The 56,814-nt window shown below is 68.5% G+C and carries 51 protein-coding genes (2 of these 51 running past the window's edge); 36 read left to right on the forward strand and 15 right to left on the reverse strand.

Annotated elements, in window-relative coordinates; genetic code table 11:
- Nucleotides 1-512: the 3' portion of a permease-like cell division protein FtsX gene (gene ftsX, locus ACOMD9_RS02560; protein WP_421411990.1), read on the forward strand. It extends 469 nt beyond the left edge of the window; only the last 512 of its 981 coding nucleotides appear in the window; its start codon lies beyond the left edge, outside the window; it ends in the stop codon at nt 510-512.
- Between the two features lie 180 nt (nt 513-692).
- Nucleotides 693-1,559, forward strand: a complete 867-nt coding sequence (gene rpoH, locus ACOMD9_RS02565; RefSeq protein WP_421411991.1) for an RNA polymerase sigma factor RpoH — start codon at nt 693-695, stop codon at nt 1,557-1,559.
- Nucleotides 1,560-1,619: 60 nt separating this feature from the next.
- On the opposite strand, the gene slmA is transcribed toward rpoH, so the two are convergent.
- The 5 genes from slmA to coaBC all read right to left on the reverse strand — a co-directional run bounded on the left by slmA (nt 1,620) and on the right by coaBC (nt 6,569).
- The gene (gene slmA / locus ACOMD9_RS02570; RefSeq protein WP_421411992.1) at nt 1,620-2,237 is read right to left on the reverse strand and encodes a nucleoid occlusion factor SlmA; all 618 of its coding nucleotides are present in this window, start codon (nt 2,235-2,237) and stop codon (nt 1,620-1,622) included.
- Between the two features lie 85 nt (nt 2,238-2,322).
- Complete coding sequence (gene argB / locus ACOMD9_RS02575; RefSeq protein ID WP_421411993.1) at nt 2,323-3,240, reverse strand: acetylglutamate kinase; 918 nt, start codon at nt 3,238-3,240, stop codon at nt 2,323-2,325.
- A gap of 69 nt (nt 3,241-3,309) precedes the next feature.
- Complete coding sequence (locus ACOMD9_RS02580; protein ID WP_421411994.1) at nt 3,310-4,707, reverse strand: phosphomannomutase/phosphoglucomutase; 1,398 nt, start codon at nt 4,705-4,707, stop codon at nt 3,310-3,312.
- Nucleotides 4,708-4,738: 31 nt separating this feature from the next.
- Entirely contained in the window at nt 4,739-5,218 is a 480-nt protein-coding gene (dut, locus tag ACOMD9_RS02585) for a dUTP diphosphatase (RefSeq protein WP_421411995.1), read from the reverse strand.
- Between the two features lie 28 nt (nt 5,219-5,246).
- Complete coding sequence (gene coaBC, locus ACOMD9_RS02590) at nt 5,247-6,569, reverse strand: bifunctional phosphopantothenoylcysteine decarboxylase/phosphopantothenate--cysteine ligase CoaBC (protein WP_421411996.1); 1,323 nt, start codon at nt 6,567-6,569, stop codon at nt 5,247-5,249.
- 135 nt (nt 6,570-6,704) lie between these two features.
- On the opposite strand from coaBC, the gene radC reads away from it, so the two are divergent.
- From radC to ACOMD9_RS02645, 11 genes are all read left to right on the forward strand, one after another.
- The gene (gene radC / locus ACOMD9_RS02595) at nt 6,705-7,379 is read left to right on the forward strand and encodes a RadC family protein (protein ID WP_421411997.1); all 675 of its coding nucleotides are present in this window, start codon (nt 6,705-6,707) and stop codon (nt 7,377-7,379) included.
- A 411-nt stretch (nt 7,380-7,790) separates the two neighbouring features.
- On the forward strand, nt 7,791-8,027 hold the full coding sequence (gene rpmB / locus ACOMD9_RS02600; RefSeq protein ID WP_421411998.1) for a 50S ribosomal protein L28: 237 nt from the start codon (nt 7,791-7,793) through the stop codon (nt 8,025-8,027).
- 39 nt (nt 8,028-8,066) lie between these two features.
- Complete coding sequence (gene rpmG, locus ACOMD9_RS02605) at nt 8,067-8,222, forward strand: 50S ribosomal protein L33 (RefSeq protein WP_102630031.1); 156 nt, start codon at nt 8,067-8,069, stop codon at nt 8,220-8,222.
- 99 nt (nt 8,223-8,321) lie between these two features.
- Nucleotides 8,322-9,149 carry a bifunctional DNA-formamidopyrimidine glycosylase/DNA-(apurinic or apyrimidinic site) lyase gene (gene mutM, locus ACOMD9_RS02610; protein ID WP_421411999.1) on the forward strand — a complete coding sequence of 276 codons (828 nt, stop codon included), beginning with the start codon at nt 8,322-8,324 and terminating at the stop codon, nt 9,147-9,149.
- Between the two features lie 52 nt (nt 9,150-9,201).
- Entirely contained in the window at nt 9,202-10,398 is a 1,197-nt protein-coding gene (locus ACOMD9_RS02615) for a class I SAM-dependent rRNA methyltransferase (RefSeq protein WP_421412000.1), read from the forward strand.
- A 5-nt stretch (nt 10,399-10,403) separates the two neighbouring features.
- On the forward strand, nt 10,404-10,724 hold the full coding sequence (locus ACOMD9_RS02620; protein ID WP_421412001.1) for a putative signal transducing protein: 321 nt from the start codon (nt 10,404-10,406) through the stop codon (nt 10,722-10,724).
- 1 nt (nt 10,725) lies between these two features.
- The gene (locus ACOMD9_RS02625; RefSeq protein ID WP_421412002.1) at nt 10,726-11,166 is read left to right on the forward strand and encodes an acyl-CoA thioesterase; all 441 of its coding nucleotides are present in this window, start codon (nt 10,726-10,728) and stop codon (nt 11,164-11,166) included.
- Nucleotides 11,167-11,340: 174 nt separating this feature from the next.
- On the forward strand, nt 11,341-12,456 hold the full coding sequence (gene ald, locus ACOMD9_RS02630) for an alanine dehydrogenase (protein ID WP_421412003.1): 1,116 nt from the start codon (nt 11,341-11,343) through the stop codon (nt 12,454-12,456).
- 368 nt (nt 12,457-12,824) lie between these two features.
- Nucleotides 12,825-13,850, forward strand: a complete 1,026-nt coding sequence (locus ACOMD9_RS02635) for a tryptophan--tRNA ligase (protein WP_421412004.1) — start codon at nt 12,825-12,827, stop codon at nt 13,848-13,850.
- Between the two features lie 160 nt (nt 13,851-14,010).
- Complete coding sequence (locus tag ACOMD9_RS02640) at nt 14,011-15,219, forward strand: YeeE/YedE family protein (RefSeq protein WP_421412005.1); 1,209 nt, start codon at nt 14,011-14,013, stop codon at nt 15,217-15,219.
- Nucleotides 15,220-15,351: 132 nt separating this feature from the next.
- Nucleotides 15,352-17,031 carry an NAD-dependent malic enzyme gene (locus ACOMD9_RS02645; protein WP_421412006.1) on the forward strand — a complete coding sequence of 560 codons (1,680 nt, stop codon included), beginning with the start codon at nt 15,352-15,354 and terminating at the stop codon, nt 17,029-17,031.
- A 217-nt stretch (nt 17,032-17,248) separates the two neighbouring features.
- On the opposite strand, the gene acnA is transcribed toward ACOMD9_RS02645, so the two are convergent.
- A complete protein-coding gene (gene acnA / locus ACOMD9_RS02650) occupies nt 17,249-19,996 on the reverse strand; it encodes an aconitate hydratase AcnA (protein WP_421412007.1) in 2,748 nt (915 codons plus the stop codon).
- Between the two features lie 184 nt (nt 19,997-20,180).
- On the opposite strand from acnA, the gene ACOMD9_RS02655 reads away from it, so the two are divergent.
- Together ACOMD9_RS02655 and trxB are read left to right on the forward strand one after the other, a co-directional pair.
- Nucleotides 20,181-20,387, forward strand: coding sequence for a zinc ribbon domain-containing protein (locus tag ACOMD9_RS02655; protein ID WP_421412008.1), 207 nt, complete (start codon nt 20,181-20,183; stop codon nt 20,385-20,387).
- A gap of 152 nt (nt 20,388-20,539) precedes the next feature.
- Nucleotides 20,540-21,490 carry a thioredoxin-disulfide reductase gene (gene trxB / locus ACOMD9_RS02660; RefSeq protein ID WP_421412009.1) on the forward strand — a complete coding sequence of 317 codons (951 nt, stop codon included), beginning with the start codon at nt 20,540-20,542 and terminating at the stop codon, nt 21,488-21,490.
- A gap of 140 nt (nt 21,491-21,630) precedes the next feature.
- On the opposite strand, the gene ACOMD9_RS02665 is transcribed toward trxB, so the two are convergent.
- On the reverse strand, nt 21,631-21,876 hold the full coding sequence (locus tag ACOMD9_RS02665) for a SlyX family protein (protein ID WP_421412010.1): 246 nt from the start codon (nt 21,874-21,876) through the stop codon (nt 21,631-21,633).
- Between the two features lie 95 nt (nt 21,877-21,971).
- Between ACOMD9_RS02665 and ACOMD9_RS02670 the strand changes: the two genes are divergently transcribed.
- On the forward strand, nt 21,972-22,436 hold the full coding sequence (locus tag ACOMD9_RS02670) for a cold-shock protein (protein ID WP_421412011.1): 465 nt from the start codon (nt 21,972-21,974) through the stop codon (nt 22,434-22,436).
- Between the two features lie 89 nt (nt 22,437-22,525).
- Here ACOMD9_RS02670 and ACOMD9_RS02675 read toward each other — a convergent pair whose 3' ends face one another.
- The 7 genes from ACOMD9_RS02675 to map form a co-directional block, all read right to left on the reverse strand.
- Entirely contained in the window at nt 22,526-22,912 is a 387-nt protein-coding gene (locus ACOMD9_RS02675; protein ID WP_421412012.1) for a hypothetical protein, read from the reverse strand.
- A gap of 7 nt (nt 22,913-22,919) precedes the next feature.
- A complete protein-coding gene (gene dapE, locus ACOMD9_RS02680; protein ID WP_421412013.1) occupies nt 22,920-24,086 on the reverse strand; it encodes a succinyl-diaminopimelate desuccinylase in 1,167 nt (388 codons plus the stop codon).
- Nucleotides 24,073-25,098 (reverse strand): 2,3,4,5-tetrahydropyridine-2,6-dicarboxylate N-succinyltransferase, encoded by a 1,026-nt coding sequence (dapD, locus tag ACOMD9_RS02685; RefSeq protein ID WP_421412014.1) that lies wholly within the window; start codon nt 25,096-25,098, stop codon nt 24,073-24,075. Before dapD ends, dapE begins: the two co-directional genes overlap by 14 nt.
- Before the next feature lie 29 nt (nt 25,099-25,127).
- Nucleotides 25,128-25,475: a Spx/MgsR family RNA polymerase-binding regulatory protein gene (locus ACOMD9_RS02690; RefSeq protein WP_421412015.1), complete on the reverse strand. Its 348-nt coding sequence runs from the start codon at nt 25,473-25,475 to the stop codon at nt 25,128-25,130.
- Nucleotides 25,475-26,674 carry a succinyldiaminopimelate transaminase gene (dapC, locus tag ACOMD9_RS02695; protein WP_421412016.1) on the reverse strand — a complete coding sequence of 400 codons (1,200 nt, stop codon included), beginning with the start codon at nt 26,672-26,674 and terminating at the stop codon, nt 25,475-25,477. Before dapC ends, ACOMD9_RS02690 begins: the two co-directional genes overlap by 1 nt.
- A gap of 269 nt (nt 26,675-26,943) precedes the next feature.
- Nucleotides 26,944-29,625 carry a [protein-PII] uridylyltransferase gene (locus ACOMD9_RS02700; protein ID WP_421412017.1) on the reverse strand — a complete coding sequence of 894 codons (2,682 nt, stop codon included), beginning with the start codon at nt 29,623-29,625 and terminating at the stop codon, nt 26,944-26,946.
- A 5-nt stretch (nt 29,626-29,630) separates the two neighbouring features.
- A complete protein-coding gene (map, locus tag ACOMD9_RS02705; protein ID WP_421412018.1) occupies nt 29,631-30,422 on the reverse strand; it encodes a type I methionyl aminopeptidase in 792 nt (263 codons plus the stop codon).
- A gap of 310 nt (nt 30,423-30,732) precedes the next feature.
- On the opposite strand from map, the gene rpsB reads away from it, so the two are divergent.
- From rpsB to tilS, 18 genes are all read left to right on the forward strand, one after another.
- Nucleotides 30,733-31,479, forward strand: coding sequence for a 30S ribosomal protein S2 (gene rpsB / locus ACOMD9_RS02710; protein WP_421412019.1), 747 nt, complete (start codon nt 30,733-30,735; stop codon nt 31,477-31,479).
- A 192-nt stretch (nt 31,480-31,671) separates the two neighbouring features.
- Nucleotides 31,672-32,541 (forward strand): translation elongation factor Ts, encoded by an 870-nt coding sequence (tsf, locus tag ACOMD9_RS02715; protein ID WP_421412020.1) that lies wholly within the window; start codon nt 31,672-31,674, stop codon nt 32,539-32,541.
- Nucleotides 32,542-32,678: 137 nt separating this feature from the next.
- Nucleotides 32,679-33,437 (forward strand): UMP kinase, encoded by a 759-nt coding sequence (gene pyrH, locus ACOMD9_RS02720; protein WP_421412280.1) that lies wholly within the window; start codon nt 32,679-32,681, stop codon nt 33,435-33,437.
- A gap of 4 nt (nt 33,438-33,441) precedes the next feature.
- Complete coding sequence (frr, locus tag ACOMD9_RS02725) at nt 33,442-33,999, forward strand: ribosome recycling factor (RefSeq protein ID WP_421412021.1); 558 nt, start codon at nt 33,442-33,444, stop codon at nt 33,997-33,999.
- A gap of 100 nt (nt 34,000-34,099) precedes the next feature.
- Nucleotides 34,100-34,885, forward strand: coding sequence for a polyprenyl diphosphate synthase (uppS, locus tag ACOMD9_RS02730; protein ID WP_421412022.1), 786 nt, complete (start codon nt 34,100-34,102; stop codon nt 34,883-34,885).
- A complete protein-coding gene (locus tag ACOMD9_RS02735) occupies nt 34,878-35,678 on the forward strand; it encodes a phosphatidate cytidylyltransferase (RefSeq protein WP_421412023.1) in 801 nt (266 codons plus the stop codon). Before uppS ends, ACOMD9_RS02735 begins: the two co-directional genes overlap by 8 nt.
- Complete coding sequence (ispC, locus tag ACOMD9_RS02740) at nt 35,679-36,872, forward strand: 1-deoxy-D-xylulose-5-phosphate reductoisomerase (protein ID WP_421412024.1); 1,194 nt, start codon at nt 35,679-35,681, stop codon at nt 36,870-36,872.
- A gap of 37 nt (nt 36,873-36,909) precedes the next feature.
- Nucleotides 36,910-38,268 (forward strand): RIP metalloprotease RseP, encoded by a 1,359-nt coding sequence (gene rseP, locus ACOMD9_RS02745; protein WP_421412025.1) that lies wholly within the window; start codon nt 36,910-36,912, stop codon nt 38,266-38,268.
- A 124-nt stretch (nt 38,269-38,392) separates the two neighbouring features.
- Entirely contained in the window at nt 38,393-40,732 is a 2,340-nt protein-coding gene (gene bamA, locus ACOMD9_RS02750) for an outer membrane protein assembly factor BamA (RefSeq protein ID WP_421412026.1), read from the forward strand.
- 24 nt (nt 40,733-40,756) lie between these two features.
- On the forward strand, nt 40,757-41,263 hold the full coding sequence (locus tag ACOMD9_RS02755; RefSeq protein WP_421412027.1) for an OmpH family outer membrane protein: 507 nt from the start codon (nt 40,757-40,759) through the stop codon (nt 41,261-41,263).
- Nucleotides 41,264-41,292: 29 nt separating this feature from the next.
- Entirely contained in the window at nt 41,293-42,333 is a 1,041-nt protein-coding gene (gene lpxD / locus ACOMD9_RS02760) for a UDP-3-O-(3-hydroxymyristoyl)glucosamine N-acyltransferase (protein ID WP_421412028.1), read from the forward strand.
- Between the two features lie 135 nt (nt 42,334-42,468).
- A complete protein-coding gene (fabZ, locus tag ACOMD9_RS02765) occupies nt 42,469-42,912 on the forward strand; it encodes a 3-hydroxyacyl-ACP dehydratase FabZ (RefSeq protein ID WP_421412029.1) in 444 nt (147 codons plus the stop codon).
- Nucleotides 42,909-43,676 carry an acyl-ACP--UDP-N-acetylglucosamine O-acyltransferase gene (gene lpxA, locus ACOMD9_RS02770; RefSeq protein ID WP_421412030.1) on the forward strand — a complete coding sequence of 256 codons (768 nt, stop codon included), beginning with the start codon at nt 42,909-42,911 and terminating at the stop codon, nt 43,674-43,676. Before fabZ ends, lpxA begins: the two co-directional genes overlap by 4 nt.
- Before the next feature lie 2 nt (nt 43,677-43,678).
- Nucleotides 43,679-44,896 carry a lipid-A-disaccharide synthase gene (gene lpxB / locus ACOMD9_RS02775; protein ID WP_421412031.1) on the forward strand — a complete coding sequence of 406 codons (1,218 nt, stop codon included), beginning with the start codon at nt 43,679-43,681 and terminating at the stop codon, nt 44,894-44,896.
- Nucleotides 44,893-45,504 (forward strand): ribonuclease HII, encoded by a 612-nt coding sequence (gene rnhB, locus ACOMD9_RS02780; RefSeq protein ID WP_421412032.1) that lies wholly within the window; start codon nt 44,893-44,895, stop codon nt 45,502-45,504. The genes lpxB and rnhB overlap by 4 nt, the downstream gene beginning before the upstream one ends.
- A 198-nt stretch (nt 45,505-45,702) precedes the next feature.
- Nucleotides 45,703-49,203 (forward strand): DNA polymerase III subunit alpha, encoded by a 3,501-nt coding sequence (dnaE, locus tag ACOMD9_RS02785; protein WP_421412033.1) that lies wholly within the window; start codon nt 45,703-45,705, stop codon nt 49,201-49,203.
- 358 nt (nt 49,204-49,561) lie between these two features.
- Nucleotides 49,562-50,515 (forward strand): acetyl-CoA carboxylase carboxyl transferase subunit alpha, encoded by a 954-nt coding sequence (gene accA, locus ACOMD9_RS02790; RefSeq protein WP_421412034.1) that lies wholly within the window; start codon nt 49,562-49,564, stop codon nt 50,513-50,515.
- A gap of 222 nt (nt 50,516-50,737) precedes the next feature.
- Nucleotides 50,738-52,030, forward strand: a complete 1,293-nt coding sequence (gene tilS, locus ACOMD9_RS02795; RefSeq protein ID WP_421412035.1) for a tRNA lysidine(34) synthetase TilS — start codon at nt 50,738-50,740, stop codon at nt 52,028-52,030.
- A 3-nt stretch (nt 52,031-52,033) separates the two neighbouring features.
- Here tilS and ppx read toward each other — a convergent pair whose 3' ends face one another.
- Nucleotides 52,034-53,572: an exopolyphosphatase gene (ppx, locus tag ACOMD9_RS02800; protein WP_421412036.1), complete on the reverse strand. Its 1,539-nt coding sequence runs from the start codon at nt 53,570-53,572 to the stop codon at nt 52,034-52,036.
- Between the two features lie 456 nt (nt 53,573-54,028).
- On the opposite strand from ppx, the gene rho reads away from it, so the two are divergent.
- Nucleotides 54,029-55,288, forward strand: coding sequence for a transcription termination factor Rho (gene rho, locus ACOMD9_RS02805; protein ID WP_102627000.1), 1,260 nt, complete (start codon nt 54,029-54,031; stop codon nt 55,286-55,288).
- Nucleotides 55,289-55,502: 214 nt separating this feature from the next.
- Nucleotides 55,503-56,814, forward strand: partial view of a 4-hydroxy-3-polyprenylbenzoate decarboxylase gene (gene ubiD / locus ACOMD9_RS02810; protein ID WP_421412037.1) — the 5' portion only. Its footprint extends 185 nt past the window's final position; the window shows 1,312 of its 1,497 coding nt (coding positions 1-1,312); it begins with the start codon at nt 55,503-55,505; its stop codon lies off the right edge, out of view.

Genomic DNA, 56,814 nt, shown 5'->3' on the forward strand with positions numbered 1-56,814 from the left:
CCGATCCGCTGGCGGTACGCCAGCTGGCCGGGCGACTGGAAGGCGTCGCCGGGGTCGACGAGGTGCGCCTCGACCTGGCCTGGATCGAGCGGCTGCGCCACCTGGCCGAGCTGGGGCGGCGGGTGGCGCTGGCGCTGGCGGTGCTGTTCGGCCTGGGCGTGCTGCTGGTGGTGGGCAATACCATCCGGCTCTCGGTGGAGAGCCGGCGCCAGGAGATCGAGGTGGTGACCCTGATCGGTGCCACCCATGCCTTCGTGCGCCGCCCCTTCCTCTACAGCGGCGCCTGGTACGGCCTGGGTGGCGGCGTGCTGGCCTGGGGGCTGCTGACGCTCGGCAGCGGCTGGCTCGCCGCCCCGGTCTCGGCGCTGGCGGCCAGCTACGGTGCCAGCTTCAGCCTGCCGCGGCTGGGGCTCTCGGGCTCGGCAATTCTGCTCGTCTGTAGTACACTGCTTGGCTGGCTGGGCGCCTGGATGGCGGTGAGTCGCCACCTCGCCGAGATCCGTCCGCGCTAGTGCCGGGACACGGCCGCGACAACCGTCGGAAGCGGTTGCCGGGCGACCGGTATGGCCGTACATTCGATCGGGATCGGCCGCTTCGGCGGAACATTTTTCCGCCAATGGCATCCAAGGCAGCGATCCCCGATATCATACTTGGGCCAGGTATCTAGGCTTAGAGAAGGAGACAACCTGCACATGAGCACCAGTCTTCTGCCGGTGGGCCACCTCTCCCCGGGACATGACCTCAACGGTTACATCCAGGCGGTCAACGGCATACCCATGCTGACCGCCGACGAGGAGCGCGAACTGGCCTTCCGCCTGCACGACGATGGCGACCTGGAGGCGGCGCGTCGCCTGGTGTTGTCGCACCTGCGCTTCGTGGTGCACATCGCCCGCAGCTATTCCGGCTATGGCCTGCCCCAGGCAGACCTGATCCAGGAAGGCAACGTCGGCCTGATGAAGGCGGTCAAGCGCTTCGACCCCAACCAGGGCGTGCGCCTGGTCTCCTTCGCCGTGCACTGGATCAAGGCCGAGATCCACGAGTTCGTGCTGCGTAACTGGCGCATCGTCAAGATCGCCACCACCAAGGCCCAGCGCAAGCTGTTCTTCAACCTGCGCAGTGCCAAGAAGCGCCTCGCCTGGCTCAACAACGACGAGGTCGATGCCATCGCCAGGGATCTCGACGTCAAGCCCGAGGTGGTACGCGAGATGGAGGGCCGGCTGTCGGCCCACGATGCGGGTTTCGATGCCGCTCCCGGCGAGGACGAGGAGTCCGCCTGGCAGGCTCCCGTGCACTACCTGGACGACTCGGCGGCCGATCCGGCCACCCAGCTCGAGGACAGCGACTGGGAGGGCGATGCCACCCGTCGCCTGCAGCTGGCCCTGGAGGAGCTCGACGAGCGGTCCCGGGACATCCTGCAGCGCCGCTGGCTCTCCGAGCACAAGGCGACCCTGCACGAGCTGGCCGATGTCTATGGCGTCTCCGCCGAGCGGATCCGCCAGCTCGAGAAGAACGCCATGAAGAAGATTCGCCTGCAGATCGGCGATACTCTCGCGGCCTGATCCCCACGCCGCGTCAAGGGTACCCGCGAAGAAGCCCCGGCACTGCCGGGGCTTCTTGCGTCAGGCGCCGGCCAGCTGGGGCGCCTCCCTGAGCAGCTGCGTCGACAGCAGTGCCCACTGGTCGTCCCAGTGCTCGGTGGGGCGGCGACGGAAGTCGCTGCGCACGTACTGGGAGATGCGTCCCTCGGCCTGGGCCAGCAGCAGGTTGGCCGCCGCCGAGGCCGGCAGGGAGGGGCGACGCCCCTCGCGCAGTTCGGCCTCGCGCAGGATCTGCTTGAGCTGGGTATCGAGGCGCTCGAACAGCTGGTGGATGCGCAGCCGCAGCCGTGCGGTCTCGCCGGTCAGGGCGTCGCCGCCCAGCAGCCGCGAGAGGCCGGGGTTCTTCTCGGCGAAGCCCAGCAGCAGGGCGAGGACCTGGCCGCAGCGCGGGATGGCGTGGGGCTCCTGGTCGAGGATGCGGTTGATGCGTTCGAACAGCGACTCCTCGATGAACTCGATGAGCCCCTCGAACATGCGTGCCTTGCTGGGGAAGTGGCGGTAGAGGGCGGCCTCCGAGACGCCGACCTGGCGCGCCAGGGCGGCCACGGTGATCCGCTTGCCGCTGTCTTCCTCGAGCATCAGCGCGAGCGCCTGGAGGATCTGCTCGCGACGGCTGGGAGTGGGGGTTTCCTGCGTCATATCGGTCTTTTCTTTTATGTGATCGAACCATCCTAGTCCCGGGTCCGCCAGGGTGCAAAAGCCGTGGTGGGCCCCTGTTCCGGGATCAGGCGATGGGCTCGTCCTGCTCGGCATCGGTGATCAGGGTGCCGACCCCGGCGTTGGTGAAGATCTCCAGCAGGGTGGCGTGGGGTACCCGGCCATCGATGATATGGGCGCTCTTCACCCCGCCCTTCACGGCATCCAGGGCGCAGCGGATCTTGGGCAGCATGCCGCCGTGGATGGTGCCGTCACTGATCAGGGCATCCACCTGGGCGGTGGTCAGGCCGGTGAGCACCTCGCCCTCGGCGTTCATCAGGCCGGCCACGTTGGTGAGCAGCATCAGCTTCTCGGCGCCCAGTGCCTCGGCCACCTTGCCGGCCACCAGGTCGGCGTTGATGTTGTAGCTGTGGCCCTCGGCGTCCACGCCGATGGGGGCGATGACCGGGATGAAGTCGCGCTCGGCGAGCATCTCGATCAGGTCGGTGGAGATGTGCTCGACCTCGCCCACGTGGCCGATGTCGATGATCTCGGGGGCGGTCATCTCCGGGGTCTGGTGCTCCACCTTGAGCTGGCGGGCGCGGATCTGGCTGCCATCCTTGCCGGTGAGGCCGATCGCCTTGCCGCCGCACTGGTTGATCAGGTTGACGATGCCCTTGTTGACCAGGCCGCCGAGCACCATCTCGACCACGTCCATGGTCTCGGCGTCGGTGACCCGCATGCCGTTGACGAAGCGCGACTCGATGTTGAGCTTCTTCAGCAGGTCGCCGATCTGCGGGCCGCCACCGTGGACCACCACCGGATTGATGCCCACCTCCTTCATCAGCACCATGTTGCGGGCGAAGGAGTCGATCAGGGCGTCCTCGGTCATGGCGTTGCCGCCGTACTTCACCACCACGGTCTTGCCGGAGAAGCGCTGGATGTAGGGCAGGGCCTCGGAGAGCACCTCCACCACCAGGCGCGGGTCACGGGTCTTGTCGGTCATGCTCGGGTTCCCTTGTCATGCCGGCTGCCGCGCCTCGGCGGCAGCCTGTCTTGGAGGAGATCGCCTCGCTCAGAGCGTCACGTCGAGTTCCGGCGCCACCTGCTCGAGCGCCTCGGCGAAGCGCGTGCGGATGCGGTCCAGTGCCGCCTCGCTCTTGCCCTCGAAGCGCAGCACCAGCACCGGCGTGGTGTTGGAGGCGCGGCACAGTCCCCAGCCGTCCGGATAGTCCACGCGAATGCCGTCGAGGGTCGTCTTGACGCCCTCGTCGCCGAAGTCGCCTTCCCGGGCCAGGCGGGCCACCAGGTCGAACTTGGTCTCGTCGGTGACGGTGACGTTGATCTCCGGGGTGCTCAGGTCCTGGGGGTAGCGGGCGAAGAAGGCGTCGGCGTCATCGTGTTGCTTGGACAGGATCTCCAGCAGCCGCGCCGCGCCATAGAGGCCGTCATCGAAGCCGTACCAGCGCTCCTGGAAGAAGATGTGGCCGCTCATCTCGCCGGCCAGCAGGGCACCGGTCTCCTTCATGCGTGCCTTGATCAGCGAGTGGCCGGTGCGCCACATCTCGGGTTCGCCACCGGCCTCCTCGATCACCCGGGTCAGGTTGCCGGTGCACTTGACGTCGAAGATCACCCGGGCGCCGGGGTTGCGCGCGAGCATGTCCTCGGCGAAGGCCATCAGCAGGTGGTCGGGGTAGATCAGCTTGCCGCTCGGGGTGATCACCCCGAGGCGGTCGCCGTCGCCGTCGAAGGCCAGGCCGATGTCGGCGCCCGTCTCCTGCACGGTGCGGATCAGGTCCTGGAGGTTCTCGGGCTTGCCCGGGTCCGGGTGATGGTTGGGGAAGGTGCCGTCGATCTCGGCGAACAGCGGGATCGTCTCGGCGCCGAGGCGCTCGATCAACTGCGGGCCCAGCTCGCCGGCCACGCCGTTGCCGCAGTCGACCACCGCCTTGATCGGCCGCGCCAGGCGCACGTCGCCGAGGATGCGATCGAGGTAGGCGGCGCGCACGTCCTCCTGGCGCACGCTGCCCTGGCCCTCGGTCAGGTCCCCCGTGGCGATGCGGGTGTGAAGGGCGGTGATGGCATCGCCGGAGAGGGTCTCCCCGCCCAGCACGATCTTGAAGCCGTTGTAGTCCGGCGGGTTGTGGCTGCCGGTGACCATCACCCCCGAGGCGGTGCCGTCGAGGATGTGGGTGGCGAAGTAGAGGACCGGGGTGGGGACCATGCCGATATCGATGACGTCGCGGCCGCTGGCGGTCAGGCCGCGGGTCAGGGCGGTGAGCAGGCGGGGCCCGGAGAGGCGGCCGTCGCGGGCGACGACCACGGTGGATTCGCCGCGGGCGGCGGCCTCGCTGCCGATCGCGCGGCCGATCAGCTCGACGCTTGCCTCGGTGAGGGTGTCATCGACAATGCCGCGGATGTCGTAGGCGCGGAAAATCGACGCGGGTACGGCCTGTCTGGTGTCTTGGCTCATCTGGTCATTCCCTCGTTGGAGCCCGAATGGCTCAGTGTCTTCCCGAACTGCCGAAGCCGCCCTCGCCCCGGGCACTGGCGGCGAAATCGTCGACGACCTGCAGTTCGGCCTGCACCACGGGAACAAGCACATACTGTGCCAGTCGCTCGAAGGGGTCGAGCACGAAGGGGGCGCTGCCGCGGTTCCACACCGAGACCATCAGCTCGCCCTGGTAGTCGGAGTCGATCAGTCCCACCAGGTTGCCGAGCACGATGCCGTGCTTGTGGCCGAGCCCCGAGCGGGGGAGGATCATGCCGGCGAGCCCCGGGTCGCCGATGTGGATGGCGAGCCCGGTGCGCACCAGTTCGCACTGGCCCGGGGCCAGGGTCAGGGGGTCGTCGAGCAGGGCGCGCAGGTCCATCCCGGCGGAGCCGTCGGTGGCGTAGTGGGGCAGGTAGTCGCGCAGGCGCGGGTCGAGCAGCTTGACGGCCAGGCGTGGCTTGGCGGACGGGCGTTCGGCGGTATCGGGCATCGGAAGTCCTTGCGGGATCGGGGCGGTGTCAGGAGTGGCGGCGGGCCTGCAGGCAAGCCAGGGCGCGCCGGATCACGGTCATGGCCAGCTCCGACTTGGGCTGGGGGGGGAGGCTGTCCTGGCCCGGAGTGTCGCCATCTCGCCACAGTAGCAGGGCGGCATTGTCATCGGCACCGAAGCCGAGCCCTGCCCGGGAGACATCGTTGGCGACGATCATGTCGAGCCCCTTGCGGGTCAGCTTGTCCCGGGCATAGGCCTCGAGGTCGCGGGTCTCGGCGGCGAAACCCACCACGAAGGGGCGGTCATCGCGGCTCGCCACCTCGGCGATGATGTCGGGATTCTTGACCAGGGTGAGGGTCAGGTCGTCCTGCCCCTCGCGCTTCTTGATCTTGTGCGCGGCCGGCGCCTCGGCGCGATAGTCGGCCACGGCGGCGCAGCCGATGAAGATGTCGCTGTCGCCGGCGAGTCGCTGGGCGGCCTCGTGCATCTCCAGGGCTGTCTCCACATCGAGACGCTCCACCCCGTCAGGGGTGGGCAGTGCCACCGGGCCGCTGATCAGCCTTACCCTCGCACCGAGGCGCGCGGCAGCGGCGGCCAGGGCGAAGCCCATCTTGCCGGAGCTGTGATTGGAGAGGTAGCGCACCGGGTCGAGCGGCTCCCGCGTGGGGCCGGCGGTGATGGTGATGGTCAGGCCGTCGGCCTCGCGGGACCCGGACGGCCGGCCCGATGCGGCGTCGGGCGCCATGGCCGGCGCGGCGTCGGGCGCCAGGGACAGCAACTCGGTGACGATGGCCTCGGGCTCCAGCATGCGGCCCGGGCCCACGTCACCGCAGGCCTGGTCGCCGCTGGCCGGCCCCAGCAGGCGCCAGCCATCCGCCTCCAGCCGGGCGGCATTGCGCCTCGTGGCCGGGTGGCGCCACATCGCCTGGTTCATGGCCGGGGCCATCACCGCCTCGGCCTCGCTGGCCAGGCACAGGGTGGTGAGCAGGTCGTCCGCCTGCCCCGTGGCCAGGCGTGCCATCAGGTCGGCGGTGGCGGGGGCGATGAGGATGACATCGGCCCAGCGGGCCAGCTCGATGTGGCCCATGCCGGCCTCGGCCTCCGGGTCGAGCAGCGAGGTGCGCACGGGCTCGCCGGACAACGCCTGGAGTGTCAGCGGCGTGATGAAGGCCTGGGCGCCCTCGGTCATGACCACGCGCACCTCGCAGCCCGCCTGCTTCAGCAGGCGGGCCAGCTGGGCGCTCTTGTAGGCGGCGATACCGGCGCTGATGCCGAGGAGTATCCTGCGGCCGGCGGACCGGCGGCCGGCGGACCGGCGGCCGGCGGACCGGGTGCCTGACGGCTTTGACATGGACGAAACCCGAGCTGATATCCAGGCGCCTACCTTACCACCGGCGTGGTGCCTTGCGTAGCCGCAGCGGCGTCGCGGGACGGCTACACTGGTGTGTGACGCAACGACGACGGAACGGTGTGCAGGGAGGCAGGAATGGCGATCCGTGACTGGCCGGAGGGCGAGCGCCCCCGAGAGAAGCTGCTGGCATGGGGCCCCGAGGCCCTCTCCGATGCCGAGCTGTTGGCGATCTTCCTGAGGGTCGGCGTGCAGGGGCGCTCGGCGGTGGACCTGGCCCGAGACCTGCTGACGTCCTTCGGCGGGCTGCGCCAGCTGCTCGAGGCCGGCCGGGAGCGCTTCTGCGCCGAGCATGGCCTGGGTACGGCCAAGTTCGTGCAGTTGCAGGCGACCCTCGAGCTGTCGCGTCGTCATCTGGCGAGCCAGCTGGCCAGGGGCGATGCCCTGACCTCGCCGTCGCTGGTGCGGGCGTATCTCGCCGCACAGCTGCGCCACCTGGGGCACGAGGAGTTCGCGGCACTCTTCCTCGACAGCCAGCACCGGGTCATCCGTTTCGAGTCGCTGTTCCGCGGGACCCTGGACAGCGCCTCGGTCTACCCCCGGGAAGTGGCCCGCCGTGCCCTGGAGCTGGGCGCCGGGGCGATCATCTTCGCCCATAACCATCCCTCGGGCATCGCCGAGCCCAGCGACGCCGACCGGCGCATCACCGAGCGGCTGCGCGAGGCGCTTTCGCTGTTCGAGATCCGGGTGCTGGACCACTTCGTGGTGGGGGATGGCGAGGTGGTTTCCTTCGCCGAGCGGGGGTGGATCTGACAGGGCTGTCGCAGCTGGCGGCAACGCTCGAGGCGGTTCCGGCGGCCCCCTCTTCGACCTGCCCGCGGTGCCTCTCGCCCTGGGTCACCGCGAGTGCCGCGGTGGATATGCAAACCGGGCATGGCCGGGTACAATGCGACACCGGTTGCGCTGGGCCCTGTCCATGGGCAAGGGTCCCGCCTGTCATCGCCGCCTTCCGCGCCGCTCGCGAGTGACGCGGGGCCATGCCATGCCCCTGTCGGATCATCGCCGCATCGCTTGCCGAGCGTGGCGGTCTCTGGTATAAAGTGCAGCCTTTGAATTCCCTTGGGTCAAATTTCACGGGATCTCCCGGTTTGCCCGACAGGTTTTGAACACTCAGGTTTTGAACGCTCGCGCTTCGAATACCTGGCCCAGCGGTTGGAGGCTCCAATGTCAAAAGTATGTCAGGTTACCGGCAAGCGCCCGGTGACTGGTAACAACGTTTCACACTCCCAGCGCAAGACCCGCCGTCGTTTCTTGCCGAACCTGCATAGCCACCGTTTCTGGGTGGAGTCCGAGAAGCGCTTCGTCAAGCTGCGCGTCTCCTCCAAGGGCATGCGCATCATCGACAAGAAGGGCATCGAGGCGGTGCTCAGCGACATCCGCAAGCGCGGCGAAGCCGTCTAAGCGATCCGCTTTCCAGCGACTACACGGGAGCAAGCAGTCATGCGTGACAAGATCAAGCTGGTGTCCAGCGCCGGTACCGGCCACTACTACACCACCGACAAGAACAAGCGGAACACCCCGGACAAGCTCGAGTTCAAGAAGTACGATCCGGTGGTCCGTCAGCACGTGATGTACAAGGAAGCCAAGATCAAGTAAGCCCTGGTCGTCTTCCGCAGGTGTTCTTGCCTGTCCTCCTGAACCCGGCCCCGTGGTCGGGTTCAGGCGTTTCCGAGGCCCCCGTCGCGAGCGCCGCCCATGCCTGAGCTGCCCGAAGTCGAGACCACCCGCCGCGGTATCGCTCCCCATGTGGAGGGCCGCGAGATCACCGAGGTGATCGTGCGCCAGGCGCGCTTGCGCGTGCCGGTGCCGGTGGACCTGGTCGACCGGCTGGTGGGCGCCCGGGTGGGCGAGCTCGCCCGGCGCGCCAAGTACCTGCTGGTGCCGGTTTCCGGGCGGGGCGAGGCGGGCACCCTGCTCTGGCACCTGGGCATGTCCGGCAGCCTGCGCATCGCCCGACTCGGCGAGCTGCCGAAGAAGCACGACCACCTCGACCTGGTGTTCGACGACGGGGCCATCCTGCGCTATCACGACCCGCGGCGCTTCGGCTTCGTCGACTGGCTCGCGGGCAGTGCCGAGCGCGACCCGAGGCTGTCCCGGCTGGGGCCGGAGCCGTTGTCCGATGCCTTCGACGGCGAGCGGCTGTACGCTCTCTCCCGCGGCCGTCGCCTGGCGGTGAAGCCCTTCCTGATGGACAGCGCCGTGGTGGTGGGAGTCGGCAACATCTATGCCGCCGAGGCCCTGTTCCTGGCCGGTATCGACCCGCGCCGTGCCGCCGGTCGCATCTCCCGTGAGCGCTACGATCGCCTGGCGGACGCGGTGCGCGAGGTGCTGGCGGCGGCCATTACCCAGGGCGGTACCACCCTGCGGGACTTCGTCGCCGGCACCGGCGAGCCCGGCTATTTCAAGCAGCGACTCAATGTCTACGGTCGCGATGGCCAGTCCTGCCGGCGCTGTGGCGCCGAGCTGCGCCTGGTGACCCTCGGGCAACGGGCCAGCGTGTTCTGTGGCAGTTGCCAGTCCTGATGCCGTGGCGGCGTGCCCGGCCGCCACTTCCCCTTTCCCACGAGACAAGACCATGACCGTCACTCGAAGCCTGCGCCTGAAGAAGAACGCCGACCGCCGCCTCAAGGCCGGTCACCTGTGGCTCTACTCCAACGAGGTCGACATCGAGGCGACCCCGCTCAAGGCCATCGAGGCCGGTGAGCAGGTCGTGGTGGAGGCCGCCAACGGCAAGGCCATGGGCGTGGCCTACGTCAATCCGCACTCGCTGATCTGCGCACGGATGGTCTCCCGGGATCCGCAACAGGGCCTCGACCGTTCGCTGCTGGTGCATCGGCTCAACCAGGCGCTGTCGCTGCGCCAGCGGCTCTTCGACAAGCCCTTCTACCGCCTGGTGCACGGCGAGGGCGACCTGCTGCCGGGGCTGGTGATCGACCGGTTCGGCGACGTGCTGGTGGTCCAGCTCAATACCGCCGGGATGCAGGCGGTGCTCGCCGAGCTGCTCGACGCCCTGGACAAGGTGCTGTCGCCGCAGGCGGTGGTGCTGCGCAACGATACCAGCGGCCGCCGCCAGGAGGGTCTCGAGCTCTCCGTCGAGGTGGTCAGGGGCGAGCTGCCCGACCCGGTGCTGCTGGAGGAGAACGGCGTGCGCTTCGTCGCGCCGGTGCTCGATGGCCAGAAGACCGGCTGGTTCTACGACCACCGGACCAACCGTGCCTGGCTCAATGGCCTGGTGGCCGGCAAGCGGGTGCTGGACCTGTTCAGCTACGTGGGTGGCTGGGGCATCCAGGCCGCCGCCAGCGGGGCCAGCGAGGTGCTCTGCGTGGACGCCTCCGCGTCGGCGCTGGAACGCGTCGCCGAGAACGCCGCCCTCAACGGCCTCCACGAGCAGGTGGCGGTGGGCGAGGGCGATGCCTTCGAGGCCCTGGCGGCACTCAAGGCCGACGGCGAGGCGTTCGACGTGGTGATCCTCGATCCGCCGGCCTTCATCAAGAAGCGCAAGGACATTCCCGGCGGCGAGCGTGCCTATGGCAAGCTCAATCGCGAGGCGATGCGCCTGCTGGGTCGCGACGGCCTGCTGCTCTCGGCCTCCTGCTCCATGCATCTGGCGCCGGAGCGGCTGGTGGACGTGGTGCGTGGCGCGGTGCGCCACCAGGACCGCCAGGGCCAGATCCTCTTCCAGGGGCACCAGGGGCCGGATCACCCGGTGCACCCGGCGATTCCGGAAACATCCTACCTCAAGGCCCTGGGCGTCAGGGTCTTCAGGGACTGAACGTCATGCCCCCCGAGTATGTCCGTGTCTTCGCCCACTCCAATGCGCTGCTGGTCAGCCATCTGCACAACGTGCTGTCCGCGGCGGGGATTCCCGCCGAACTGCGCAACATGACCCTGGGGGGCGGGGCCGGCGAGCTGCCGCTGGGCGAGTGCGAGCCCGAGGTCTGGGTCGCCCCCCATAATCGTGAACGCGCCGAGGCGCTGATCCGCGGGTCCCTGGAGGGGAGGGGGGAGGCCTCCGACTGGACCTGTCCGGGCTGCGGTGAAACCCTGGAAGGCGTCTTCGATACCTGCTGGCAGTGCGGAACCCTCAGGGAGCGATGAAATGAGTCCGGCATGGGACCTGCCCGATCCCTTCGTGATCGACATCGAGGCCGACGCCTCGGCCATCGACGAGTACGGTCATGTCAACAACGCCGAGTACCTGCGCTGGGTCGAACGGGTCAGCTGGGCCCACTCGGCGCACCTGGGCCTGGACCTTGCCCGCTACCGGGCGCTGGACCGGGCCATGGCGGTACATCGCCATGAGCTCGATTACCTTGCACCGGCCCTCGAGGGCGACCGGCTGCAACTGGCGACCTGGATCGTCGCGTGTGACCGCCGCCTGACCCTGACGCGCCGCTTTCAGCTGATCCGCCCCGCCGATGGCCGCACCCTGCTGCGCGGCCGCACCCGCTTTGCCTGCATCGCGCTCTCCAGCGGGCGTCCCCGGCGCCTGCCGACGGAATACGTGACCGCCTACGGCGAGGCGCTCGTCATCGAATGAGGAATGGCAGGATTTCTGGTCGTTTCTCCTGTGGGAGAGTCGATTTTCTGCACTCCGGCAGCGGTATATGATTTTTTTCCGTTTTTCTTCGTGGAACCTTCGTGTATGGACTGACTGTGCTGTAATGGGTGCATCACACCGTTCCTTACCCCCTTTTCCTGCACAGGAGGTGTCATGAAGATCGCTGTCCCGAAGGAAATCAAGAACCATGAGTACCGCGTCGCCCTGACCCCCACCGGGGCCCGGGAACTGGTGGGCCGCGGCCATGCGGTGACGGTGCAGGCCGGGGCGGGCGAGGGCGCCGGCTTCGCGGATGCCGCCTATGAAGCGGCCGGTGCGCGGCTCGAGGCCGACGTGGCAACGGTCTGGAACGACGCCGAACTCATCCTCAAGGTGAAGGAGCCGCAGCCCGAGGAGGTCGCGCGGCTGACGCAGGGCCAGACCCTGTTCACCTATCTCCACCTGGCCGCCGAGGAGGCCCTCACCCGCGGCCTGATGGGCAGCGGCGCCACCTGCATCGCCTACGAGACCGTCACCGACCGCCAGGGCGGCCTGCCGCTGCTGGCACCGATGAGCACGGTGGCCGGCCGCATGGCGATCCAGGCCGGCGCCCATGGCCTGGAGAAGGCCCAGGGCGGATCCGGCGTGCTGTTGCCGGGGGTGCCCGGGGTGGCGCCGGCCAGGGTCGCGGTGATCGGCGGCGGCGTGGTGGGCGAGAATGCCGCGCGCATGGCGCTGGGGCTGGGCGCCGAGGTCACGGTGCTGGACAAGTCGATCCCGCGCCTCGAGGCCCTGGACGACCGCTACCAGGGGCACATGAAGACGGTCTTCTCCACCGCCGACGCCATCGACGAGGCGGTCCGCGAGTGCGACCTGATCATCGGGGCCGTGCTGATTCCCGGGGCCGCCGCGCCGAAGCTGATCACCCGCGCCATGCTCGCCGAGATGAAGCCCGGCAGCGTGCTGGTGGACGTGGCCATCGACCAGGGCGGCTGCTTCGAGACCAGCCGGCCCACCACCCATGCCGATCCCACCTACATCGTCGATGGCGTCGTGCACTACTGCGTGGCCAACATGCCGGGCGCGGTGGCGCGCACCTCCACCCAGGCGCTGACCAACGCCACCCTGCCGTTCGTCACCGCCCTGGCCGACAAGGGCTGGCAGCAGGCGCTGGCCGAGGACCCGCACTTCGCGGCCGGGCTCAATGTCCACGACGGCCGGGTGACCTATCGGGCGGTGGCCGAGGCTTTCGGGCTGGAGTGGGCCGAGCCCCAGGCGCTGCTGGGCTGATCATGCGGCGACGACGGGGCCTCGCAAGCCACGCCCCGGCTATGTCGATGCCCTGTCGTGAGGCGGCTGCTCATATCGCCAGCGGTGCCACGGGCTGCAGTGAGCGATATCTACCCGGGAGCGCTGACACGAGTGAAACCGCGCACGTCGACCGACAGGGATGTCGGTCGAGGGGCACCCGTGAGGGATTATGTTGTGCCCCGACGTGAAGCGGTGAACGAAGTGTCAGGGTTTCGCTCACGGGATCGCGAATGCAGCCCGGGGTGCCGCGCCATCAGCCCTGGGTGTCAGAGTCTACCCCGGTCGCCTTGTGGGGGAGCGCGCGTTACCATAGCGGGCATTTCCGAACAGCAGAGTCCGCTTTCCCCATGAGTGCAGCTTCCGAGAAGACCCGCGTTCTCACCGGTATCACCACCACCGGCACCCCCCACCTGGGCAACTACGTCGGTGCCATCAAGCCCGCCATCGCCGCGAGCCAGGACCCCAGCGTCCAGTCCTACTACTTCCTCGCCGACCTGCATGCACTGATCAAGTGCCAGGATCCGCGTCGGGTGCAGGAGTCGCGCCTGGAGATCGCCGCCACCTGGCTGGCACTGGGGCTGGACACCGACAACGCCATCTTCTACCGCCAGTCGGACGTGCCCGAGATTCCCGAGCTCACCTGGATGCTCTCCTGCGTCTGCGCCAAGGGGCTGATGAACCGCGCCCACGCCTACAAGGCGGCGGTGGCCGAGAACGAGGCCGCCGGCAACCAGGACCCGGACAAGGGCATCACCATGGGGCTGTTCGGCTACCCGGTGCTGATGGCCGCCGACATCCTGATGTTCAATGCCCACAAGGTGCCGGTGGGTCGCGACCAGATCCAGCACATCGAGATGGCCCGCGATATCGCGGGGCGCTTCAACCACCTCTACAGGGGCGACTACTTCAGCCTGCCCGAGGCGGTGGTGGACGAGAAGGTCGAGGTGCTGGGCGGCCTGGACGGGCGCAAGATGTCCAAGAGCTACAACAACACCATTCCCCTGTTCGTCTCCGAGAAGAAGCTGCTCAAGCTGGTGCGCAAGATCAAGACCAACTCGCTGGAGCCCGGCGAGCCCAAGGACCCCGACAGCTGCACCCTGTTCCAGATCTACTCGGCCTTCGCCACGGCGGAGGAGACCGCCGCCATGCGTAGCGAGTATGGGAACGGCATCGGCTGGGGGGAGGCCAAGAACCGCGTCTTCGACTACCTCAACGAGCACCTGCGCGAACCCCGCGAGCGCTACCAGGCGCTGATGGAGGACCCCGGCCATATAGAGCAGGTGCTGCTCAAGGGAGCCGACCGGGCCCGTGCCGAGGCGGCTCCCTTCATGGATCGCCTGCGCCAGGCGGTCGGGCTGGGCCGCTTCGTCTGAGCCGGCGGGCGCCTGCGGGCGCCCGCTGTCGTTGCGAGTCCCTCGTATATGCTCTCATGTAATTAATTTCTTCACTTAAATGCTTTTACGTGCTTTCCGTCAATCGTTAGCATGCTCTATTTGACGGGGTCCCCTTCCCGTCGACATCGAGAGAGCCGCCATGAGTGACCTTGCCCTGACACAGCAGAAGAGACTTCCCGTTCCTGCCGTGGCCGCCGGCGCCCTGCTGCTGGGTGCCCTGGCCGTGGGTGCCGCCTTCGGCCTGCGTATCGGCCTGTTGATGGTGGTGGGTGGCCTGCTGGGCATGGTGCTCTATCATGCCGCCTTCGGCTTCACCGCCGCCTGGCGGGTCTTCATCACCGAGCGCCGCGGCCGCGGCCTGCGCGCCCAGATGGTGATGCTGGCCGTCGCCGTGCTGCTCTTCTTCCCCGCGCTGGGGGCCGGCACCCTGTTCGGCACCTCGGTATACGGCTATGTGGCGCCGATCGGTGTGTCGGTGGTCGTCGGGGCCTTCCTGTTCGGTGTCGGCATGCAGCTGGGCGGGGGGTGCGCCTCGGGCACCCTGTTCACGGCCGGCGGCGGCAATGCCCGCATGCTGATCACCCTGCTGTTCTTCATCGTCGGCTCGGTGATCGGCACCGCCCACTTCGCCTGGTGGCAGAGCCTGCCCGCCTTCCGGCCCACCTCGCTGGTCTCGGAACTCGGTGTCGGTGGTGGCATCGCGGTCAGCCTGCTGCTGTTCGCGGCCATCGCCGCTGTCACGGTGGTGATGGAGAAACGCCGCCATGGCCAGCTGGAGCAGACCCCCAGGATCGATGCCGGCAACCGGCGCTGGCTCACCGGCCCCTGGCCACTGCTGTTCGGCGCCGTGGCGCTGGCGCTGCTCAACTTCGCCACCCTGGCCCTGGCCGGCCGTCCCTGGGGGATCACCTCGGCCTTCGCCCTGTGGGGGGCCAAGGGCTTCGAGTTCCTGGGCGGCGACGTGAGCCAGTGGGGCTACTGGCAGTCGTCGTGGAATGCGGCTGCCCTGGAGGCCACCATCTGGCGCGACATCACCAGCGTGATGAACATCGGCATCCTGATCGGGGCGCTGTTGGCGGCATCGCTGGCCGGCAAGTTCGCCCCCAACTTCCGCATCCCGGCCAGGTCGGTCCTGGCGGCGGTGATCGGCGGCCTGATGCTGGGCTACGGCGCGCGCCTGGCCTTCGGCTGCAACATCGGTGCCTATTTCGGCGGGATCGCCTCGGGCAGCCTGCATGGCTGGGTCTGGCTGGTGGCGGCCTTCGCCGGCAACATGCTCGGCGTCAAGCTGCGCCCCCTCTTCTTCGTGGGCGAGGCCCGTCGTCTGCCGGTGGCCAAGGGCTGCTGAACGCAGTGAACCCAGCGTGAACCCGCGCCCCGGCCCAGGCCGGGGCGCAGTCGTTGTCGTCATGGTAGAGTGAGCGCAAAGGCGCCGCGAGAGCGCCAACGGCCCGTTCCAGTCACCGCATCGAGATCAGAGATGACCAACGAACCCAAGCGTCCCCTCTATATCCCCTATGCCGGCCCTCCGCTGCTGGAGATGCCGTTGCTCAACAAGGGCAGCGCCTTCACCCGCGAGGAGCGCATCGAGTTCAACCTGATCGGCCTGCTGCCGCAGAACGTCGAATCCATCGAGGAGCAGGCGGAACGGGCCTATCGTCAGTACAGCCAGTGCCAGAACGACCTGGACCGCCACATCTACCTGCGCGCCATCCAGGACGACAACGAGACCCTCTACTACCGGCTGGTCTCGGAGCACCTCGAGGAGATGCTGCCGATCATCTACACCCCCACGGTCGGCAAGGCCTGCGAGGAGTTCTCCAACATCTATCGCAACCACCGCGGGCTCTTCATCGCCTATCCGGACCGCGACCGCATGGACGACATCCTGCGCAGTTCCACCAAGGACAAGGTCAGGGTGATCGTGGTCACCGACGGTGAACGCATCCTGGGGCTCGGCGACCAGGGCATCGGCGGCATGGGGATTCCCATCGGCAAGCTGGCGCTCTATACCGCCTGCGGCGGCATCAGCCCGGCCTACACCCAGCCGATCATGCTCGACGTGGGCACCAACAACCGGGCGCTGCTCGACGACCCCATGTACATGGGCTGGCGCCACCCGCGCGTCTCCCAGGAAGAGTACGATGCCTTCATGGCGGAGTTCATCGCCGCGGTGAAACGGCGCTGGCCGGGAGTGCTGCTGCAGTTCGAAGATTTCGCCCAGGCCAACGCCCTGCCGCTGCTCGAGCGCTACCGCGACGAGCTGTGCTGCTTCAACGATGACGTCCAGGGGACCGCCTCGGTGGTGGTGGGCACCCTGATGGCCGCCTGCCAGGCGCGCGACGAGGGGATCGGGCAGCAGCGGGTCGTGTTCGTCGGCGGTGGCTCGGCGGGGTGCGGCATCGCCGAGCAGATCGTGGTGGCGATGCAGACCGAGGGCCTGACCGAGAAGGAGGCCCGCAGCAGGGTCTACATGGTCGACCGGGATGGCCTGGTCACCGAGGACATGGAGGGGCTGTGGGACTTCCAGCGGCGCCTCGCCCAGGATCCGACCCTGCTCAACGACTGGCACGGGCGCGACCTGCTGGAGGTGGTGAGCCAGGTGCGTCCGACGGTGCTGATCGGCGTCTGCGGCCAGCCCGGCATCTTCACCGAGGAGGTGGTGCGTGCCATGCATGCCGGCTGCTCCCGGCCGTTGATCATGCCGCTCTCCAACCCCACCTCCCGTGCCGAGGCGACGCCGGAGGACGTGCTCGCCTGGACCGACGGCCAGGCGCTGGTGGCGACCGGCAGTCCCTTCGCCCCGGTGGTGCTCGACGGCATCACCTACCCCATCGCCCAGTGCAACAACGCCTATATTTTCCCGGGCATCGGCCTGGGGGTGGTGGCCAGCGGTGCCAGGCGGGTCACCGATGCGATGCTGATGTCCGCATCCCGGGCGCTGGCGCGGGAGGCGCCGCTGGTCAAGGAGGGCGAGGGTGCGCTCTTGCCGCCGCTCTCCCAGATCCGCGAGCTCTCCAAGGCGATCGCCTTCGACGTGGCTGCCCAGGCGCAGCAGGAGGGCGTGGCGCTGAAGACCGACGGCCTCAAGCTGCGCGCGGCCATCGAGCGCAACTGCTGGACGCCGGCGTATCGTCGCTATCGTCGCCGCTCGTTCTAGGCCCCGGCAGCGAGCAGCGGGCTTCGGGCAATCGCCGAAGAGTCGGGCATACACTGCTGCTCGAAGCTCGAAGCTCGAAGCTCGAAGCTCGAAGCTCGAAGCTCGAAGCTCGAAGCTCGAAGCTCGAAGCTCGAAGCGCATTCAGAAGAAAGCCCCGCCGCGGCGGGGCCTTTTGCATCAGCGGTGGAGGGTCGGGGGCGCGCTCATGCCGTCCTGGTCAGGCCGACCCGATCATCTTGCGCAGCACATAGTGGAGGATGCCGCCGTGGCGGTAGTACTCCAGCTCGTTGGCGGTATCGATGCGACACAGCGCCTCGATCCGCTTCTCGCCCTTGTCGGACGCCACGGTGACCGTGACCTTGCCACCGGGGCTGAGGTCGGCAAGCCCCGCGATGGAGACGCGCTCGTCGCCGGTCAGGCCCAACGTCTTGCGGTCCTCGCCCTCGGGGAACTGCAGCGGCACCACGCCCATGCCGATCAGGTTGGAGCGGTGGATACGCTCGTAGGACTCGGCCAGCACGGCGCGAACGCCGAGCAGGCGGGTGCCCTTGGCGGCCCAGTCGCGGGAGGAGCCGGTGCCGTACTCCTTGCCGGCGATCACCACCAGGGGCGTGCCTTCCTGCTGGTACTTCATGGCGGCGTCGTAGATCGCCATCTGCTCGCCGGAGGGCACGTGGCGAGTCTCGCCGCCGACCACGCCGTCGAGCATCTCGTTTTTGATGCGCACGTTGGCGAAGGTGCCGCGCATCATGATCTCGTGGTTGCCGCGGCGCGAGCCGTAGGAGTTGAAGTCCACCGGCTTGACGCCGCGCTCCTGGAGGTAGCGCCCCGCAGGGCTGTCGGGCTTGATGGCACCGGCCGGGGAGATGTGGTCGGTGGTCACCGAGTCCCCCAGCATGGCGAGTACCCGGGCATCCCTGACGTCCTCGATGGCATCGGGTGTCCGGCCCATGCCCTCGAAGAAGGGCGGGTGCTGGATGTAGGTGGAGTCCGTCGACCACTGGTAGACCTTGCTACGGGGCACCTCGATGGCCTTCCAGACCTCGTCGCCGTCGAACACCTCGGCATACTCCTTGCGGAACATCTCGGTGTTGACCTGCTCGACGGCTTCGGCGATCTCGGCCTGGGACGGCCAGACGTCCTTGAGGGTGACCGGCTGGCCGTGGTGGTCGACGCCCAGCGGCTCCCGTGTCAGGTCGAGCTGGACATTGCCGGCCAGGGCATAGGCCACCACCAGGGGCGGCGAGGCGAGCCAGTTGGTCCTGACCAGCGGATGCACCCGTCCCTCGAAGTTGCGGTTGCCCGAGAGCACCGAGGCCACGGCCAGGTCACCGTCCTCGATGGCCTGTTCGATGGGGGTCGCCAGGGGACCGGAGTTGCCGATGCAGGTGGTGCAGCCGTAGCCCACCAGGTTGAAACCCAGGGCGTTGAGGTCGTCCTGCACGCCGCCGGCGACCAGGTAGTCGGTGACCACCTTGGAACCGGGCGCCAGGGAGGTCTTCACCCAGGGCTTGGTATGCAGCCCCTTCTCCCGGGCCTTACGGGCCAGCAGCCCGGCGGCCATCATCACGCTGGGGTTGGAGGTGTTGGTGCAGGAGGTGATGGCGGCGATCACCACGGCACCGGGATCGAGCCGGAAGGCCTCGCCATCCAGGTCGACGTCCTGGCTGTCGGCATGCTCGAAGCTGCGCTCAGACCCCACGGCGGCCTGGCCGCCTCCCTCGGACATCAGCCTGCCCTGCTCGGTCGACGGTGTCGGCTTGCCGTCGTCCTCCATGAACCGGGCGAAGGCCGCCTTCATCCCGGTGAGTGCCACCCGGTCCTGGGGACGCTTGGGGCCCGCCAGGCTCGCCACGACCTCGCTCATGTCCAGGTGCAGGGTGTCGCTGAAGATCGGCTCATGACCCGGCTCGCGCCAGAGTCCCTGGGCCTTGCAGTAGGCCTCGACCAGGGCGACCTGGGCAGCGTCGCGAGCGGTCAGGCGCATGTAGGTCAGGGTCTCCTCGTCCACCGGGAAGAAGCCGCAGGTGGCGCCGTACTCGGGCGCCATGTTGGCGATGGTGGCGCGGTCGGCCAGCGGCAGGTCGGCCAGGCCGTCGCCGTAGAACTCGACGAACTTGCCCACCACCCCCTTCTGGCGCAGCATCTCGGTCACCGTCAGCACCAGGTCGGTGGCGGTGATGCCCTCGCGCAGCTTGCCGGTGAGCTTGAAGCCGACCACCTCGGGGATCAGCATCGATACCGGCTGGCCGAGCATGGCCGCCTCGGCCTCGATGCCGCCGACGCCCCAGCCCAGCACGCCCAGGCCGTTGATCATGGTGGTGTGGGAATCGGTGCCCACCAGGGTGTCGGGGTAGGCCAGTGTCCGGCCGTCCTCCTCCTTCGTCCACACCGTCTTGCCCAGGTACTCCAGGTTGACCTGGTGACAGATGCCGGTGCCCGGCGGCACCACGCGGAAGTTGTCGAAGGCCTGCTGGCCCCAGCGCAGGAACTCGTAGCGTTCGCGGTTGCGCTCCATCTCGATGGCGACGTTGTCGCGGAAGGCGGTGGGGTTGCCGAACTTGTCGACCATCACCGAGTGGTCGATGACCAGGTCCACCGGCGAGAGCGGGTTGATGCGGGCGGGGTCCTCGCCCAGTGCCTCCACCGCGGCGCGCATGGAGGCGAGGTCCACCACGCCGGGCACGCCGGTGAAGTCCTGCATCAGTACCCGGGCCGGGCGATAGCCGATCTCGCGATCGGAACGGGCCTCCCGCTGCCAGTCGACCAGCGCCTGCATGTCGTCGCGGGAAACGCTCGGTTCGCTGGCGAAGCGCAGCTGGTTCTCCAGCAGGATCTTCAGCGTCATCGGCAGCCGGTCGATGTCGCCCAATGCCTCGGCGGCCTTCGGCAGGCTATGGTAGTGGTAGGTGGTGCCGCCTGCCTCGAGTGTCTGCAGGGTATCCGGTGTGGACTCGGTGCTCATGCTGTCCTCCTTTCGAGGGGGGAGTGAACGAACCATCCTTGTACCTTGGGAACACACATGGTCATGATAGGTGCCACTTTCAACCAATGCCCGTGGAGGAGTGCCAGGGAGCCGTCGCCCCCGGCTTGAAAAGCGGCCACCCGGCCCCATCAACGCCTCGACGGGCGCGCGGAGGAAGAAGCGCATGCACGAGGAGCAACTCGATCGTCATCCGGTGCACTGCCCCTACTGTGACACACCCTTCGAGCTGCTGGTGGACCGGTCGGAGGGAAGCCAGCAGACCTGGGAAGACTGCCCCCATTGCTGTGCCCCGATCCAGGTGCGCATCGAGGTGTCGACCGACGGTGAGCTGGAGAGCGTGACCCTGGGTCGCGACGACGACGTGCTGTGAAATGGCCCCTGCGGGGGTGGCGGCCCGCAGTGTCCGCGGCTGCTACAATGCCCTTCCGTCGCCGTGTCCGGCCGGTTCGACCCGGCGTTGCTGCCCGGCGTGAGGGAGCGGGAACTCCCTGCACGACCCATGAACGATGAGCGAGGTTACCCATGAGCGAAGCGCGTCACGAACGCCTGATCATTCTCGGCTCCGGTCCGGCCGGCTACACCGCGGCCGTCTATGCGGCCCGGGCCAACCTCAAGCCGCTGCTGATCACCGGCATGCAGGCCGGTGGCCAGCTGACCACCACCACCGACGTCGACAACTGGCCGGGCGACGATGTCGGCGTCCAGGGGCCGGAGCTGATGGAGCGCATGAAGCGCCACGCCGAGCGTTTCGATACCGAGGTGCTGTTCGACCATATCCACGAGGTGGAGCTGCGCGAACGCCCCTTCACCCTCAAGGGCGACAACGGCACCTACACCTGTGATGCGCTGATCATCGCCACCGGCGCCAGTGCGCGCTATCTGGGCCTCGAGTCGGAGCAGAAGTTCATGGGCCAGGGGGTCTCGGCCTGCGCCACCTGTGACGGCTTCTTCTACCGCAACCAGGAAGTGGTGGTGGTGGGCGGCGGCAACACCGCCGTGGAGGAGGCGCTCTACCTCTCCAACATCGCCTCCAGGGTGACCCTGGTGCATCGCCGGGACAGCCTGCGCGCCGAGAAGATCCTCCAGGACAAGCTGTTCGAGAAGGCCGAGAGCGGCAACGTGATGCTGGAGTGGAACCACACCCTGGACGAGGTGCTGGGTGACAACACCGGGGTGACCGGGGTGCGGCTCAAGTCCACGCTGGACGGCAGCACCAGGGAGCTGGCGGCACCCGGGGTGTTCATCGCCATCGGCCACAGCCCCAATACCGCGATCTTCGAGGGGCAGCTGGAGATGGCCGGGGGCTATATCCGGGTGAAGTCCGGACTCGACGGCAACGCCACCGCGACCAGCGTGCCGGGCGTGTTCGCCGCCGGTGACGTCATGGACCATGTCTACCGCCAGGCGGTGACCTCCGCCGGCAGCGGCTGCATGGCCGCGCTGGACGCCGAGCGCTACCTGGACGAGCTGTAACCCGGCTGCGCCGGGAGCTGGAAGAGCGCCCGCTGCGCGGGCTTGAGCTTGAAGCTGGAAGAAACCCCTTGCTCCCAGGATTAGTGGGCTCATGCTGGCTTCCAGCTTCCAGCTTCCAGCTTCCAGCTGCCGCGAAGCGGCTAGTAATGCGGCGGCACCTCGTCCTCGGGCCGCGGCCCGTCCGCGTCGATCTCCTGCAGCGCGCGCTGCTGCTCGCGAATCTTCTCCTGCATCAGGTCGTTGATCCGCTCCAGCCGGGCGAGTCGCCGCTCCTGAGTGGCGACGGCCTCGTCCAGCGTGTCCAGCCAGTGCTCCTGGTAGGCGATGCGGCTCTCCAGGCCGTCCAGGCGCCGGGCCAGGTCAGCGGGCGCGCACTCCTCGCCCATGGTAGAATTCCTCCGCGGGGTGTCGCTGTTCATCGTGGCACCTTCATGATGGTTGATTCCTTCCTTTCACCACTACAAGAGAGTCTCTCAGTTCCATGAATCGAAAGGTCGTGCTTCGTTGTAGTCTCATCAGTCTTCTGCTGGCCGCACCGGCCCCCCTGCTGATCGCCCTGTTCGTGCACCTTACCGGTGGCGTGCTGTCGCGGGAACTGTTCGCCAGTCTCGAGGTGGGCGGTGTGGCCGTGGTCTATCTGGCCGCTGCAGTGGCGGTCTTCGTGCTGCTGCTGGTGGCAACCCTGGCGGTCAATGCCCTGACGCCGCAGCTGGTCAACCTGGCCGAGGTCGAGGACGACGATCGCGAGATCGGTGAGGTCAAGTGGTTCAACGTCAACAAGGGGTATGGCTTCATCACCCGTGACGGTGGCGAGGATGTCTTCGTCCATTTCCGTGCCATCCGTGGCCGTGGCCACCGTACCCTGGCCGAGGGCCAGAAGGTTCGCTACCACGTGATCGAGAATGAACGCGGTCTGCAGGCGGATGATGTGACGGTCATCACCTGACCCCCCCGGTACCGGGGGCCGACAGCGCGGAGTCTCCGCGCTCCTGCCCGAAGAGACAAGGCGCCCCGCTCCGGCGGGGCGCCGTCGTATCAGTGGCCCGAGTCGGGCCAGTCGATCTCCCGTTCCACGCCATCCGGCAGCACCTGCAGGAAGCGGTCCGGGTCGTCGCCGGGCTGCCAGCCACCCAGCGAGCAGCGTACCTCGCAGCCGAGCCTGGCGGCGGCGGCGCGGGCACAGGCCTGGTCGCTCTCCCAGGGCGTGTCGGGGCTGTCGAGCCAGAGGCTGCCGAAGCCGTCGGCGGCCTTCTCCACGAGCAGTATCGGTATCTCCTCGCCGTCGATGCGGCCCCGGGTGCGCCACTTGTGCTTGCCGGCGGGGGCGAGGGGCTCGGCATCCAGCTGTTCGCCGAGCCAGGCGTTCAGGGCGTCCAGCGGGACCTGCGACAGGTAGATCTCGATATCCGGGTAGCGTTGCATGGGGGCCTCAGGGCTGGGCGGTACCGTTGACGAAGAGTCTGGCGAGGATGGCCTCGTAGACCCGGCTCAGTTCATCGAGATCCGCGGCGCGCACGCGCTCGTTGACCTTGTGGATGGTGGCGTTGAGCGGGCCGAGCTCGACCACCTGGCTGCCCAGGGTGGCGATGAAGCGGCCATCCGAGGTTCCCCCCGAGGTCGACAGCTCGGGGGAGTGGCCCATCACCTCCTTCACCCCGGCCACGGCGGCATCGACCAGCTCGCCCTCGGCGGTGAGGAAGGGTTCGCCGTTGAGCGTCCAGTCCAGGTGGTACTCCAGGCCGTGGGCGTCCAGCAGCGCCTCGGTACGGCTCCGCAGCTGCTCGTGGGTCACCTCGGTGGAGAAGCGGAAGTTGAACACCACCTCCACGTCGCCGGGGATCACGTTGGTGGCACCGGTGCCGGCGCGGATGTTGGAGATCTGGAAGCTGGTGGCCGGGAAGAACTCATTGCCCCTGTCCCAGTGCTCCCGGGCCAGGGCATCCAGCGCCGGCATCGCCTGGTGGATGGGGTTGCGTGCCAGGTGCGGGTAGGCCACATGACCCTGCACCCCCCTGATGTGCAGCACGCCCCCGAGCGAGCCGCGCCGGCCGTTCTTGATCACGTCACCGAGCCGTGCGGTGGAGGAGGGCTCGCCGACGATGCAGTAGTCGAGCCGCTCGTGGGCCTCGCGCAGGTGCTCGACCACGGCGCGGGTGCCGTCCACTGCCGGCCCCTCCTCGTCGGAGGTGATCAGGAAGCCGATCCGGCCGTGATGGTCGGGGTGGGCGGCGACGAAGCGCTCCACCGCGGTGATCATCGCCGCCAGGCTGCCCTTCATGTCGGCGGCCCCCCTGCCACAGAGCATTCCCTGGTCGTCGATACAGGGCTCGAAGGGCGGGTGGTCCCAGTGCAGGTGGGGGCCGCTGGGCACCACGTCGGTGTGCCCGGCGAAGGCCAGCACGGGACCGTGGTGGCCGCGGGTGGCCCAGAAGTTCTCCACGTCACCGAAGGGCAGCCGCTCGACATGGAAGCCGAGCCGCTCGAGACGCTCGATCATCAGCGCCTGGCAGCCCAGGTCGTCGGGCGTGACCGAGGGGCGCCGGATCAGCTCGAAGGCGAGCTCGAGGGTCGGGGAAAGGGCCTCAGTCGTTGGCATGCAGTGCCTCGTTGAGCGCGATGGCACTCTTGTTGGTCAGGCACTCGATGCGGCCGTTCTGGGAGTTGCGGCGCAGCAACAGGTCGTCCTGGCCGGCCAGCTCGCGGGCGGCCACGGTCCTGACCTCCTGGCCCTGGTCGTCGAGCAGGGTGACCTTGGCGCCGGCGGTGATATAGAGCCCGGCCTCCACGGTGCAGCGGTCCCCCAGCGGGATGCCGATGCCCGCATTGGCACCGATCAGGCAGCCCTCGCCGACCTTGATGACGATGTTGCCGCCGCCGGAGAGGGTGCCCATGGTGGAACAGCCGCCACCCAGGTCGGAGCCCTTGCCGACCATCACGCCGGCGGAGATGCGGCCCTCGATCATGCCGGGACCCTCGGTGCCGGCATTGAAGTTGACGAAGCCCTCGTGCATCACGGTGGTGCCCTCGCCCAGGTAGGCGCCCAGGCGTACCCGGGCGGTGTCGCCGATGCGCACGCCGGTGGGGACCACGTAGTCGGTCATCTTGGGGAACTTGTCGACGCAGTCCACCGAGAGGGTGCGGCCCTCCAGGCGCGCGCGCAGGCGACGAGCCGGCAGCTCCTCGATGTCGATGGGCCCCTCGCTGGTCCAGGCCACGTTGCGCAGCAGGCCGAACATGCCGGTGAGGTCCAGGCCGTGGGGCTTGACCAGGCGATGGGAGAGCAGGTGCAGCTTGAGGTAGACCTCCGGAGCGCTCTGGGGCGGGGTGTCCTCGGCCAGGAACATGGCCACCAGCGGCCGCTGGCTCGCCGCCAGGGTTTCGGCGAGTTCGGCCTGCTCCGGCTGGCCGGCGGTCCTGAGCGCCGTGGCCAGCTGGCCGCACTGCTCGGGCAGGAAGCTGATGGCGGCATTGCCGGCGGGGGCGTCGAGCACCTTGCTGGCGGCCTCGACCAGGCCGGCGTCGGGGTCGAGCAGCGGCGCCGGGTAGTAGATCTCCAGCCAGTCGCCCTGGGTGTTCTGGGTGCCGATTCCGAGTGCAAAGCTCAGCATGGGGGTGTCCTCGTCGGAGTGGAAGTTCGTCAAATGGGGGAAAGGTTGTCGTAGTCGCCGTCCCGGTAGCCGACGAGGATCTCGTCGCCGGTGTCGAGCAGCGGGCGCTTGAGCAGCGTCGGGTGCGCCATCATCAGCTTGCGCGCCTTGTTGGCGTCGATGTCGGCCTTGTCGGCGTCATCCAGGTTGCGCCAGGTGGTGCTGCGCCGGTTGAGCAGCTCCATCACCGGCACCTTGTGGAGCAGGTGCTCGAGCAGGGCGGCGGAGAGGCCGTCGTCTCGCAGGTCGTGGACCTGGTAGGGAATGCCCTTGCCGTCGAGTGCCTTGCGCGCCTTGCGGCAGGTGTCGCAGTTCTTGATCACGTACAGGGTCAGCATCACTGGCTCCTCTCGATGAAGCGACGGATGCGCCGGGCCGCCTCCACGGTGGCCTCGAGCTCGGCCACCAGCGCCAGGCGCAGCCGGCCGCGACCGGGGTTGGTGCCATCGGCGCCGTCACGACCCATGTAGGAACCCGGCAGCACGCTGACGTGCTCCTCGGCGTAGAGCGCCCGGGTGAAGGCCTCGTCGTCGCCGTCGGGTACCGCCGGCCACAGGTAGAAGCTCGCCTCGGGCTCGGGGAAGTCCAGCACCGGGGCGAGGATCTCGGTCACGGCGGCGAACTTCCCGCGATAGGCGTCGCGGTTGGCCCGCACGTGGGCCTCGTCGCCCCAGGCGGTGATGGAGGCGCGCTGCACCGGCAGCGACATGGCGCAGCCGTGGTAGGTGCGATAGCGCTTGAAGGGGGCGATCAGTTCGGCGTCGCCGGCCACGAAGCCGGAGCGCAACCCGGGCAGGTTGGAGCGCTTGGAGAGCGAGTGGAACACCAGGCAGCGCCGGTAGTCGTGGCGGCCCAGCGCCGTGCAGGCCTCCAGCAGCCCGGGCGGCGGGGTCGCCTCGTCCAGGTAGAGCTCGGAGTAGCACTCGTCGGAGGCGATGATGAAGTCGTGTTCGTCGGCCAGTTCGATCAGCGTGCGGAACTCGGCTAGCGGCGTCACCGCCCCGGTGGGGTTGCCCGGCGAGCAGAGGAACACGACCTGCACCTCGCGCCAGGTCTCGGCGGGCACGGCGTCGAAGTCGGGGCGAAAGCCGTTTCCGGCGGTGCAGTCCAGATAGAGCGGCTCGCCGCCGGCCAGCAGCGTGGCCCCCTCGTAGATCTGGTAGAAGGGGTTGGGCACCGCCACCCGGGCCGGGCGGCTGCGGTCGAGTGCGGCCTGGACGAAGGCGAAGATCGCCTCGCGGGTGCCGTTCACCGGCAGCACCTGGCGCTCGGCGTCGAGGCCCGCGAGCCCGAAGCGCCGGGTCGCCCAGCCGGCGATGGCGGCGCGCAGCTCGGGAAGCCCGGCGGTGGCCGGATAGCGGGCGAAGTCGGCCTGGTGCTCGACGAGGGTCGCCAGCGCGGCCGGGTAGGGGGCGTGCTGGGGCTCGCCGATGGTCAGCGGGACATGGGCCAGCCCCTCCGGGGGCGTCACGCCGGCCTTCAGCGCGGCGAGCTTCTCGAAGGGGTAGGGCTTGAGGGCGTCGAGATCGGGGTTCATGGGTGTCCAGGCGCGCCTCGCGGGCCGTGGCCTCGGGCGTCGTTGTCGTGAGTCGTTGTCGGAAGGGGCTTGATTATAGGGAAGGCGACGGATGGCCTCAAACGTGGCGCTTCGAGGCCGGCGTTACTCGGGGCTGATCCGGCGACAGGCCTGCGAGGGGGCGCTGTGAACCCCTCCCTGGGCGCTACTTTTGCCTTCCATGGCAAAAGACCCCCTCTTCGGCTTGTCCCCGGCGCCCCTTATCCTCGGCATTTTCGTCCAGGGGGGGCTTACCCGGAGACATCCAGCACTTCCACCAGTCGCTCGCGCAGGCGGGCCTGGCGCTCGGGGTCGGTGAGCGGGGCGCCGGCCTTGTCGGTGATGAAGAAGACGTCCTCGACCCGCTCGCCCAGGGTGGCGATCTTGGCGGCCGAGAGCGCGATATCCTGCTCCATGAAGATGCGCCCGACCCGGGCCAGCAGGCCGGGGCGATCGGGAGCGGTGAGCTCGAGCATGGTGCGCTCGTTGGCCGGGTCCTGCTCGATGACCACCTCGGTGGGCACCCGGAAGTGCTTGAGCTGGCGCGGGGTGTGGCGGGTGACGATCTGCGGGTAGTCCTCGGGGTCGTCCAGCTCCTCCACCAGGTGGCGGCGGATCTCCTCGATGCGCTCGGGATCGCGGATGGCCAGGCCATGGTCGTCGAGCACGATGAAGGTGTTGAGCGTCCAGTCGTTGCTCGAGGTGGCGATGCGCGCGTCGTGGATCGACAGTCCCAGCTGTTCCATGGCCGCCGATGTGGCGGCGAAGAGGTCATCCACCGAGCGGGTGTGGATGAACACCTTGGTGCCACCCTCGGCCATGTCGTCGGTGGGGGCGCTGATCAGGATCAATGGCAGGTCGGAGCCGCCGTGCTCGAGGATGCCCTGGGTCTGCCAGACGATCTCGCTGGGCGCGTACTGCAGGAAGTAGTCCTCGCCCAGCGACTCCCACAGCCGGTCGACCCTGGCCATGTCGGCGCCCACCACGGCGAGCAGCGAGTGTGCCTCGCTGCGCGTCTCCTGCACCCAGTCGTCGCGCTCCAGGGGGTTCTCCAGGCCGCGTCGCAGGGCGCGCTTGGTCTCGGCATGCAGCTGCCGCAGCAGGGTGGCGCGCCAGCCGTTCCACAGGGTCGGGTTGGTGGCGTTGATGTCGGCCACGGTGAGCACGTAGAGATAGTCGAGCCGGGTCTCGTCACCGACGATACGGGCGAAGTCGGCGATCACGTCCGGGTCGGTGATGTCGCGCTTCTGGGCGATCATCGACATGGTGAGATGGTGTTCCACCAGCCAGCTCACCAGGCGGGTGTCGCGGGGCGAGAGGCCGTGGCGCTCGGCGAAGGCCTCGACGTCCCGGGCGCCGATCTGCGAATGGTCGCCGCCGCGGCCCTTGCCGATGTCGTGGTAGAGGCCGGCGATCCACAGCAGTTCCAGCTTGGGCAGCTGGTGGATCAGGTTGGCGGCCACCGGGAACTCCTCGCGGGCCTCGGGCTTGCGGAAGCCGTGAATGAACTTGAGCAGGCGCAGCGTGTGGGCATCCACCGTGTAGATGTGGAAGAGGTCGTGCTGCATCAGTCCCACGGCGCGGCCGAACTCCGGCAGGTACTTGCCGAGCACCCCGTAGCGGTTCATGCGCCTGAGCTGGCGCGCCACGTTGCCGCCGGAGCGCAGCAGCGTCATGAACAGGCTCTGGTGGCGCACGTCGTCGCGGTAGAGGTCGTCGATCAGGTGGCGGTGGTCGCGGATCAGGCGGATGGTGTCGGCGCGCACCCCCTCGATCTCCGGGTGCTCGGCCATCAGCAGGAAGAGCTCCAGCAGTGCCGCCGGCCGCTGGCGGAAGACGTTGCGCGAGCGGGCCTGGATGTAGCCGCCCTTGATCTCGAAGCGGTCGTTGAGGGGAATCGTCTCCAGCCTCTCGCCGGCACGCAGGATCGCCTCGTCGAAGTGCTGCAGGAGCATGTCGTTGAGCCCGGCCAGGGCCGTGACGTGCCGGTAGTAGCGCTTCATGAACTGTTCGACGGCGAGTCGCTCCGGGGTGTCGCGGTAGCCGAACAGCTCGGCGATGGTGCGCTGGTGGTCGAACAGCAGGCGGTCCTCGGCGCGGCCGGTGAGCATGTGCAGGGCGTAGCGCACCTGCCACAGGAAGGCCTGGCCCTGGCTGAGGATGCGCAGCTCGGCATCGTTCATGAAGCCGTTGGCCACCAGGTCCTCGTAGCGCTCGCTGCCGAAGTGGCGCTTGGCCACCCAGCCGATCATCTGGATGTCCCGGAGCCCGCCGGGGGAGCTCTTGATATTGGGCTCCAGGTGGTACTCGGAGTTGTTGTAGCGGTAGTGGCGGCTGATCTGCTCCTGCCACTTGGCCTCGAAGAAGCGGTCGGCGGGCCACAGGTGCTCGGTGGTGAGCCGTGCCTGCATCGCCTCGCGAAGCCGCTCGGGGCCGGCCAGGGTGCGCGACTCCAGCAGGTTGGTGATCACCGTGACGTCGGCCTCGGCCTCGCGCTCGCAGTCGGCGAGCGAGCGCACGCTGTGGCCGATCTCCAGGCCGATGTCCCACAGGAAGGTGATGAAGGCGGTCAGTGGCTCCCGGTACGGTGTGTCGTCATCCGCTTCGAGCAGCAGCAGCAGGTCCACGTCGGAGTGGGGGTGGAGCTCGCCGCGACCGTAGCCCCCCACGGCGAGCAGTGCCACGCCGCCGTCGGGCCAAGCGTGCTGCTCCCAGGCCACCGCCAGCAGCCGGTCGAGGCACCAGGCCCTGCCGTGCACCAGGTCGCGGATATCGGCGCCGGCGCGGAAGCGTTCGTCGAGGCGGGCCTGGATGCCGCGCAGCGCCGCCTTGAAGGGGGCGATGGGCGAGCGACTGCCCGCCAGCTCGTCGCGGAAGCGGGCGACGTCGAACAGCGTCTCGTCGGGCTCGAAGCGGTAGTGGTGCAGCAGCATGGCGCTCAGCGCTCGAGGAAGGCGAGGTCTTCCTCGCCGCGGGCGGTGAGCACCTCGACACCGCTCTCGGTGACCAGCAGGGTATGTTCCCACTGGGCGGAGAGGCTCTTGTCACGGGTCACCGCCGTCCAGCCGTCGCGCAGTACCTTGGTCTTGTGGGAGCCGACGTTGATCATCGGCTCGATGGTGAAGCACATCCCGGCGGCGAGCGCGATGTCCGCCTCGGGGGCATAGCCGTCGTAGTGCAGCACCTGCGGCTCCTCGTGGAAGGTGGCGCCGATGCCGTGGCCACAGAAGTCGCGCACCACCGAGTAGCCGTTGTCCTCGGCGTGCTGCTGGATGGCTCGGGCCAGCTCGGAGAGGCGCGCCCCGGGACGGACCAGGGCGATGCTCCGGTAGAGGCACTCCTGGGTGACCCGGCACAGCCGCTCGCCCTGGATGCTCTCGCCGATGATGAACATCTTGCTGGAGTCGCCGTGGTAGCCGTCGGCGGTCTTCACGGTGATGTCGATGTTCATGATGTCGCCCTTGCGGAGCTTCTTGGCGTCATCGGGAATGCCGTGGCACACCACGTGGTTGATGGAGGTGCAGATCGACTTGGGGAAGCCGTGGTAGTCGAGCGGGGCCGGCGTGGAGCCCAGCTCGTCGACGATGTAGTCGTGGCAGAGACGGTCCAGCTCGCCGGTGGACACGCCGGCCGTCACATGGGGGGTGATCATTTCCAGCACGCTGGCGGCCTGGCGACCGGCCTCGCGCATCTTCTCGATCTCGTCGGGCGTCTTGATGGGAACGTTCATGGAGTCTCGGGTCAGGGTGGGGGTCGCCCGGGTGTGGCAGGCGCGTGCGGCGGCCGGGCGACTTCATCTCGGAGTCGATCCATGGTATAAAGCTGCGCGCCTTCCTGCAATCGCTGTGCCCGGTAGCGCCACCTTGCTGGCCGATCCATGCCGGTGGCAGTGGCAGTGAAGGTGAAATGCAATGCAATGCCTTGAAAACACACATGCACCGGCACATGGTCCCGGGTGCTGTCGTGGCCATCCCTCGATGACGCGGCAGTCGGATCCATGGGGTGCGTGGAGGCCTAACCCGATTTTCCAGGAGTCATCCATGGCACACGTCAACATGCGTGACCTGCTGAAGGCAGGTGCTCACTTCGGTCACCAGACCAAGTACTGGAACCCGAAGATGAGCAAGTTCATCTTCGGCGCCCGCAACAAGATCCACATCATCAACCTCGAGCACACCCTGCCGGCCCTCAACGAGGCGATCGACGTGGTCGAGAAGATGGCGGCGGCCAACAACAAGATCATGTTCGTCGGCACCAAGCGCAGCGCGAGCAAGATCATCAAGGAAGAGGCCAACCGCGTCGGCCAGCCCTTCGTCAACCACCGCTGGCTCGGCGGCATGCTGACCAACTACAAGACCATCCGTCAGTCGATCAAGCGCCTGCGCGACCTCGAGACCATGCGCGAGGACGGCACCTTCGAGAAGCTGACCAAGAAGGAAGTCCTGATGGCGACCCGCGAGCAGGACAAGCTCGAGCGTTCCATCGGCGGCATCAAGGAGATGGGTGGCCTGCCCGACGCCCTGTTCGTGATCGACGTCGACCACGAGCGTATCGCCATCAACGAGGCCAACAAGCTGGGTATCCCGGTCATCGGCGTGGTGGACACCAACTCCGACCCGGACGGCGTCGACTACGTGATCCCGGGCAACGATGACTCCATCCGCGCCATCCAGATCTACGTCAAGGCCATCGCCGACGCCTGCGGCCGCGCGAAGGAAGGTCGTCCCGACGAGTTCGTCGAGGTCACCGATGAGGTGGCACAGGAAAGCGACAGCGCCGCCGAGTGATCGCGGCCCGTCTGTCCGGTGGCCGGCGCTCGAGCAGCCGGGCAGGCGAGAAGGGGGCCCCGGCCCCCTTTTTTCACCCCGCCTACCGCGGGAAGGTTTCCGCCGGCCCCTGCGGTCCGGCCCCAGGACTCAGGTTGACCCGTCTTCCCCGGGTCGAACCGTCACCAGTCGAACTATCAAGAGGTGAATCCCATGGCAGCTATCAGCGCCTCTCAGGTCAAGGAACTGCGCGAGCGTACCGGGCTCGGCATGATGGAGTGCAAGAAGGCCCTCACCGAGGCCGATGGTGACATCGAGGTCGCCATCGAGAACCTGCGCAAGAGCTCCGGCCTCAAGGCCGCCAAGAAGGCCGGCCGTACCGCCGCCGAAGGCACCGTCGTCACCCGCGTGGCCGAGGACGGCAGCTACGGCGTGATGGTCGAGATCAACTCCGAGACGGACTTCGTCGCCCGCGACGACAACTTCAAGGCCTTCGCCGAGAAGATCGCCGACGCCTTCTTCGCCGCCAAGAGCGAGGACGTGGCCGCGGTCATGGACGGCGAGCTCGAGACCGCCCGCGAGCAACTGGTGCAGAAGATCGGCGAGAACATCGGCGTGCGCCGTTGTGTGGTGGTCGAGGCCGGCGACGGCAACCTGGTGGGCGAGTACGTCCACGGTGGTCGCATCGGCGTGCTGACCGTGCTCAAGGGCGGCAGCGCCGAGGCGGCCAAGGACGTCGCCATGCACGTCGCGGCCATCAATCCGGCCGTGGCGCGTCCCGAGGACATGCCCCAGGAGCAGCTGGACCAGGAGAAGGCCATCATCCTTGCCCAGCCCGACATGGCCGGCAAGCCCGAGCAGATCGCCGAGAAGATGGTCCAGGGTCGCCTGAAGAAGTACCTGGCCGAGAACAGCCTGACCGAGCAGCCCTTCGTCAAGGACCCGAACCAGTCCGTCGCCGAGTACGTCAAGTCGGCCGGTGGCGAAGTGGTCGGCTTCACCCGCTTCGAGGTGGGCGAGGGCATCGAGAAGGAAGAGGTGGACTTCGCCAAGGAAGTGATGGAACAGGCCAAGCGTAGCTGAGGTCAGAGGTTCCAGTTCGACGATGGCGTGCGCGCGAGCGCACGCCTTCGCGTATCCGGCCGGTGGATTCCGCCGCCGTTGATCCCCACTGCTGACGCCCCAGGAGAAAAGCCATGCCCACACCCGATCACGTCGACATGCCTGTCGAGCGCCCATCCAAGGCCGAGAAGTCCCGCGCGGACAAGTCGAAGTACAAGCGTATCCTGCTGAAGCTCTCCGGCGAGGCACTGATGGGCGAGCATGACTTCGGCATCGACCCCAAGGTGCTCGACCGCATGGCACTGGAGATCGGCCAGCTGGTGGGCATCGGGGTCCAGGTCGGCATCGTCATCGGCGGCGGCAACCTGTTCCGCGGTGCGGCCCTCAACGAGGCCGGCATGGATCGGGTCACCGGCGACCACATGGGCATGCTGGCCACGGTGATGAACGCCCTGGCCCTGCGCGACGCCCTGGAGCGCTCCAATATCCGTTCACGGGTGATGTCGGCGATTCCCATGAGCGGCGTGGTGGAGCACTATGACCGGCGTACCGCGATTCGCTACCTCACCTCCGGGGACGTGGTATTGTTTTCGGCCGGTACCGGCAACCCCTTCTTCACCACCGATTCGGCGGCCTGCCTGCGCGGCATCGAGATCGATGCCGACGTGGTGGTCAAGGCCACCAAGGTGGATGGGGTCTACGACAAGGACCCGGTCAAGTTCGCCGACGCGGTGAAGTACGACCAGCTGAGCTATGACGATGCCCTCGACCAGAAGCTGGGCGTCATGGATTTGACCGCCATCTGCCTGGTGCGGGACCATGACATGCCGGTCCGCGTCTTCAACATGAACAAGCCGGGCGCCCTGCTCAACCTGGTGGTGGGCGGCGAGGAAGGCACGCTGATAGACAGAGGTTGACAACGTGATCAATGACATCAAGCAGGATGCGGAAGCCCGCATGAAGAAGAGCCTCGAGGCCCTTCATGGCAACTTCAACAAGATCCGTACCGGGCGTGCTCACTCCAGCATCCTGGATTCGGTGACCGTGGAGTACTACGGCAGCCAGGTCCCCCTGAACCAGGTGGCGAACATCAACACCGAGGATGCCCGGACGCTCTCCGTGGTGCCCTGGGAGCAGAGCATGGTGCCCAAGATCGAGAAGGCCATCATGACCTCCGATCTCGGCCTGAACCCTTCTACCGCCGGCAACAACATCCGCGTGCCGATGCCGATGCTCACCGAGGAGACCCGCAGGGGCTACATCAAGCAGGCCCGCGCCGAGGCCGAGCACGCCCGGGTGGCGGTGCGCAACGTGCGCCGCGATGCCAACGGTGATATCAAGGCGCTGCTCAAGGAGAAGGAGATCACCGAGGACGAGCAGCACCAGGCCGAGGACGCGATCCAGAAGCTGACCGACAAGTACATCGCCGAGATCGACAGGACGCTGGAATCCAAGGAACACGACCTGCTGCAGGTCTGAGGATGGTCGGGCGATTCTCTCCTCGAGGCGAGGGCTCGACGAAGCCGCGGCGCCGCGGAGCGAGGGTCGCCCGGCCCGGCACATCCCCATGCGAGACACCATGACGTCACCGCAGCCCCCCAAACCCCGCTCCACGGATGGCGACCGCGCTGCCCCCGACGGCGGGGTGCCACGACACGTGGCCATCATCATGGACGGCAACAACCGCTGGGCGAAGGCCCGCGGACTCTCCGGGGTGCGGGGTCATCGCGCCGGTGTCGAGGCGGTGCGTGCGGTGATACGCCGCGCGGCCGAGCGAGACATCGAGACCCTGACCCTGTTCGCCTTCTCCAGCGAGAACTGGAAGCGCCCCAAGGCCGAGGTGAGCGCGCTGATGGAGCTCTTCCTGATGGCGCTCAAGCGTGAGGTCAGGAAGCTCCACGACAACGGTATCCGGCTGTCGATCATCGGCGACCGGGAGGGCTTCTCGGCCTCGATCCAGAAGCACATCGCCCGGGCCGAGGCGCTCACGGCGGATAACCGGGGCCTGCACCTGGTGATCGCTGCGAACTACGGCGGTCGCTGGGATATCGCCGGTGCGGCCCGGCGGCTGGCCGAGCGGGTCGCTGCCGGTGAGCTCGACCCCGCGGCGATCGACGAGCAGGCCCTGGATCGCGAGGTCTGCCTGGCCGGCGATGCGCCGGTGGATCTCTGCATCCGCACCAGCGGCGAGCAGCGCATCTCCAACTTCCTGCTGTGGCAGATGGCCTATGCCGAGCTCTATTTCACGCCACTGCTGTGGCCCGACTTCGATGCCGAGGCCTTCGACCTGGCGCTGGACGACTTCCGGCGGCGGCAGCGGCGCTTCGGCATGACCGACGAACAGATCGAGGCACAAGGTGCTTAGACAGCGGATCATCACCGCGGCCTGGCTGGCGCCACTGATGCTGGCCGGGCTGTTCGGCCTGCAGGGGGGCGCCTTCGCGCTGTTCACCGCCATCATCGTGCTGCTGGCCGCCTGGGAGTGGACCAACCTGGCCGGCGTCGAGGACCGGGACAGCCGCCTCCTGCTGGTCGGTGCCCTGGCCGTGCTGATGGCCGTGATGTGGGCGGCCGGCGCCGCCCTGGCGGCCTGGCCGCTGTGGCTGGGCGCGGCGGGGTGGCTGGTCAACCTCCACTGGGTCACCCGCTACCCCGGCCGCCTGGAGCAGTGGCACGCCCCCTCCCGGCGCCTGGCCATGGGGCTCTGGGTGCTGCTGCCGGCCTGGGTCGGCCTCAACGTGCTGCGCGACTCCGGCGCCGTCTGGCTGCTGTTCGTGCTGCTGCTGGTGTGGTGTGCCGACATCGGCGCCTATTTCGCCGGGCGCGCCTTCGGCAGGCGCAAGCTGGCGCCCCGGGTCAGTCCCGGCAAGAGCTGGGAGGGGGTGGCCGGCGGGATGGCCGCCACCGCGCTGCTGGCGGTGGGCTATGCCGTCTGGCAGGGGCTCGGTGCCGGCGGTGGCCTGATCCTGGTGGTGGCGACCCTGGTGGTGACCCTGGCCTCGGTGGTGGGCGACCTGCTCGAGAGCATGCTCAAGCGCCATCGCGGCATCAAGGACTCCAGCCAGCTGCTGCCCGGCCATGGCGGGGTGCTCGATCGCATCGACAGCCTGACCGCCGCCCTGCCGCTGTTCGCCCTGCTGTACCTGGGAGCACTCTAGATGGCTGGCACACCTGTTCGTCCCCGGTCGGTGGCGGTGCTGGGGGCCACCGGCTCGATCGGCACCAGCACCCTGGACGTGATCGCGCGGCATCCCGAACGCTACCGGGTCCACGCCCTGACGGCCCACCGCTCCCGCGAGGCGCTCCTGCGGCAGTGCCGGGTGCATCGGCCGGCGGTGGCCGTGCTGGATGGCGAGGCCGATGCGGCCTGGCTGCGGGAGCAGCTTCGCGAGGCGGGGCTGGCCACCGAGGTGCGTGTCGGGGCCGGGGCCCTGGTCGAGGTGGTCGAGGCATCCGAGGTCGAGGTGGTGATGGCGGCCATCGTCGGTGCCGCCGGCCTGCTGCCGACGCTGGCCGCGGTACGGGCGGGCAAGCGGGTGCTGCTGGCCAACAAGGAGGCGCTGGTGATGTCCGGTGCGCTGTTCATGGAGGCCGTGGCCGGCTCCGGGGCGACCCTGCTGCCCATCGATTCCGAACATAATGCCATCTACCAGTGTCTACCAGCTGAGCATCGCGGTGGACTGGGGCGTCACGGCGTCACCCAATTGCTGCTGACGGCCTCGGGCGGCCCCTTCCGCGGCTGGAGCGCCGAGGCCCTGGCCGGTGTGTCGCCCGAGCAGGCCTGCGCCCACCCGAACTGGTCCATGGGGCGCAAGATCTCGGTGGACAGCGCCACCCTGATGAACAAGGGCCTGGAACTGATCGAGGCGTGCTGGTTGTTCGACGCCCGCCCCGAGCAGGTGAAGGTGGTGGTGCACCCGCAGAGCGTGATCCACTCCATGGCCGCCTACGCCGATGGTTCGGTGATCGCCCAGTTGGGGAATCCCGACATGCGCACGCCGATCGCCTATGGCCTGGCCTGGCCGGAGCGCATCGATGCCGGGGTCGAGGCCCTGGACCTGTTCGCGGTGGCGCGACTCGACTTCGAGGCCCCCGACGAGACGTCCTTTCCCTGCCTGCGCCTGGCGCGGGAGGCGATGGCCGCCGGGGGAACGGCGCCGGCGGTGCTCAACGCCGCCAACGAGGTGGCCGTGGAGGCCTTCCTCGACGGGCGGCTCGGCTTCACCGGGATCGGGGAGCTGGTGGCCCGGGTGCGTGACGCACGGCCGGTGGAGGCCGCCACCGACCTCGAGACGGTGCTCAATGCCGACGCGCGAGCGCGCCAGGCGGCACGTGACTGGCTGAACCGTTGATGATGCAATCCCTACTGCAACCCGACAGGAGATCGCCTTGGGCCTGATCCAGAACGTTCTGGCCGTCATCGTGGTGCTGGGCCTGCTGATCACCTTCCACGAGTACGGTCATTTCTGGGTGGCACGGCGCTGCGGCGTCAAGGTGCTGCGTTTCTCGGTGGGCTTCGGCAAGCCGATCTGGTCCCGTGTCGACCGGCACGGGACCGAGTTTGCCGTGGCCGCGATTCCGCTCGGTGGCTACGTCAAGATGCTCGACGAGCGCGAGGCCCCGGTGCCCGACGACCAGCTCGACCAGGCCTTCAATCGCAAGACGGTGTGGCAGCGCATCGCCATCGTCGCCGCCGGTCCCCTGGCCAACTTCCTGCTCGCCATCGTCGCCTACTGGGCGCTGTTCGTTGCCGGCACGACCACGATGGCGCCGGTCATCGGCGAGGTCACGCCCGGCTCCCCCGCGGATCGGGGCGGCCTGCAGGCCGGGCAGGAGATCACCGCGGTCCAGGGGCAGGCGGTGCGCTCCTGGGACGAGATCAACCTCAAGCTGGTGGCGGCGATCGGGGTCAGCGGCGAGCTCGGCGTCGATGCCCGCGACGACGCCACCGCGACGCCCCGTGAGCACCGGCTGCCGGTGGAGAACTGGCTGGTGCGCCAGGATCCGCCCCAGCCCCTGCCCAGCCTGGGCGTGACCCCCTGGCAGCCGCCCTTCCCGGCGGTGCTGGGCCGGGTCGTCGACGGCGAGGCGGCGGCAGCGGCAGGGCTCGAGCCCGGCGACGAGGTGGTCGCGGCGGACGGGGTCCCGGTGGACGACTGGATACACTTCGTCGATATCGTGAGGGCCCACCCGGGGGAGACCCTCGAGCTCGAGGTGCTGCGCGACGGGGCTCGTCGCACCCTGTCGCTGACGCCCGGGCGCAGCGAGCTGGAGACGGGGGTCACCATCGGCTACATAGGAGCCGGGGTCGAGCCGGTGGAGTGGCCCGAGGAGTATCGTCGCGAGATCCGCTACGGGCCGGTGGCGGCGGTGGGGCAGGCCGTGTCGCGCACCGGCGAGATGACGGTGCTGACCCTGGGGGCCATCCGCAAGATGCTGGTGGGGCTGATCTCCCCATCGAACCTGTCGGGTCCCATCACCATCGCCCAGATCTCCGGCGATACGGCCCGGGCCGGCCTGGAGAGCTTCGTCAGCTTCCTGGCCTACCTGTCGATCAGCCTGGGGGTGCTCAACCTGCTGCCGATCCCGGTGCTGGATGGCGGGCACCTGCTCTACTACCTGGTCGAGGTCGTGCGCGGCCGGCCGGTCTCGGAGCAGGTCCAGGCCATCGGGCTGCGTATCGGCCTGGCACTGGTCGGCACCCTGATGTTGATGGCGATCTACTTCGATCTGATGCGACTCTGGTAGCGTGCGAACGCGTGGGCGGCACAGGGAGGTGGAGCCCGGTCTCCAACCTTGTCAGTTACCCGCACAAATGTATAAGGTGCCTGTCTGGACAGGATTGGCAGATCAACGCGAGCGAATCGACTGCATGAAAATCAAGACCATCGGACTGGCGGCGCTGCTGCTCGCCGGGGCCACCGTGGCCCAGGCAGAACCTTTCGACGTTTCCGACATTCGGGTAGAAGGGCTGCAGCGGGTCTCCGCGGCGTCCGTGTTCAATGCCTTTCCTGTCAGCGCCCGCGATCGCGTGGATGATCGCGAGCTGGCGGAGGCGACGCGCAGCCTCTTCGCCACCGGCCTGTTCGAGGATATCCAGCTCGCCCGCGACGGCGACGTGCTGATCATCCAGGTGGTCGAGCGCCCCACCATCACCCGCCTCAACATCACCGGCAACCGCCAGATCGGCGATGACGAGCTGCGTCGGGGCCTCGAGGAGGCCGGCCTGTCCGAGGGGCAGGTGCTGCAGCTCTCCACCCTGGAGGAGATCCAGCGCGAGCTCGAGGGCGTCTACCAGGGCCAGGGCCGCTACAGCGCACGCATCGATACCAGTGTCGAGGAGATCGACGAGGGCCGGGTGCGGGTGGATATCGACATCAACGAAGGGGCCGTGGCCAGGATTCGCCAGATCAACCTCGTCGGCAATCGTGACTTCGACGATGAGACCCTGCGCGATGTCTTCGAGCTCAACGACCGGCCGGGACGGATCTTCGGCTGGTTCTCCCGGGACGAATACTCCCGCGAGGCGCTCTCCGGCGACCTGGAGCGGCTGCGCTCCTTCTACCTGGATCGGGGCTACGTCAACTTCGCCATCACCTCCACCCAGGTCTCGATCAGCCCCGACAAGTCGCAGATCTTCATCACCGTCAATATCGACGAGGGCAACCAGTACCGCCTGGGCGACATCCGCTTCGCCGGCGACCTGCAGATCAGCGAGCGCGAGGCTCGCGAGCTGCTGCAGGTGGCGCCCGGCGAGATCTTCTCGCGCAGCGACGTCACCGCCTCTTCCGAGGCACTGCGCTCTCGGCTGGGTGCCGAGGGGTTCGCCTTCGCCAGCGTCGACGGGGTGCCGGAGATCGCCGCCGACGGCGAGACGGTAGACCTCACCTTCCGGGTGGATGCCGGCCGACGGGCCTACGTGCGCCGCATCAACTTCATCGGCAACACCACCACCCAGGACGAGGTGCTGCGCCGGGAGATGATCCAGCTCGAGGGCGCGCCCGCCTCCACCGAATCGATCAGCCAGTCGCGCCAGCGCCTGGAGCGCCTGGGCTTCTTCCGCCAGGTCGATGTCGAGACCCAGCCGGTGGCCGGCGAGCCGGACAAGCTCGATGTCACCTACAGCGTCGAGGAGCAGCCCTCGGGCTCGATCTCGGCGAGCATCGGCTTTTCCCAGAGTGCCGGCGTGATCTACGGTGCGGCACTGGCCCAGAACAACTTCCTCGGCACCGGTAACCGGGTCAACATCGGCGCCCAGCGCAGCGACACCTTCACCAGCCTCAACTTCGGCTTCACCGACCCCTACTGGACCCTGGACGGCATCTCGCGGGGCTACAACCTCTTCTACCGCGAGACCGACTTCGAGGACTCCGACATCTCCACCTACTCCACCGACGCCTACGGCGGTGGCATCAACTTCGGCTACCCGATCAACGAGCTGACGCGGCTCAACTTCGGCGCCTCGGTGGAGGACCTGACGGTCAAGACCTACAACGACACCGCCGAGGAGATCCAGCAGTACGTCCTGGACCAGGGCAACGACGCCCAGAGCCTCAAGCTCTCGGCCAGCTGGACCCGCAACAACCTCAACCGCGGCATCATGCCCACCGCCGGCAACTACCAGCGGCTGTCGCTGGAGACCGCGGTGCCGGGCAGCGACGCCGAGTACTACAAGCTGCGCGCCCAGGCCCGCCAGCTCTTCCCGCTCAACGAGGCCCATGACTGGGCCCTGAAGTTCAGCGGCGAGGTAGGCTATGCCGACAGCATCGGCAACGATCCCTACCCGTTCTACGAGAACTTCTTTGCCGGCGGCCTCGGCTCGGTGCGCGGCTTCACCGCCAATACCCTGGGGCCCCGGACCACCCCGCCCACCGAAGGGGGGCGCGACCGCACCCTGGGCGGCAACGTGATGGTCCAGGGCAGCGCCGAGCTGCTCTTCCCCATGCCCTTCGTCGAGGATCGCCGCTCCCTGCAGACCTCGCTGTTCCTGGACGGCGGCAACACCTTCCTCACGGACTGCTACGCCACCACGAGCGGCGAGTCCAACTGCAGCTCCGGGGTCGACCTCGGTGAGCTGCGCTACAGCGTGGGCATCGGCCTCTCCTGGCTGACCCCGGTGGGGCCGCTCACCTTCAGCGTGGCCGAGCCGCTCAACGACGAGAGCGGTGACGACACCCAGTTCTTCCAGTTCTCGCTCGGCCAGACCTTCTGATCGAGCCCTGCAAGGAGCATGACCATGCGTAGACTTACTGCTGCCCTCAGCCTCTTGATGCTCGCCGCCCTCGCCTTGCCGGCCCAGGCCGCCGAGGTGGCCATGCTCGACTGGCGCCGCGCGCTGATGGAGACCGATGCGGCCCAGCGCTCCATGAGCGAGCTGGAGAGCCGCATCGGCGGCCAGCAGCAGCAGGCCCAGGCGCTGGGGCAGGAGCTTCAGCAGATGCAGCAGCGCCTGCAGCAGGAAGGCGAGTTGATGTCCGAGGCCGACCGCCAGTCGGCCATCCAGGAGTTCCAGCAGAAGGGCGCCGAGTTCGAGCAGCTGCGCGGCCAGATCATGCAGGCCCAGCAGCAGGCCGAACAGCAGTTCCTGCAGGAGGCCGAGCCCCGCCTGGAGCAGGCCGTGGAGCAGATCATCGACCGCCACGGCGTCGAGGTGCTGGTGGAGCCCCAGGGGGTGCTGCACGCCGAGCGTGACCTGCCGGACCTGACCGGCGAGGTGACCCAGATCCTCAACTCGCTCTTCTGAGCGGACGATCCAACCGGCTCAGGTCCCCCATGACGCATCCAGATGCCCCGACCTTCACCCTTGGCGAGCTTGCCGAGCGACTCGACGCCCGACTGGTCGGCGATGCCGGCCGCCGGGTGAACGGTCTGGCCACCCTCAGGGATGCCGGTCCCGACCAGGTCGCCTTCCTGGCCAACCGTGCCTATCTCAAGGACCTGCCGGGCACCCGCGCCGCCGCGGTGCTGCTCGCGCCGGAGCAGGGCGAGGAGTGCCCGGTGGACCGGCTCGAGCTGGCCAATCCCTACCTGGCCTATGCGGCGCTGTCGCGGCTGTTCGACCCCCTGGCCAGTCGCGAACCGGGCGGCATCCACCCCTCGGCGGTGGTGGCGGAGAGTGCCCGGATCGGCGAGGGTGTCGAGGTCGGCCCGCAGGCGGTGATCGAGGCGGGCGTCACCCTCGGGGACGACGTGGTGGTCGGCCCCGGCAGCGTGGTCGGCGCCGACTCCTGCATCGGCAAGGGGTCGCGCCTGCATGCCAACGTCACCGTCTGCCACGGCGTGGTGATCGGCGAGCGGGCCATCCTGCACGGCGGCTGCGTGATCGGCGGTGACGGCTTCGGCTTCGCCCATGACGGCGCCCGCTGGCACAAGATCGCGCAACTGGGCGGCGTGGTGCTGGGCGACGACGTCGAGGTGGGCAGCTGCTCGAGCATCGATCGCGGGGCGCTGGGCGACACCGTGATCGGCAATGACGTCAAGATCGACAGCCAGGTGCAGATCGCCCACAACGTGCAGATCGGCGACCACAGCGCCCTGGCCGGCTGTGTCGGCATCGCCGGCTCGACCCGGGTGGGGAAGCACTGCATGCTGGGCGGTGGCGTGGGGCTCTCCGGCCATCTCACCATCGCCGACGGGGTGCAGGTCACCGGCATGAGCCTGGTGACCAACTCGATCCTGGAGCCGGGGGTCTACTCGTCGGGGACGGGGGCGATGAAGAATTCGCAGTGGCGCAAGAATGCGGTGCGCTTCAAGCAACTCGACGACCTCGCCAAGCGCCTGGCCCGGCTGGAGAAGTCCGGTCGCGGCCGCTGACGCTGTTGCCAGGGAGTGCACGGCAGTTGAGAGCACTGTGCGGGGCGCTATAATCCACCGCCTGCCCGACGGCCGATGCCGCCGGCTCGTGCCCGCTCCTGATGCGGGCATTCCGTCATTTCAGAGGTCGCAACGATGGTAATGGACATCAACGAGATTCGTGAGTATCTGCCCCACCGCTATCCTTTCCTGCTGGTGGACCGGGTAACGGAAATTGCCCTGGGTGAATCCATCGTCGCCTACAAGAATGTGAGCATCAACGAGCCGTTCTTCAATGGTCACTTCCCCCACCATCCGATCATGCCCGGGGTGCTGGTGATCGAGGCCCTGGCCCAGGCCTGTGGCATCCTCGGTTTCAAGACCGTCAACAAGCTGCCCGCCGACGGCTACGTCTACTACCTGGTCGGCAGCGACAACGTGCGCTTCAAGCGTCCGGTGATGCCTGGCGACCAGCTGGTCCTGCGGGCCGACGTGGAGCGCGAGAAGCGTGGTATCTGGAAGTTTGCCTGTCGGGCCACCGTGGCCGGCGAGCTGGCCTGCGAGGCCGACATCATCTGTGCCGAGAGGAAGGTCGCTTGATTCATCCTACCGCCATCATCGATCCAGCGGCGCGACTGGCCGACGACGTCGAGGTGGGGCCCTTCACGGTGATCGGGCCCGACGTCGAGGTCGGGCCCGGCTGCCGGATCGGCCCGCACGTGGTGCTCAAGGGGCCCACCGTGCTCGGTGCACGCACCCGCATCTTCCAGTTCGCCTCGGTGGGCGAGGATTGCCAGGACAAGAAATACGCCGGTGAGCCGACCCGCCTGGTGCTGGGAGACGACAACGTCATCCGCGAGGGGGTGACGCTGCACCGTGGCACCGCCCAGGATCGCGGCGAGACCACCATCGGCTCGCGCAACCTGTTCATGGCCTATGTGCATGTGGGCCACGACTGCGTGATCGGCAGCGACTGCATCCTGGCCAACCAGGTGACCCTGGCCGGGCACGTGACCCTGGGTGACCATGCCATCCTCGGCGGGCTCTCCGCCATCCACCAGTTCTGCCATTTCGGCGCCCACGCCATGGCCGGCGGGGGCTCCATCATCACCAAGGACACCCCGGCCTACGTGATGATCAACGGCAACCCGGCCGAGGTCCACGGCCTGAACCTGGTGGGGCTCAAGCGCCGTGGCTTCTCCAGGGAGGCGATCAAGGCGCTGGGCGAGGCCTACAGGCTGGTCTACCGCCAGGGGCTGACGGTGGAGCAGGCGCTGGAGGGGATTCGCACGCGCTTCTCCCTGCCCGAGACCGAGGCCTTCGTCGCCTCCATCGAGGTGTCGACCCGCGGCATCGTGCGTTGAGCATGGCCAGGGCGTCGCTGAAGGTCTATCTGGTGGCCGGTGAGCTCTCCGGCGATATTCTCGGTGCAGGCCTGATGCGCGCCCTCAGGGCGCGACATCCGGATATCGAGTTCCGTGGCATCGGCGGCCCGGACATGATCGCCGAGGGCATCGACAGTCGCTTCCCCCTGGAGACCCTATCGGTGATGGGCCTGGTCGAGGTGCTCAAGCACCTGCCCCGGCTGATCGGGGTGCGCCGCGAGCTCAGGCGCGACGCCCTCGCCTGGCAGCCGGACATCATGGTCGGCATCGACGCTCCGGACTTCAACCTGGGGCTGGAGCGGCAACTGCGCGAGGCCGGCCTGGCCACCGCCCACTACGTCAGCCCCTCGGTGTGGGCCTGGCGCCAGGGGCGGGTCAGGGGGATCGCCCGCTCGGTGGATGCGATGCTCACCTTCCTGCCCTTCGAGGCGGCCTTCTATGCCCGCCACCGGGTGCCGGTGGCCTTCGTCGGCCACCCGCTGGCCGACGAGCTGCCCCTGGAGAACGACCGTGCCGCCGCCCGCGCCGGGCTGGGCCTGCCCGCCGAGGCCGAGGTGCTGGCACTGCTGCCCGGCTCCCGGGCCAACGAGATCCGCTTCCTGGGCGAGACCTTCCTCGCCGCCGCCGGCCGACTGTGCGCCGACCGCCCGGACCTTCGGGTACTGGTGCCGGCGGCGACACCCGGGCGCCGCGCCGAGCTCGAGACGCTGCTGGACGCGCACCCTGAACTGCAGGGACGCCTGCTCCTGCTCGACGGCCAGGCCCGCGCGGCCATGGTGGCCGCTGACGCCGTGCTTCTCGCCTCCGGCACCGCGGCGCTGGAGGCGATGCTCTGCCACCGTCCGATGCTGGTGGCCTATCGCATGGCCCCACTGACCCACGCCCTGGCGAAGCGACTGGTGAAGACCGAGTGGATCTCGCTGCCCAACCTGATCGCCAGGGAGACCCTGGTGCCGGAGCTGGTCCAGGACGCCGCCAGTCCCGCGTCCATCGCCGCACGGCTCGCCGACATCCTCGACGACGCCGAGGGTCGGGCGACCCTGGAGGCACGCTTCGCCGAGATGCACGCCGGGCTGCAGCGTGACGCCAGTCGCCGTGCGGCGGAGGCCATCGAGGCCCTGATCGAGCGACGCCCGCTGCCGGAGAGCGTGTCGCCGGCGGTGGCCGTCGAGGCCTCTCCCGGGAGGCCGAGCCGATGAGCAGGCGTGAGCTCCCGCCATTGGTGATCGACTACCCCGGGGAGCGCCTCGCCGGGGTCGACGAGGTGGGGCGTGGCCCGCTGGTCGGTGCGGTGGTCGCGGCCGCGGTGATCCTCGATCCGGCAGGCCCCATCGAGGGGCTCGCCGACTCCAAGACGCTGACTGCCAAGCGCCGCCAGGCGCTGGATGCCGAGATCCGCGAGAGGGCACTGGCCTTCGCCGTGGCCGAGGCCAGTCCCGCCGAGATCGACGCCCTCAACATCTACCACGCCACCCACCTGGCGATGCGCCGGGCCATCGACGCCCTGTCGGTTGCCCCGGAGTATCTGCTGGTGGACGGCAATCATCTGCCCGGGCATCATGTTCCCGGCCAGGCGGTGGTCAAGGGCGATGCCCGCCATCCGGCCATCGCCGCCGCCTCGATCCTGGCCAAGGTGGCCCGGGATGCCGACATGGCGGCGCTGGATGCCCGGCATCCCGACTACGGCTTCGCCCGCCACAAGGGCTACCCGACCCGCGAGCACCTGGCCGCCCTGGAGCGCCTGGGGCCGCTGCCGGAGCATCGCCGCTCCTTCGGCCCGGTCAAGCGCCAGCTGGCGCTGTTCTGATGAATGGCAGCTCCTGCAAGGGGCGCCGGGGATAGGTCGAAGAGGAGGTCTTTTGCCATGGAAGGCAAAAGTAGCGCCCAGGGAGGGGTTCACAGCGCCTCCTCGAAGACCTATCGCCGGAGCAGCCCCGGGGCAATGCCACCGTTGCGATAGCCTGGTTTCCGTGCCAACCATTCATTGCCAAGCCTCGAGCCCCTTATGACCACGCCCTTCGTACACCTTCGCGTCCATACCGAATACTCCCTGGTCGATGGCCTGGTACGCCTCAAGCCGCTGATCAAGGCGGCGGTGGCGCAGGGGTCGCCGGCACTGGCGGTCACCGACGAGGCCAACCTCTTCGGCCTGGTCAAGTACTACACGGGTGCCGAGGGGGCCGGGCTCAAGCCGATCATCGGGGCCGACCTCTGGCTGATCAATCCCTCCGACGAGGAGCATCCCTACCGGCTGACCCTGCTGGCGATGAACGACGTCGGCTATCGCAACCTCACCGAGCTGATCTCGCGAGGCTGGATGGAGGGGCAGCGCCAGGGGCGGGCACTGCTCGACCGGGCCTGGGTGCTCGCCCAGAGCGAGGGGCTGATCGCCCTTTCCGGGGGGCGCGAGGGGGAGGTCGGCCGTTACCTGCTCTCCGACCATCACGAGGAGGCCCGCGCCCTGCTCGAGGAGTGGAACGCCGCCTTCCCGGGATGCTTCTACCTGGAGCTGATCCGGGCCGGTCGGCCGCTGGAGGAGGAGTGCGTGCACCTCTCGGTGGACCTGGCCGTGGAGACCGGTACCCCGGTGGTGGCCACCAACGACGTGCGCTTCCTCGAGCGCGAGGACTTCTGGGCCCACGAGACCCGGGTCGCCATCGGCGAGGGCAAGGCGCTGGACGACAAGCGCCGCGAGCGGCGCTACAGCGAGGAGCAGTACCTCAAGAGCCCCGAGGAGATGGCCGAGCTGTTCGCCGACATCCCCGAGGCGCTCGAGAACAGCGTGATGATCGCCGCGCGCTGCAGCGTCGACGTGCGCCTGGGGGAGATCTTCCTGCCGGAGTTCGAGATCCCCGAGGGCATGACCCAGGACGAGTTCTTCCGCAAGATCTCCCACGACGGCCTCACCGAGCGCCTCGACTTCCTCTTCCCGGCGGAACAGTACCCCCGCGACGGCGCCGAGTATGCCGAGATCGATGCCCGCTACCGCCAGCGGCTGGACTTCGAGCTCGACATCATCATCCAGATGGGCTTCCCGGGCTACTTCCTGATCGTGATGGACTTCATCCAGTGGGCCAAGGACAACGACGTGCCGGTGGGGCCGGGGCGCGGTTCCGGGGCCGGTTCCCTGGTGGCCTATGCCCAGAAGATCACCGACCTCGACCCCATCGGCTACGACCTGCTCTTCGAGCGCTTCCTCAACCCGGAACGGGTCTCGATGCCCGACTTCGACGTCGACTTCTGCATGGAGAAGCGTGATCGGGTGATCGACTACGTGGCCGACCGCTACGGTCGCAATGCCGTGTCGCAGATCGTCACCTTCGGCACCATGGCGGCCAAGGCGGTGGTGCGGGACGTGGCCCGTGCCCAGGGCAAGCCCTACTCGCTGGGCGACAAGCTCTCCAAGCTGATCCCCTTCGAGGTCGGCATGACGCTGGCCAAGGCCATCGAGGCCGAACCGGCGCTCAAGGAGTTCCTCGAGGCCGACGAGGAGGCCGCCGAGATCTGGGAGATGGCCCTGAAGCTGGAGGGCATCACCCGGGGCACCGGCAAGCACGCCGGCGGGGTGGTGATCGCCCCCACCAAGCTCACCGACTTCTCGCCGCTGCTCTGCGACGAGGACGGCTCGGGGCTCGTCGTGCAGTTCGACAAGAACGACATCGAGGAGGCCGGCCTGGTCAAGTTCGACTTCCTCGGCCTGCGCACCCTGACCATCATCGACTGGGCGCTGGAGATGGTCGACAAGGTGCGCGCCGCCGCCGGCGAGGGGCCGCTGGACATCGACAGCATCCCGCTCGACGACGTCCCCACCTTCGAGATGCTCAAGCGCGCCGAGACCACGGCGGTGTTCCAGCTCGAATCCCGCGGCATGAAGGAGCTGATCAAGCGCCTGCTGCCGGACTCCCTGGAGGACATGATCGCCCTGGTCGCCCTGTTCCGCCCGGGCCCCCTGCAATCGGGGATGGTCGACGACTTCATCAACCGCAAGCACGGCCGTGCCGAACTCGCCTACCCGCACCCCGATTACCAGCACGAACTGCTCAAGCCGGTGCTGGAGCCCACCTATGGCATCATCCTCTACCAGGAGCAGGTGATGCAGATCGCCCAGGTGATGGCGGGCTACAGCCTGGGGCAGGCCGACCTGCTGCGCCGCGCCATGGGCAAGAAGAAGCCCGAGGAGATGGCCAAGCAGCGCGTCGGCTTCATGGAGGGGTGCGCCGCCAACGGCATCGATCGCGACCTGGCGGGCAACCTCTTCGACCTGGTGGAGAAATTCGCCGGCTACGGCTTCAACAAGTCCCACTCGGCGGCCTATGCGCTGGTCTCGTATCAAACGGCTTGGTTGAAAGCGCATTATCCAGGCCCCTTCATGGCGGCGGTGATGTCCACCGAGATGGACAACCTCGACAAGGTGGTGCCGCTGATCGAGGAGTGCCGCCACCTCGGCCTCACCGTGACCCCGCCGGACGTCAACGTGGGGGCCTACAAGTTCACCGTCGATGTCGAGGGACGCGTGGTCTATGGCCTGGGGGCGATCCGTGGCGTGGGGGAGGGGCCCATCGGCGCCATCGTCGAAGCCCGCGAAGCCGATGGCCCCTTCGCCGACCTGTTCGACTTCTGCCGCCGGCTCGACCCCAGGCGCATGAACAAGCGCACCCTGGAGGCGCTGATCCGTTCCGGGGCGCTGGACACCCTGGGGCCGAGCCGGGCGGTGCTGGCCGCCGCCCTGGACGATGCCCTCAAGGCCGCGGCCCAGACCCAGACCAACCAGAACCTGGGCATGATCGACATGTTTGGCGAGGCCTTCGTCGACGAGTCGGCGGGGGATGCCTACGCCGACTACCTGGCGGTGCGCGACTGGACCGACAAGGAGCGCCTGGCCGGCGAGAAGGAGACCCTGGGGCTCTACCTCACCGGGCACCCCATCGACGAGTACGAGGGTGAGCTCGAGCGCTTCGTCTCGACCCGCATCAGCGACCTCAGGCCATCCCGGGAGCCCCAGCGGGTGGCCGGCCTGGTGGTCGGCCTGCGCACCATGAAGTCCAAGCGCGGCGATACCATGGCCTTCATCACCCTGGACGACCGCACCGGGCGCATCGAGGCCTCGCTGTTCGGCGAGCTCTTCGAGGCGCTGCGCGGCCAGATCGAGGCCGACCAGGTGCTGATCGTGGAGGGGGAGGTCTCCTCCGACGACTACTCGGGCGGCCTGCGCCTGCGCGGCAAGGAGGTCACCCCCATGGTGGCGGCGCGCACCCGCTACGGCCAGGCGGTGGAGCTCTCCCTGGACGGGGCGGCCATCAATGGCCGCCTGGTCGACAGCCTGCGCGACAGCCTCTCGCCCTTTCGCGATGCCGAGGGGCTGCCGGTGCGGCTGCGCTACCGCAACACCGAGGCCGCCGGCTGGCTGGAGCTCGATGCGGCGTGGAGGGTCACGCCCAGCGACGAGCTGCTGATCGGCCTGCGCGAGGTGCAGGGGCAGGATGGGGTGCGGCTGAAATATCGGTAACTGGCTGCCGGCTGAGGACTGTCGCATGCCAGAGAGGGGCGCCGGGGGAAGGCCGAAGAGGAGGTCCTACGCCAGGGGTGAGAAGCACTGCTTCGAACGGGCTGGCCATGGATGGCCAGCACCGGTCCTGCAAGCAGAGCAGGACGCGAGAGCGAAGCAGGGCGTCGGTAGCGCCCAGGGAGGGGTTCACAGCGCCTCCTCGAAGGCCTTCCCCCGGATCAGCCCCGAGCAGGCGCCAGCAGTCGATGTGTCGCCTTGCGCCGCACGTTGAGGGTGCGATAATGCCAGCCATTTCATTTTTCGCGCCGCGCCTGGCCTCGACGGGCAGGGCGGTGAAACACGACAAGGCAACCGGCCAATGAATCCCAACTATCTCGACTTCGAACAGCCCATCGCCGAGCTCCAGGCCAAGATCGAGGAGCTCCGCCTGGTCGGTCACGACAGCCAGGTCAACTTGAGCGACGAGATCGGCCGGCTCGAGGAGAAGAGCCGCAAGCTCACCGAGTCCATCTTCAAGGACCTGACCCCCTGGCAGGTCTCCCAGCTCTCCCGCCATCCCCAGCGCCCCTACACCCTCGACTACCTGGAGCACGTCTTCACCGACTTCGACGAGCTCCACGGCGATCGCCACTTCGCCGACGATGCCGCCATCGTCGGCGGCGTGGCGCGGCTCGACGACCGCCCGGTGATGGTGATCGGCCACCAGAAGGGGCGCGACGTCAAGGAGAAGGTGCGCCGCAACTTCGGCATGCCGCGTCCCGAGGGCTACCGCAAGGCGTGCCGCCTGATGGAGATGGCCGAACGCTTTCGCATGCCGGTACTGACCTTCATCGACACCCCGGGGGCCTATCCGGGCATCGACGCCGAGGAGCGTGGCCAGAGCGAGGCGATCGCCTACAACCTGGCCGTGATGTCGCGGCTCAGGACCCCCATCGTCGCCACCGTGGTGGGCGAGGGCGGCTCCGGCGGGGCGCTCGCCATCGGGGTGTGTGACGAACTGACCATGCTGCAGTACTCCACCTACTCGGTGATCTCGCCCGAGGGCTGCGCCTCCATCCTGTGGAAGAGCGCCGAGAAGGCCTCCGACGCCGCCCAGGCCATGGGCATCACCGCCGAGCGCCTCAAGGAGCTGGGCTTCGTCGATACCCTGATCGAGGAGCCGCTGGGCGGCGCCCATCGCCACCCGGTGACGACCGCCGACCGCGTCAGGACCTCGCTGCTGGAGAGCCTGGACCGCCTCGATGCCATGGACAGCGACGCCCTGCTGGCGCGCCGGTACGAGCGCCTGATGAGCTATGGAGCGCCGGCATAAGCTTTGTATTCTCGGCGACGTGGCCCCTATGGGGTCAGACCCCGGCGGCGGTGAAGTCGCTGGTAGAGTGCGCCGAGCCAGGCATGGCGGCTTGACTGGGGTCTGACCCCATAGGGCCCGCCAGCGCCGGCGGCCACTTCGGGCGCCTTCAGGCTATTGATTCCGATACCGCGGCTTTTCGTTCCGGGCGGCCTCGGCGATTTGCCTATCAGGGTGCTTGCCATGTCCCTTCAGCTTCTTATCGACGACGCCCTGGCCCAGACCCCGCCGGGGCGGCCTGTCTGGGTGGCCCTCTCCGGCGGGCTCGACTCCTCGCTGCTGGTGACGCTGGGCGCCGAGGCCTGTCGCCGCCACCCCCGCCCGCTGCGGGCCCTCCACGTGAACCATGGCCTGCAGGCCGCCGCCGATGGCTTCGAGCTCCACTGCCGCCGGCTCTGTTCACGCCTGGGCGTGCCGCTGTTCGTCGAGCGGGTCGAGGTCGACCTCGACCGGGGCCGGGGGCTCGAAGGGGCGGCCCGGGCGGCACGCTACGCCGCCTTCGCCAGGCGCGTCCTCCCCGGCGAGACCCTGTGGCTGGGCCAGCACCGCGATGACCAGGCCGAGACCTTCCTGCTGGCCGCCCTGCGCGGCAGCGGGGTGAGGGGCCTGGCGGCGATGCCGGCGCGACGCGCCTGGCGCGACGGTTGGATCGAGCGGCCCCTGCTGGCGGCCTCCCGGGTCGAGATCGAGGCCGAGGCCGGCCGTCGTGGCCTGGGCTGGGTCGAGGATCCCTCCAACCTCGACGAGACCCTGGACCGCAACTTCCTGCGCCGTACCGTGATACCGCTGCTCGAGCGCCGCTGGCCCCACGCCGATACGGCACTGGCCGCGGCGGCCGGCCACGCCGGCGAGGCCGACGGCCTGCTCGCGGAGCTGGCCGGTGAGGACCTGGCACGGCTGGGGGGGGCGGCCGGGTGCCTGCCGCTGGATGGCCTGCTGGCACTTTCCGACGCGCGCCAGCGGCTGCTGGTTCGCCACGCCTGCGAGCGGCTGGGCCTGCCCGCCCCGCCGGCGAGGCGCCTGGAGGCGTTGCTGGCGCAGCTGGACGCTCGACAGGATGCCGAGACGCGGGTGGCCTGGGCCGGCACCGAGGCGCGGGTGTGGCGGGGCCATCTCCACCTGCTGGCGTCCCCGGCACCGCTGCCGCCCGACTGGCAGGCCGAGTGGGATGGCCGGGCGCCACTGCTCACCCCGCTGGGGGAGGTCGAGGTGTCCCTGGGCCCGGTCGAGCCGGCCGGGGCACCCCCCGCGCTGCGGCTCGCGACCAGGCGGGGGGGCGAGCGGCTGCGCCTGGCCGGGCGCGGCAGCCGGGACCTCAAGCGGCTGCTGCAGGAGGCCGGCGTGCCGCCCTGGGAGCGCGACCGGCTGCTGGTGGTGTGGCAGGGGGAGCGGGTCGTGGCGCTGCTCGACCCGCAGGAGCCGCGCTGGCTGGCCTGTGCCGAGGGCTGGCGGGCCGATCCGGCGTCGTCCCGCTGAGGGTCAGTCGGCGGTCAGCTCCAGGGGCAGGCCGGCGGCCTTCTGGTAGGCCACCTCCTGCTCGAGGTCGGTGGCCAGCAGGGTCGCCTCGTCGCCGGGGTCGAGCCGCAGGCGCAGCGTCTCGCCCCGAGCCTCGAGCCGCGGCGGGGCGGGCGGCTGCTCGGGGCGGGTGTGGTTGAGCAGCACCGCCAGGCGCAGCAGCCGCGCCAGCCGGGCGTGGGAGCGCTGCTCCGATGCGGGCAGGGCCTGCCACTCCTTGAGCGGGAACTTGCGGCGGTGGGCGCGCACCAGGAAGGCCAGCAGGCGCTGCTCCGGCCGCGAGAAGCCGGCCAGGTCGGAGTGCTCCAGCAGGTAGGCGCCGTGGCGGTGGAACTGGCTGTGGGAGATCGCCAGGCCGATCTCGTGGAGGCGGGCGCCCCAGGCCAGGAAGCGTGCCTGGTCGTCGTCCAGCCGCCAGGCCTCGCGGACCTGGTCGAACAGGGCGAGGGTCGTCTCGGCCACGTTGGTGGCCTGGCGGCCATCCACGCCATAGCAGCGCTCGAGGCTCTCCAGGCTCTTCAGGCGGGAATCCTCCGGGCTGTTGCGCCCCACCATGTCGTAGAGCACGCCCTCGCGCAGGGCGCCGTCGGCGTAGCGCATGGTATCGAGCTCGAAGGCCTCGAAGATGGCGCAGAGCACCGCGACGCCGGCGGGGAAGATCCTGGCCCGGTCGGGCTTGAGCCCCTCCAGGGCGACCCTGTCGAGTCGCTTGCACTCGATCAGCCGCTCGCGCAGCGAGGCCAGTCCCTCTCGGGTGATCACCCCCTCCGGCGCCCCGCCCGCGGCATGGATCACCGCGGCGGCGGCCTTGATGGTGCCGCTGGAGCCCACCGGATCCTCCCATCCCAGCTCCCGGTAGGGGCGACGGATATTGGCCAGCTCGGAGAGGGCGGCGAGTTCGGCGCGGCGCATGCGCTTCTCGCTGAGCTCGCCGTCACCGAAGAAGCGGTGGGTGAAGGTGACGCAACCCAGGCGCAGGCTCTCCAGCGCCAGCGGCTCGAAGCGTTCGCCGATGATGAATTCCGTGGAGCCGCCACCGATATCGACGATCAGCCGCCGGCCGTCCTCGGCCAGGGCATGGGCGGCACCCAGGTAGATCAGGCGCGCCTCCTCGCGGCCGGCGATGATCTCGATGCGCTTGCCCAGCTGCGCCTCGGCCCGCTCGATGAAGTCCTGGCTGTTGGCGGCGTCGCGCAGGGCATTGGTCCCCACGACCCGCAGGTGGCCGGGGTCGATATCGGACAGGTAGGGGGCGAAGCGCTCCAGGCAGGCCAGGGCCCGCGCCATGGTGGCCTCCTCCAGCAGGCCGTCCTCGTCCAGGCCGGCGGCCAGCTGCACTTTCTCGCCGAGCCGGGCCACCACCTGCAGGCGCCCGTCACGGTAGTTGGCCACCAGCAGGTGAAAGCTGTTGGATCCCAGGTCGATGGCGGCGAGGCGCTGCGTGGCCGGCCGGCTCTCGAGTGTCCGGGAAGGTCGGGGGAGCCTGTCCGTGGGCTGGTGCATGTGCTTGTCCTTCGGTCGTGTGGCCAAGGGTGCGGGCACCCCCGGGGCTTGTCAATTGCGGCCCTTGCCGGGCGGGGGCTTGCGTTTGCTCTCGCCCTTGACTAGTATCGAGGCGTTCGCCTGTTCCGAATGCTTCCCGACCGCTGCACGGCATTCCCCGTATCGGTCAGTTTCCAAGTCGTCAGAAAGCCCACTGCGTCAGCGTGCAACCATGGCCATGTTGCCGTAAGCCGCTGATCAGGCGAAAATGATGCTGCTCCCTCGAATCTGTCATCGCCGCGGTGACCCCACTCCGGTCACCCGCTTCCGCTCCGTACTTCCTGACGAGCCCCGCGATACGACGAGTGGATGCCTGCCAGGGCTCTGAACGCACTCACGCGGCGTATTCGTCTCGCCCCTGTCTTTCCGCATGGCGCACTGCCGCCCGGCTTCCAAGAGCAACTTCTGAACACACCGATGAATCTTACCGAACTCAAGCAAAAGCCAGTGCCGGAGCTGTTGGAGATCGCCCGCGAGATGGGCATCGACAACCTGGCGCGGTCCCGCAAGCAGGACATCATCTTCGCCATCCTCAAGAAGCACGCCAAGAGCGGCGAGGCCATCTACGGCGACGGGGTGCTGGAGATCCTCCAGGACGGCTTCGGTTTCCTGCGCAGTGCCGACAGTTCCTATCTGGCCGGGCCCGACGACATCTATGTGTCGCCCTCGCAGATCCGTCGCTTCAACCTGCGCAAGGGCGATTCCATTTCCGGCAAGATTCGTCCGCCGAAGGAAGGGGAGCGCTACTTCGCGTTGCTCAAGGTCAGCGAGATCAACTTCGACAAGCCGGAGAACGCCAAGCACAAGATCCTGTTCGAGAACCTCACCCCGCTGTTTCCCCAGGAGCGGCTGCGGATGGAGATCGGCAACGGCTCCACCGAGGATCTCACCGCACGGATCATCGACCTGACCGCCCCCATCGGCAAGGGGCAGCGTGGCCTGCTCGTCTCGCCGCCCAAGGCGGGCAAGACGCTGATGCTGCAGAACATCGCCACCTCGATCACCCGCAACAACCCCGAGTGCCACCTGATCGTGCTGCTGATCGACGAGCGCCCGGAAGAGGTCACCGAGATGTCGCGCACGGTGCGCGGCGAGGTGGTGGCCTCGACCTTCGACGAGCCGCCGGCGCGTCATGTCCAGGTCGCCGAGATGGTGATCGAGAAGGCCAAGCGGCTGGTCGAGCACAAGAAGGACGTGGTGATCCTGCTCGACTCCATCACCCGCCTGGCGCGGGCCTACAACACCGTGGTGCCGAGCTCCGGCAAGGTGCTCACCGGCGGCGTCGACGCCCACGCCCTGGAGAAGCCCAAGCGCTTCTTCGGTGCGGCGCGCAACATCGAGGAGGGCGGCAGCCTGACCATCATCGCCACGGCGCTGGTGGACACCGGGTCCAAGATGGACGAGGTGATCTTCGAGGAGTTCAAGGGGACCGGCAACATGGAGGCTCACCTGGACCGCAAGCTCGCCGAGCGTCGTGTCTACCCGGCGCTCAACATCCGCCGCTCCGGCACCCGCCGCGAGGACCTGATCGCCTCCGAGGACGAGATGCAGCGCATGTGGATCCTGCGCAAGCTGCTCAACCCCATGGACGACACCGCGGCCACCGAATTCCTGATCGACCGCCTGAAGGATACCAAGACCAACCTCGAGTTCTTCGAGGCCATGAAGCGCCGCTGACCTCGACTGCCGGGAATGCCACAGCGCGGCTGACCCGGCGACAGGCCTGCGAGGGGGCGCTGTGAACCCCTCCCTGGGCGCTACCGATGCCATCCCTGGCATAGGACCCCCTCTTCGGCCTGTCCCGGGCGCCGCTCACCACCAGTGACTCCGCAGACGTATCGAAGGGGCATGCTATGCTGCCCCTTTCGTCGTTCCGGAAACGGGAAATGGAATGAAGTACAAGGACCTGCGCGACTTCATCGCGGCCCTGGAGGCCCAGGGCGAGCTCACGCGCGTCACCGCCGAGGTCGATCCCTACCTGGAGATCACCGAGATCTGCGACCGCACCCTGCGTGCCGGCGGGCCGGCGTTGCTGTTCGAGAACGTCAAGGGCCACGACATGCCGCTGCTCGGCAACCTGTTCGGCACGCCGCAGCGGGTGGCCATGGGCATGGGCCAGGACTCCGTCGCCGCCCTGCGCGAGGTGGGCGAACTGCTCGCCTTCCTCAAGGAGCCCGAGCCCCCCAAGGGGTTTCGCGACGCCTGGGAGAAACTGCCGATCTTCAAGCAGGTGATGAGCATGGGGCCGAAGACGGTGCGCTCGGCGCCGGTGCAGGCCCTGGCCTACGAGGGCGACGAGGTCGACCTCGACCGCCTGCCGATCCAGCACTGCTGGCCGGGCGACGTGGCCCCGCTGGTCACCTGGGCCCTGGTGGTGACCCGCGGGCCGCACAAGAAGCGCCAGAACCTCGGCATCTACCGCCAGCAGAAGCTGTCGCGCAACCGCCTGATCATGCGCTGGCTGTCGCACCGCGGCGGGGCGCTCGACTTCCAGGAGTTCCAGAAGGCCAACCCCGGCGAGCCCTTTCCGGTGGCGGTCGCGCTGGGCGCCGACCCGGCCACCATCCTCGGGGCCGTCACCCCGGTGCCGGACAGCCTCTCCGAGTACGCCTTCGCCGGGCTGCTTCGCGGCTCGCGCACCGAGCTGGTCAGGTGCGGGCATGCCGACCTGGAAGTCCCGGCGTCCGCCGAGATCATCCTGGAAGGCTTCATCTACCCCGACGACATGGCACCGGAAGGTCCCTACGGCGACCATACCGGCTACTACAACGAGGTCGAGCAGTTCCCGGTCTTCACGGTGACGCGCATGACCATGCGCGAGAACGCCATCTACCACTCCACCTACACCGGCCGCCCGCCGGACGAGCCGGCGATCCTCGGCCTGGCCCTCAACGAGGTCTTCGTGCCCATCCTGAGGCGCCAGTTCCCCGAGATCGTGGACTTCTACCTGCCGCCGGAGGGCTGCTCCTACCGCATGGCGGTGGTGACCATGAAGAAGCAGTACCCGGGCCATGCCAAGCGGGTGATGATGGGTGTGTGGAGCTTCCTGCGCCAGTTCATGTACACCAAGTTCGTGGTGGTGCTCGACGACGACGTCGATGCCCGCGACTGGAAGGACGTGATCTGGGCCATCACCACCCGCATGGACCCGGCCCGGGACACCCTGCTGGTCGAGAACACCCCCATCGACTATCTGGATTTCG

The sequence above is a fragment of the Halomonas terrestris genome, from assembly GCF_049166755.1.
Lineage (GTDB): Bacteria > Pseudomonadota > Gammaproteobacteria > Pseudomonadales > Halomonadaceae > Halomonas.

Bases quoted from the DNA above. Each gene is read 5' to 3' on its own strand.
- ACOMD9_RS02755 (WP_421412027.1), top strand. From the start codon at position 40,757: ATGCGTAGACTTACTGCTGCCCTCAGCCTCTTGATGCTCGCCGCCCTC.
- mutM (WP_421411999.1), top strand. From the start codon at position 8,322: ATGCCTGAGCTGCCCGAAGTCGAGACCACCCGCCGCGGTATCGCTCCC.
- ald (WP_421412003.1), top strand. From the start codon at position 11,341: ATGAAGATCGCTGTCCCGAAGGAAATCAAGAACCATGAGTACCGCGTC.
- lpxD (WP_421412028.1), top strand. From the start codon at position 41,293: ATGACGCATCCAGATGCCCCGACCTTCACCCTTGGCGAGCTTGCCGAG.
- pyrH (WP_421412280.1), top strand. From the start codon at position 32,679: ATGCCTGTCGAGCGCCCATCCAAGGCCGAGAAGTCCCGCGCGGACAAG.
- radC (WP_421411997.1), top strand. From the start codon at position 6,705: ATGGCGATCCGTGACTGGCCGGAGGGCGAGCGCCCCCGAGAGAAGCTG.
- ACOMD9_RS02625 (WP_421412002.1), top strand. From the start codon at position 10,726: ATGAGTCCGGCATGGGACCTGCCCGATCCCTTCGTGATCGACATCGAG.
- dapE (WP_421412013.1), bottom strand. From the start codon at position 24,086: ATGCCAACGACTGAGGCCCTTTCCCCGACCCTCGAGCTCGCCTTCGAG.
- ACOMD9_RS02700 (WP_421412017.1), bottom strand. From the start codon at position 29,625: ATGCTGCTGCACCACTACCGCTTCGAGCCCGACGAGACGCTGTTCGAC.
- lpxB (WP_421412031.1), top strand. From the start codon at position 43,679: ATGGCCAGGGCGTCGCTGAAGGTCTATCTGGTGGCCGGTGAGCTCTCC.
- ACOMD9_RS02670 (WP_421412011.1), top strand. From the start codon at position 21,972: ATGAATCGAAAGGTCGTGCTTCGTTGTAGTCTCATCAGTCTTCTGCTG.
- accA (WP_421412034.1), top strand. From the start codon at position 49,562: ATGAATCCCAACTATCTCGACTTCGAACAGCCCATCGCCGAGCTCCAG.
- dapC (WP_421412016.1), bottom strand. From the start codon at position 26,674: ATGAACCCCGATCTCGACGCCCTCAAGCCCTACCCCTTCGAGAAGCTC.
- ispC (WP_421412024.1), top strand. From the start codon at position 35,679: ATGGCTGGCACACCTGTTCGTCCCCGGTCGGTGGCGGTGCTGGGGGCC.
- ACOMD9_RS02615 (WP_421412000.1), top strand. From the start codon at position 9,202: ATGACCGTCACTCGAAGCCTGCGCCTGAAGAAGAACGCCGACCGCCGC.
- dapD (WP_421412014.1), bottom strand. From the start codon at position 25,098: ATGCTGAGCTTTGCACTCGGAATCGGCACCCAGAACACCCAGGGCGAC.
- ACOMD9_RS02645 (WP_421412006.1), top strand. From the start codon at position 15,352: ATGACCAACGAACCCAAGCGTCCCCTCTATATCCCCTATGCCGGCCCT.
- slmA (WP_421411992.1), bottom strand. From the start codon at position 2,237: ATGACGCAGGAAACCCCCACTCCCAGCCGTCGCGAGCAGATCCTCCAG.
- ACOMD9_RS02635 (WP_421412004.1), top strand. From the start codon at position 12,825: ATGAGTGCAGCTTCCGAGAAGACCCGCGTTCTCACCGGTATCACCACC.
- coaBC (WP_421411996.1), bottom strand. From the start codon at position 6,569: ATGTCAAAGCCGTCAGGCACCCGGTCCGCCGGCCGCCGGTCCGCCGGC.
- ACOMD9_RS02580 (WP_421411994.1), bottom strand. From the start codon at position 4,707: ATGAGCCAAGACACCAGACAGGCCGTACCCGCGTCGATTTTCCGCGCC.
- rpmB (WP_421411998.1), top strand. From the start codon at position 7,791: ATGTCAAAAGTATGTCAGGTTACCGGCAAGCGCCCGGTGACTGGTAAC.
- rpmG (WP_102630031.1), top strand. From the start codon at position 8,067: ATGCGTGACAAGATCAAGCTGGTGTCCAGCGCCGGTACCGGCCACTAC.
- ACOMD9_RS02690 (WP_421412015.1), bottom strand. From the start codon at position 25,475: ATGCTGACCCTGTACGTGATCAAGAACTGCGACACCTGCCGCAAGGCG.
- rpoH (WP_421411991.1), top strand. From the start codon at position 693: ATGAGCACCAGTCTTCTGCCGGTGGGCCACCTCTCCCCGGGACATGAC.
- rho (WP_102627000.1), top strand. From the start codon at position 54,029: ATGAATCTTACCGAACTCAAGCAAAAGCCAGTGCCGGAGCTGTTGGAG.
- ACOMD9_RS02665 (WP_421412010.1), bottom strand. From the start codon at position 21,876: ATGGGCGAGGAGTGCGCGCCCGCTGACCTGGCCCGGCGCCTGGACGGC.
- fabZ (WP_421412029.1), top strand. From the start codon at position 42,469: ATGGTAATGGACATCAACGAGATTCGTGAGTATCTGCCCCACCGCTAT.
- ACOMD9_RS02655 (WP_421412008.1), top strand. From the start codon at position 20,181: ATGCACGAGGAGCAACTCGATCGTCATCCGGTGCACTGCCCCTACTGT.
- tilS (WP_421412035.1), top strand. From the start codon at position 50,738: ATGTCCCTTCAGCTTCTTATCGACGACGCCCTGGCCCAGACCCCGCCG.
- bamA (WP_421412026.1), top strand. From the start codon at position 38,393: ATGAAAATCAAGACCATCGGACTGGCGGCGCTGCTGCTCGCCGGGGCC.
- ACOMD9_RS02640 (WP_421412005.1), top strand. From the start codon at position 14,011: ATGAGTGACCTTGCCCTGACACAGCAGAAGAGACTTCCCGTTCCTGCC.
- dut (WP_421411995.1), bottom strand. From the start codon at position 5,218: ATGCCCGATACCGCCGAACGCCCGTCCGCCAAGCCACGCCTGGCCGTC.
- map (WP_421412018.1), bottom strand. From the start codon at position 30,422: ATGAACGTTCCCATCAAGACGCCCGACGAGATCGAGAAGATGCGCGAG.
- trxB (WP_421412009.1), top strand. From the start codon at position 20,540: ATGAGCGAAGCGCGTCACGAACGCCTGATCATTCTCGGCTCCGGTCCG.
- ACOMD9_RS02675 (WP_421412012.1), bottom strand. From the start codon at position 22,912: ATGCAACGCTACCCGGATATCGAGATCTACCTGTCGCAGGTCCCGCTG.
- rnhB (WP_421412032.1), top strand. From the start codon at position 44,893: ATGAGCAGGCGTGAGCTCCCGCCATTGGTGATCGACTACCCCGGGGAG.
- dnaE (WP_421412033.1), top strand. From the start codon at position 45,703: ATGACCACGCCCTTCGTACACCTTCGCGTCCATACCGAATACTCCCTG.
- acnA (WP_421412007.1), bottom strand. From the start codon at position 19,996: ATGAGCACCGAGTCCACACCGGATACCCTGCAGACACTCGAGGCAGGC.
- argB (WP_421411993.1), bottom strand. From the start codon at position 3,240: ATGACCGACAAGACCCGTGACCCGCGCCTGGTGGTGGAGGTGCTCTCC.
- ppx (WP_421412036.1), bottom strand. From the start codon at position 53,572: ATGCACCAGCCCACGGACAGGCTCCCCCGACCTTCCCGGACACTCGAG.
- tsf (WP_421412020.1), top strand. From the start codon at position 31,672: ATGGCAGCTATCAGCGCCTCTCAGGTCAAGGAACTGCGCGAGCGTACC.
- uppS (WP_421412022.1), top strand. From the start codon at position 34,100: ATGACGTCACCGCAGCCCCCCAAACCCCGCTCCACGGATGGCGACCGC.
- ACOMD9_RS02620 (WP_421412001.1), top strand. From the start codon at position 10,404: ATGCCCCCCGAGTATGTCCGTGTCTTCGCCCACTCCAATGCGCTGCTG.
- rpsB (WP_421412019.1), top strand. From the start codon at position 30,733: ATGGCACACGTCAACATGCGTGACCTGCTGAAGGCAGGTGCTCACTTC.